We start from the raw sequence: 57,671 nt of genomic DNA, 5'->3' as shown, positions 1-57,671 counted from the left end.
CTTTACTAAGCATTGCCACCGATTGCTGAAGCCGGACCCCCGCGTAACACACCGTTAACACAAAGCCGGACGAATTCGCGGCGGGAAGGGGCATTGCGCCCTCGCGCAGGCCACCCGTGTGACGTGATTCACGCCGGGCGGGGGCAACCCGCGGTAGCTGCGGCACTTCGTCTCGCACTACGCTCGTGGCATGGCCTCAAGTAACAGCTCCGATTCCAGCACGCCCGCAGAACTTGCGGCCCCCTACGGCAGCGGCCCGGCAGCGGCTTCAGCGGCCGCCTCTTCGGGCACGTCGGCCAGTGGCACCGGCGGGACTGCCGACGGCGGCGCCGGCGGGGCTGCGGAGGCGGCCCGGAAACCGGTGGCCAGGATCCGCACGCATCATCTCCAGGCGGCCAAGGCCAACGGTGAGCGCTTCGCCATGCTCACCGCGTATGACCAGTACACCGCAGAAATCTTTGACCAGGCAGGCATCGAGGTGCTCCTGGTCGGCGATTCGGCCTCCAACAACGTCTTCGGCAATGAAACCAGCCTTCCCGTGACGGTGGACGAGCTCCTTCCGCTGTGCCGCGCCGTCGCCCGCTCCGCACGGCGGGCCCTGGTGGTCGCTGACCTGCCGTTCGGCAGCTACGAGGTCTCGGCCCAGCAGGCGGTTGCCACCGGCGTCCGGTTCCTGAAAGAGGGCCTGGCCCACGCCGTCAAGATTGAAGGCGGAAAGTTCTACGCCGAGACCGTCCGCGCCATGGTCCAGGCCGGCATCCCAGTCATGGCGCACATCGGTTTCACCCCGCAGAGCGAACACTCCCTCGGCGGCTACCGCGTCCAGGGCCGCGGCGATGACGCCCAGCGGTTGATCGACGACGCCGTCGCGCTGGCCGACGCCGGCGCGTTCAGCGTGCTCATGGAAATGGTCCCGGCCGCCACGGCAGCCGCCGTGGATGCCGCCGTCGACGTCCCCACGGTCGGCATCGGCGCTGGCAGCGCCACCACCGGACAGGTCCTGGTGTGGCAGGACATGGCCGGTTTGCGCGGCGGAAAGATGGCGAAATTCGTCAAACAGTACGCCGACCTCCGCACGTCGCTCAGTGACGCCGCAAAAGCCTACGGCGACGACGTGCGCTCAGGCCAGTTCCCCGGCCCGGAACACTCCTTCTAGTTCCGCTCCAGCGGGCCCCTGACCTCCCGGATCCGGGGCCTCTTTTGCAAGACCTCATCCTTCACGGGCGATGCGTTGCGCCTCAGGTGCGGGCAGGCTGACCAATAAGGTCCGCATTAGGACCTCAAGATGTTCCGCCGGCCCCGACGGTTTCATGCGCTAAGCGTAAGGTCAGGCTCCGGCGGACACGATTCGAGGAGTATCGATGGACACGAATAGCTTCTGGGACGTTCTGCTCTGGAGTTTCTGGTTCTTCATCTGGATCGCTGCGCTGATGGTGTGGTTCCGCTGCCTGATGGACTTGTTCAGCGACCACGAGCTCAGCGGCTGGGCCAAGGCCGGCTGGGTTATCCTGCTGATCTTCGTTCCCTGGCTCGGCGCCCTCATCTACCTGATCGCCCGGGGCCGGAGCATGACCGATCGTCAGATGAAGATGCTGGCCCAGCAGCAGGCTGCCCAGCAGGAGTACATCAAGCAGGCCGCAGGCTCGACGGCCAGCCCGGCCGGCCAGATCGCCGATGCCAGGGCGCTGCTTGATTCCGGAGCCATCAACCAGACCGAGTTTGATTCCCTCAAGGCAAAGGCCTTGGCCTGACACGAAAACGGGCTACGCCCGACATGAGAATCACCTGGCTTGGTCACTCCACGGTGGTTCTGGATCTCGACGGGGTTCGGATCCTCACCGATCCGCTGCTCCGTTCCCATGCCGGGTTGCTCCGACGCCTGGCACCGCGTCCGGACCCGGTCTCGTGGGACCGACCGGACGCGGTGCTCCTCTCTCACCTGCACCACGACCACGCCGAGTTGCGCTCCCTGCGCATGCTGCCCGGGGCACCGCTGATGAGCGCGCCGGCGAACGTGGCCTGGCTGCGTCGCCGAAAGCTGGCGCACACAGTTTCCTTGGGCGACGGCTGGACCCCGGTAGGCAGCGGCGTCCAGATTCGCCAGGTGCCGGCCGAGCATCGCAGCCGGCCAATGCCGCACCGGCCCAACGACGCCAATGGCCAGCTCGTCCGCGGCCAGTCGGGCATCGTGTGGATTGCGGGTGACACGGGCTTGTTCCCGGAGATGGCCGCGCTCCCCGCCATGGCCGGAGGGCCGATCGATGTCGCCCTGGTGCCGGTCTGGGGGTGGGGACCGAGGCTCTCGGCGGGACACCTGACTCCGGAGACCGCCGCCCGGGCTGTCGCGATGAGCGGCGCACGGTTCGCCCTGCCGGTGCACTGGGGGACGCTGCACCCTCCGTTCGTCACCTACTTTGCCCGGAGCTGGCTCGAGCGGCCCGGCCGCCGGTTCGCCGCTGCCGTGGCGGAACAGGCTCCCGGCTGCACGGCAGTCGTCCTCGCTCCCGGCCAGACCTGGGTCGCGCCCTCGTAAGCCCAGGGCCTCGGATTGGACCCGCCCCGGGAAATCCCCCCGTTGGTCGCTCAGCCGCGGGACGCCGTCGTGGCGCGCTGGCCACAGGACTCAAGCATCGCCACCAGCACCCGGTGGAGTTCCCCGGCACCCTCGATCCGCTCGGGCAGCCCCGCCATGAGATCGGCCGGGCCCATCAGCACGGCGCGGTCCTGCCAACCCCCCAGTCCCCCGTGGGATCCCACGAGGCCTTCGAACGCTGCAACGTCGCCGGTCACGGGATCCACCGCGCTGTTGACATAGAGATCCGGCGCCTCGGGGTGCATCAGCGCGAGATTCAGCACCCGCGCCGCATGCGGCCCGAAACCGGCCAGCGGGTCGGTGCCCTCCACTGCCCCGCTGGTGATATTGACGCGCCCGCCGCTTCCGATCGCCCACGCCCCGCCGTCCTCATCGATGCCGGCCACGAACCCGACGCCGGGATGGCCCGCCAGGCCAGGGACCAGGGCAGGCCACCGATGCTCGAGGGTCTGGAGACTCAGGCGCCGGTCACCGCGCAGGTACACCAGGCCCAGGTTGCCCGAGCCCAACACGACCACCGGATCCTCCGCGCCGCCCGGGCCGGAAGTCTGCTGTGCCGGCGTCTCTTGTGCCTTGGTCAGCACCTCGTCCGCACGGCCGGCGAGCTTCCCGGACAATCCGCCAGTGGCAACGTCGCCGGCGAGGGAGTCCGCGCGCCCGAGCCCCTCGACGGACGCGTCCACGTTCTGAACGTGTTCCTGCATCAGTTCCGCGCACAGATCACCAAGCGCCTGGCCATACCGGTCCGCGAACGGCGTGCCCTGGGACTGGCCGTGGTCCGAGAGCACCACCAGCCGGTAGCGGCGGGGAGCGGACCCGGCGAGTTCGGCCAAGGCACCGAGCGTGCGGTCCAAGCCATCCAGGGCTGCAAGCGACTCGGGGCGGAACATGCCTGCGTGGTGGGCGATCTCGTCGTAGTCAACGTAGTCGACATAGATGCACTTCGTGCCGCGACGCAGTTCCTCTGCCACCAGCGCCGTGTTCAGGTCCCGCAGCAGACCGTTGGTGACTGCCCGCAGCAGGGCGAAGGTCCAGTCCCGCCGCACCCGCGGATTGAGGTCACGTTTGACCTGTCTCCGGGCCTGCCAACGCTCCTTGAAGATCTCGGCGACGGTCCGCGTGAAGCTGCGCATGAAGCCGTTCGGGGTGGCAAAAAACCAGGCGAACGCCCGGCGGGTTTGGGTCGAGCCGCGCCGGACCTCTACCCGGCTCATCGTCAAAAACGAGCGGGGCGCGTCACCGGTGAACAGGTTCGAGATGGAGACGCCGTCGTCGCAGAGCAGTCCCTGGCCGGTGCTGTGCCTGTCCTCGATCACCCGGGCGTCTGCCGGACGGTTGGCCACCAGGACGCGTTGGAGCTCACGGTCATACCACCGGAAGGCCGGGATCCCGGCGACCGTGCCGTGCAGAATGCCCATCTGGCTCGCCGGCGTCGTGCAAGGCAGCTGGGGAGTCCATTCACGGAACTGATAATCCCCCGAGGCCAGCCAGCGGCGGAGATGGGGCACTCCCCCGGACTGGATAGCCCACTGCAGCACCGGGAAGGGGACCCCGTCGAGCTGGACGAACAGGACACCGTCCACCTCCGGATCGGTCACCGTTTCCTGCCGGCGTGCCCGTCCTGCCAGCGAGGTGATGAGGCCGTCATCGGTTCCGGCTGTGGTGGCCCACGAAATGAGCGTGCCCACCACGGCACTGACCCAGGTAGCGGCGAGGGCTGTCAACGGCGTCGACTCGATGCCGGGCACCAGACGGATGGCGACGTACATGATCAGGGCCTGCCCCACCAGGGCGGTAAGAAGTACTGCCACCCAGCCCACCCTGGCCGAGATCTCCACCAGCACGGGGCGCAGGACCAGGCCGACGAGGCCGGCTGCCGCCGCCACGGCGGCGTATGACCACCAGCTGGCCGCAGAGAACCCCGGCAGCAGGGCGCCGGTGATAATGAGGGCTACAGTCGAGGCAGCCCAGGCAAGGGCCAGCCTGGCGAGGTCTGATATTCGGGCGCCGCGGGTGCGGGCAACGCGCGTCGGCATTTTCCCAGTATGGCTGTCGGCAACCGGCTCGCACCCACCCTCACAGGGTGAGAATCACGGGCCGGGAGAAAATCAGTCAGCCTGCGCGGTGTCCGGTCCGCGATCGCCGGGGGACGTTCCCGCGGGCGCAGCAGGCCCTACGGGCTAGTCGTCCTCGTCCTTGTCCCAAGCCTCATTGCGCGCCTTGACCTTTTCCAGGGCGTGTTCGGCTTCCTCACGGGTCTTGTACGGTCCGATCAGCTGGCTCCAGTCGGACATCGCGTCTTCCTCGATCTCGTGGGTGTTGACGTTGTACCAGTATTCGGGCATCGGGGCTCCTTCATGGCCCGGAGCGTGTCCGGGTGTCTTTTCCGGGGTGTATTTTCCGGGCTGTATTTTCCGGGGCGAGCCCGGGGGCTTATATGATCAATCTATGCCTTCTCTAGCCTCAACTGCACCCATCGGCACGCTGGTCCAGGGGACAGTGAGCCCGCAGCTTCCCGTGCCGCCGTCCATCCCGCGTCCGGAATATGTGGGCAAGCCGGCTCCTGCGAAGTTCACAGGGTCCGAGGTCAAGTCGGCGGAGACCATCGAGAAGATCCGGATCGCCTCCAAGATCGCCGCCCAGGCCATAGTGGAGGTCGGCAGGCACATCGAACCCGGCGTCACCACCGACCAGCTGGACCGGGTGGGCCATGAGTTCCTGCTGGACCACAACGCGTACCCCTCCACCCTCGGATACCGGGGCTTTCCGAAGTCCCTGTGTTCGTCCCTCAACGAGGTCATCTGCCACGGGATCCCGGACAGCACGGTGGTCCGGGACGGCGACATCCTCAACATCGACATCACGGCCTTCATCGGCGGCGTCCATGGCGACACCAACTACACCTTCCTGGTCGGCGACGTCGACGAGGAATCCCGCCTCCTCGTCGAGCGCACCCGGGAATCGCTGACCCGCGCCATCCGGGCGGTGGCTCCCGGACGCGAAATCAACGTGATCGGCCGGACCATCGAGTCCTACGCAAAGCGCTTCGGCTACGGCGTGGTCCGCGACTTTACCGGGCACGGAGTTGGCGAAGCCTTCCACACCGGGCTGATCATTCCGCACTATGACGCGGCCCCGGCATACAACACCACCATGGAAACCGGTATGGTGTTCACGATCGAGCCGATGCTGACCCTGGGCACCGTTGACTGGGACATGTGGGCCGATGACTGGACCGTCGTGACCCGCGACCGCAAGCGCACCGCCCAGTTCGAGCACACCCTGCTCGTGACGGAGTCCGGTGCCGAGGTCCTCACGCTGCCCTGACCGTCTGCTCCACACGCTAGTTCACGGAGCCACCCCGCTCTTTCACCGCCGGCCCTGCCCGGTCACTACAGCCCGCCCCTGCCACGAACGGAACGACATTGGCCAAGAAGGACGAAAAGTCGAAGAAGAACGCCCCCCTGATCGGCATTGACATCGGTGGGACCGGAATCAAGGGCGGGATCGTGGACCTGAAGAAGGGGAAGCTGATCGGTGACCGCGTGCGCTTCCCGACGCCGCAGCCCTCCACTCCTGAGTCGGTGGCCGAAGTCGTCGCGCAGGTTGTCGCCGAGCTCTCGGCCCGTTCCGATGCCCCCGACGCCAGCAGCCCCGTGGGCGTGACCTTCCCCGGCATCATCCAGCACGGCGTGGTCCATTCGGCCGCGAATGTGGACAAGTCGTGGCTGGAAGCCGACATCGATGCCATGCTCACGGCGCGTCTCGGCCGCCCGGTGGAGGTCATCAACGACGCCGACGCCGCCGGACTCGCCGAGGCCCGCTTCGGTGCCGGCGAGGGAGTCGCCGGCACGGTGCTGGTGATCACCCTTGGCACCGGCATCGGCTCGGCGTTCATCTTCGACGGCAAGCTGGTTCCCAACGCCGAACTCGGCCACCTGGAGATTGACGGCTTCGACGCCGAGACCAAGGCCTCAGCCGTGGCCCGTGAGCGCGAGGGCCTCAGCTGGGAACAGTACAGCGTCCTGCTGCAGCGCTACTTCTCCCACGTGGAATTCCTGTTTTCCCCCGAGCTCTTCATTGTGGGCGGCGGCATCTCCAAGCGTGCGGACGAGTACCTGCCGCACATGAAGCTGCGCACGCCGATCGTCCCGGCCGAGCTGAAGAACGACGCCGGGATCGTGGGCGCGGCCATCGAGATTGCCCTCAAGCACAAGCTGGCAAAATAAAGGCCCATCGCGCCGTAAAACCACTTGAGCTGTCACTCCGGGTCGTTCTGAACGCTGGGAACGACCCGGAGTGATAGCTCAATTTCTTTGTGGAGCGGTGAGGTGGAGCCGGTGGTGGCTGCGGCTTCCCCTCCGCTGCCACCACCGGAGTCTGTGGTGGATCCTGGGACGCAGTCGCCAGGACAATCAGGACATTTACGACGGCGCCTGCAGCGGCCGCTTGTCCGGGCTCTTGCCGTCCCGGCCCTTGGTCTCTGCCTCATGGCGAAGCAGGGAAATCGCCGATTCGAAGTCCTCGAGCGATTCGAAGGCCTGGTAGACGCTGGCGAACCGCAGGTAGGCAACCTCGTCGAGACGCTGCAGCGGCTCCAGGATCGCCAGCCCGACTTCGTGGGCCTCGATTTCGGCGGCGCCGGAGCCCCGGATCGCCTCCTCGACTTCCTGCGCCAGCAAGGCGAGATCGTCTTCGGTGACCGGGCGGCCCTGGCAGGCCTTGCGCACGCCGTTGATGACCTTGCTGCGGCTGAACGGCTCGCCGACCCCGGAGCGCTTGATGACGGTCAGGCTCGTGGTTTCCACGGTCGTGAACCGGCGGCCGCATTCGGGGCACTGACGGCGGCGCCGGATGGCGGAGCCGTCGTCGGCGATCCGACTGTCCACGACGCGCGAATCAGGGTTTCGGCAGAACGGGCAATACATGTCGGTTCCTCCCCTGTCGCAATCCGCTGTGACCTCAGTTTACGACTAGATGTAGCCGAATAACAAGCCTGTAATTACTACATGTAGTGGTCTGGGTCCTGAACTACCGTGCGGCGAACCGCACCGTGACGGCCTCGCCATGCGCCGGCAGGTCCTCCGCGCCGGAGAGGCTGACGATATGGCCGCTGACCTGCTCCAACGCGGCCCGGCTGTAGTTGATGACCTGGATGGCGCGCAGGAACGTGGTCACATTCAGTCCGGAGGAGAAGGCCGCGGTGCCGCTGGTAGGCAGCACGTGGTTGGAGCCGGCGCAATAGTCCCCCAGGCTCACGGGGCTGTAGTCCCCCACGAAGATCGCACCGGCGCTGCGGATCCGGCCGGCCACCCGGGCGGCGTCGGCGGTCATGATCTCAAGGTGTTCCGCGGCATACGCATCGCAGGCGGCAATGCCCTGCTCCAGGTCCTCGACCAGCACCACCCCGGACTGCGGGCCCGAGAGCGCCTCGCGGACGCGGCTGGAGTGCTTGGTGGCAGCGGCCTGCCGCTCAAGCTCCACGCGGACCTCTGCGGCGAGGGCTTCGGAGTCGGTGAACAGCACCGATGCAGCCTTGGGGTCGTGCTCGGCCTGGCTGATGAGGTCCGCGGCCACAAGGGCAGGACTGGCGGTGGCGTCCGCGAGGATCGCGATCTCCGTGGTGCCGGCCTCGGAATCGATCCCGACAACCCCTTTAACCAGGCGCTTGGCGGTGGCCACGAAGATATTGCCCGGACCGGTGACGACATCCACGGGGTCGATCCCGGGGAGGTGGCCGCCGTCGGACGCGTCGGCCGGGATGCCGTAGGCGAAGGCCGCAATGGCCTGTGCTCCGCCGATCGCGTAGACCTCCTCGATGCCCAGCAGGCAGGCCGCAGCCAGAATCGTGGGGTGCGGGAGGCCGCCGAAGTTCTTTTGCGGCGGCGAGGCCAGGGCAATCGATTCGACGCCGGCGGCCAGGGCCGGGACCACGTTCATGATCACCGAGGACGGGTAGACCGCCAGGCCGCCGGGGACATAGAGCCCCACGCGCGCCACCGGCACCCAGTTCTGGCTGACGACGGCGCCCTCGCCGAGTTCGACGTCGATGTTCGCCGGGCGCTGGGCGTCGGCAAAGGCGCGGGCCCGCTTGATGGACTCCTCCAGGGCCGCGCGGACGGCGGGATCCAGGTTCTCGAGGGCTGCACGCAGCGCCTCGGCCGGGACGCGGGGATGCGTCTGCTCGACGCCGTCGAAAGCCAGTGCCAGCTCCCGCAGTGCCCCGAAGCCCCGCGCGCGGACGGCGGAGATGATATCCAGGACCTTGCCCTCGGCGTCGGCCATCGTCCCGGACTGTGCCCGGGGCACGGCTGCGCGGAGTCCGGCGAGAGACAGGTGCGCACCGCGCACGTCCACCGTGCGGAAGTTAAGGGCGGCGGTCATCGGGGTCACGGGGCTGTCAGGAGTTAGGCTCACCCGTTCATTTTACGTGCCCCGCCGCGGCGGGGTTTGCCGCCGTTGCCCGGGAAGAGGCTGTTCAGGAAGATGGCCAGGGCGATCGCTGCCGGCCAGATGGCGAGGACCGCATAGGAGCGCAGGGAGAAGGCGACGCTGGCGCTGGCCGAAGTATCTGCCGGCGCTCCCCACCATTGGGCGCTGAGCACACCGGTTCCCCACGCGATGAGCGCACCGGCAGCGCCGGCGAGGACCACGAGGACAACAGTGCCGGGGCCGGGCTGCTGGTGCTTGTTGCCGGCGACGAACGACCCGGCAATGCACCCTGCGAGCAGGCACAGCCCCGCCAGCACAAGGTCACGGGGCAGCCAGGTGGCGGTGTTGGTGCCGGCGGCGAGGTCAGGGTTTCCGGTCAGGAGATTCAGGCCCGACGGCGCCAGAAGCCACCAAAGCAGCCCCACCGGGATGCCGGCGGCCGCGATGACCGCGGCCTTCCGCCATGTCCCCCCGGAACCGGGCTGCCCCTCGGGACGCCGCTCGGGCTGTGCGGGCTCCCCGGCGTGGTGGACGGGGCCGTCGACTGCGGACTGTGTCATGCAACAAACCGTAACAAGGATTCCCGCGGCGCATGACGCCGGCCGGCAGCACATGACGGGAGACGTAAAGAAAATGCCGCACTCGATTCCCCTGCGCAATACGCTGGCAGAGTAGAAGTACGACACGCACGTGCAGCAGGGAGTTGGATCGCAGTGGCCACAGATGAAGGTATTTTCGAGGGAACATTCAGGGAAATGTTCCGCCGGCACGCGGCGGGCGTGGCCATCATCACGGCCAACCACAACGGCGTCCCGTTCGGATTCACGGCGACCTCCGTGGCCTCGCTGTCCGCCAAGCCGCCGCGCTTTACGTTCAACATGGCCAGGACCTCCAGCTCGTGGCCGGCCGTGGCGAACACGACCTACATTGGCGTGCACATGCTCGGGCTGGAAAACCAGGAGCTCGCCGACCGTTTCGCCCGGGCCGGCAACCGGTTCGACGGCGACCACTGGGAGCTCGGACCCCACGAGGTGCCCGTGCTCAAGGGAGTCAGCGGCTGGCTGATCGGCAAGGTCCAGATGCGGCTCTCCTTCGAGAACAACGCGGTCGTGGTGGTGGAGGTGGTGGAGGGCCAGGTCGGCGACGACGGTGTTCCCCTGCTCTACCACTCCGGGGCCTACAGCCAGCCCGTTCCGCTCGACTACGAGATCTGACAGACGCCTCTACGGGCCACGGCAAATTAACACGGCACATTAAAACTTCCCCGGTGGTGCATCCGGCGACGGCCTTCGGCCGGTATTAAGGGTGTAAGCACAACCACCGCCCCCATGTGGGCCCCGATGAGGAGTTGGAAATGCGCAAGACACTCTCTGCAGCCACCGGAGCAATGACGCTGCTGGCAGCACTGGCCCTGGCCGCCCCGGCCCAGGCCGGGACCTGGCATCACCGCGACGAGGGAACGGCAAAACTGTCCGTCCTCCACGGCGTTCCGGGCCTTACCGTCGATGTCTGGGTCGACGGCAAACTCGCCCTGGACAACTTCAAACCGGGCACATTGGCCGGGCCGTTGAACGTCCCCGACGGAGACCACAAGGTCGCCATCACCGGCGCCGACGCCACCAGCGCCGACCACCCCGTGATAGGCCCGGTCACAGTGGACCTCGAAGAAGGTCGGGACTACACAGCGGTCGCACATCTGGCCGCTGACGGGACGCCCACGGCCACCCTTTTCACCAATGACACCTCCGCCAGCCCGGATGGAAAGGGCAAGCTGACCGTCCGGCACGTCGCTGCGGCGCCCGCCGTCGATGTCCTGGCCGGTGGCAACGCGGTCATTGAGGGACTCACCAACCGGCATCAAAAGACCCTCACTCTCAAGGCCGGAACCGTCCCGGCCTCGGTCGCAGCCGAGGGAACCACTGCCCCGCTGATCGGCCCGGCCGACATCAAGGTCACTGCGGGGAAAAACACCATCGTCTACGCCTGGGGAAGCCTCGCCGACAACAACCTTGGGGCCGCCGTACAGGTAGTGGACTCCTCATCGCGCGGACACAAAGGCCACCACGAGTAAGCCAACCGGAGCTCCAGCAGGCATCCTGTTTTCTCGCCCGGTGGGGTCGCATCAACCGCGGCCCCACCGGCACGCACACAGCGACAGCCCGGAAGGCTGACCCAGTTCGACCATGGCGGAGTCCCCGCGCGAGCGGCATAATGTGGTGCAACAGGGGCCACTGCCGCTCAAAGGAGCACCTGATGGAGGCTGCCGCATCGCACGATTGGGACTCCGGTCTCGACCACGCATTTGCCGGCGGCGACGAACGCGTCCTCGCGGAGGCGTACCGACGGTTCAGTCCGCTCGTCTACACGCTGGCGCTAAGATCCTTGGGAGAGCGTGCCGCTGCCGACGACGTCACCCAGGAGGTCTTCATTCGGGCCTGGAAATCACGGACCACGTTTCGCCCGGAGGCGGCGCGGCTGCCGGCATGGCTGATCGGGATCGCCCGCAATGCAATCTCCGACGCCTTGTCCGCTCGCTCCCGCCAGCGCCATCTCGAACAAGCAGCCACTCTCTTGGTCGTTGACCCCGCTTCCCGCCCGGACGCCGGGGACGTAGAAGAGGTCGCCGACCGCCTGACGTTGGACGAAGAACTGGAGCATTTAGGGGATCCACAGCAAGCAATAATGCGGCTGGCGTTCTATGAAGACCTGACTCACGACCAGATCTCGTCGCGCCTCAACTTGCCGCTCGGTACTGTCAAAAGCCACATCCGGCGCAGCCTCACCCGCTTACGCACCCGCCTGGAGGTGGAACATGGAACACCTTGACGCCGAACTTCTTAGTCTGCTGGCCCTTGGCGAGCCCCTGGGCACGGACGCCGACGCCGACCACCTCGCCAGCTGCCCCACGTGCAGCGAAACCCTCCGAGGCCTGCAACATACCGTGCACGTTGCCACCCTCGACACCGCAGGCATCGAACTCGAGCAACCCGGCAGCCAGAACTGGGCCGCCATCCATCAGGCCCTCGGCCTCTCGCCGGCCCTCGCAACGGATCCCTTGAGCCAGCCCAGCTCCGGGCACCCTGCACCGGAGAAACCTGCCGCGGCGGAGGCGCGCCCGAACCACGGCGGCGGCACAAAGCCGGCACCGATACCACTGCGGCCCCGCGCCAAAGACAGGCATGGCCGTCCCGGTCTGTGGGTTATCGCGGCTGCGGCCGGAATCGTTCTTGGCACGGCCGCCGGATGGACCGCTGCCGGAGTTCTCGGACACACCGGCACTCCCACACCCACCTCCACCCAGTCGGGTCCCGCTTCGACAGTCGTCGCCCAAACGTCCCTGACTCCGCTGCCCGCACATACCGGGAGCGGAGACGCCCGGGTGGAGCAACTCCCCGATGGAACCCGGCACCTGATCATCCGGCTCTCCAACGACCACATCACCGGATTCCGGGGAGTGTGGGTCGGCTCTGCCGACCTGTCCAGAATGGTCAGCCTGGGTGTCCTCGACAATGAATCCGGCATCTTCACCATCCCGGACGGCATTGATCTGGCCCAGTACCCCATCGTGGACGTCTCCAACCAGCCATACAACGGGAACCCGGCCCACTCCGCCGACAGCATCGCCCGGGGAACGCTCAACCCGAAAACATGATCCTCGGATGCTGTGCGTGAACCCTCGCGGGGCGGCGATACTCAGGGTGCCCTGGATCGCTCAGCCTTGCCTGGCCGCCAGCAACCCCCTGCATGTCAGTTATCCAAACAGGTCGGGCCGAGCAGCACCTTCAGATCGCCGAACAGTGACGGGCTCGGGTTGACGCGCAGGTGCACCGGCAGGCCCATGACCTCCACCCGGGTGTCGCCCTGCAGGTGCAGGCGGACCTCCGAATTTCCGCGGTGGGTGCGCAGCACGTCGCCCAGCTCGGTGACCACGGCCTCGGTGGCCTTGTGCGTGGCCATGGTGATCACCACGGGCCCGTTCTGGCTGTCGCTGAGGTCCGGCACGGAGAGTTCCATGCAGTTCAAGGTGACGGCGCCGTCGTCGCGCCGCTGCAGCCGGCCCTTGACCACCACGATCAGGTCCTCCGCGAGCACCGAGGCGATGGGGCCGTAGACCTGGCCGAAGAACATGACCTCCATGGAACCGGCGAGGTCCTCGATTTCGGCCCGGGCGTAGGCGTTGCCGCTGGCCTTGGCGATCCGCCGGCTGAGCGAGGTGATCATACCGGCGATGGTCACGATCGAGCCGTCCGGCGGGCCGTCTTCGGCGATGATCGAGGTGATCGACCGGTCGGCGTGCTGGCTCAGGAGCCCTTCCAGTCCTTGCAGCGGGTGGTCGGAGACGTAGAGGCCGAGCATGTCGCGCTCGAACGCCAGTTTGTCCTTCTTCTCCCATTCCGGCAGGTCCGGGATCTCGGTGCTGAGCGACGCCTCGGGCTCCTGGTCCTCAAAGCCGGCGAAGAGGTCGAACTGGCCGATCGCCTCGTTGCGCTTGAGGGTGATGACGGAGTCGATCGCTTCTTCATGGATCATGGCCAGGGCCCGCCGGGGGTGGCCGAGCGAGTCGAAGGCGCCGGCCTTGATCAGGGATTCGATGGTGCGCTTGTTGCAGACCACTGCCGGGACCTTCAGGAGGTAGTCCTTGAAGGAGGTGTAGGCGCCTTCTTTTTCGCGCGCCGCCACCATGGCTTCGACGGCGTTCACGCCGACGTTGCGGATGGCGCCCATGCCGAAGCGGATGTCGGTGCCCACAGGGGTGAAGTTGAGGGCTGACTCGTTGACGTCGGGCGGCAGCACCGTGATGCCCATGCGCCGGCATTCGTTGAGGTAGATCGCCGACTTGTCCTTGTCGTCGCCCACTGAGGTCAGCAGGGCAGCCATGTACTCCGGCGCGTAGTGCGCCTTCAGGTACGCGGTCCAGTAGGAGATCACGCCGTAGGCGGCCGAGTGCGCCTTGTTGAAGGCGTAGTCGGAGAACGGCAGCAGGATGTCCCAGAGGGTCTTGACCGCGGCCATGGAATAGCCGTTGTCCTGCATACCCTGGGAGAAGCCGGCGAACTGCTTGTCCAGCTCGGACTTCTTCTTCTTGCCCATGGCGCGGCGCAGGATATCGGCCTGGCCCAGGGTATAGCCGGCGAGCTTCTGCGCCACGGCCATGACCTGCTCCTGGTACACGATCAGCCCGTAGGTCCCGCCGAGGATTTCGGACAGCGGTTCCTCGAGCTCCGGGTGGATCGGGATGACTTCCTGGATCTTGTTCTTGCGCAGCGCGTAGTCGGTGTGCGCGTTGGCGCCCATGGGTCCGGGCCGGTAGAGGGCCAGCACGGCGGAGATGTCCTCGAAGTTGTCAGGCTTCATCAGCTTGAGCAAGGACCGCATGGGACCGCCGTCGAGCTGGAAGACGCCCAGTGTGTCTCCGCGGGCAAGAAGTTCGTAGGACGCCGTGTCATCCAACTCGAGCGTCTCGAGGTCGAGCTCGATGCCGCGGTTCATTTTTATGTTTTCCAGGGCATCGGAAATGATCGTCAGGTTTCGCAGCCCGAGGAAGTCCATCTTGATCAGGCCGAGGCCTTCGGACGTCGGGTAGTCGAACTGGGTGATGACCTGGCCGTCCTGGAAACGGCGCATGATCGGGATCACGTCGATGATGGGGTCCGAGGACATGATGACGCCGGCGGCGTGCACGCCCCATTGCCGCTTCAGGCCCTCGATGCCCAGCGCCGTCTCGAAGACCTTGGCGGCCTCCGGGTCGGTGCTGATGAGCTGGCGGAAGTCGCCGGCCTCGCTGTAGCGCTTGGACTGGGGGTTCTGAATGTCGGCCAGCGGGATGTCCTTGGCCATGACCGCCGGCGGCAGCGCCTTGGTCAGCTGCTCGCCCATGCTGAACGGGTAGCCCAGCACACGCGAAGAATCCTTGAGGGCCTGCTTGGTCTTGATGGTGCCGTAGGTGACGATCATCGCCACGCGCTCGTCGCCGTATTTGCGGGTGACGTAGTCGATCACTTCGGAACGGCGCCGGTCATCGAAGTCGACGTCGAAGTCAGGCATGGAGACGCGGTCCGGGTTGAGGAAGCGTTCGAAGATCAGGCCGTGGTGCAGCGGGTCCAGGTCGGTGATGCGCATCGCGTAGGCCACCATGGAGCCGGCGCCGGAGCCACGTCCGGGACCGACCCGGATGCCGTTGTTCTTGGCCCAGTTGATGAAGTCGGCGACGACGAGGAAGTAGCCCGGGAAGCCCATCGAGGTGATGACTTCGAGCTCATAGTCGGCCTGCTTGCGGACCTTGTCCGGGATGCCCTGGGGATAGCGGTAGCGGAGTCCCTTGTCGACCTCCTTGACCAGCCACGACGTTTCGTCCTCCCCCTCCGGGCAGGGGAACCGGGGCATGTAGTTGGCGCCGGTGTTGAAGGAAACTTCGCAGCGTTCGGCGATCAGGAGCGTGTTGTCGCACGCCTCGGGGTGGTCGCGGAACAATTCGCGCATTTCCTGCGGTGACTTCAGGTAGTAGCCGCTGCCGGAGAAGGCGAAGCGCGAGCCGCCGTTGTCGTAGGTCGGCTCCAGGAGGGTGGAACCGGACTGGATGGCCAGCAGGGCCTCATGCGCCTTGGCGTCATGCTCGTGCGTGTAGTGCAGGTCGTTGGTGGCCACCAGCGGCAGGTTCAGGTCCTTGGCCAGGCGCAGGAGGTCACCGGTGACGCGCCGCTCGATGTCCAGGCCGTGGTCCATGAGCTCACAGAAGTAGTTCTCCGCCCCGAAGATGTCGCGGAACTCCGCCGCGGCCTCCAGGGCTTCGCGGTACTGGCCGAGCCGCAGCCGGGTCTGGACCTCGCCGGACGGGCAGCCGGTGGTGGCGATGAGCCCTTCCGAGTAGGTGTTCAGCAGCTCCCGGTCCAGCCGGGGCCATTTACCGAAGACCGAGTCCAGCGAGGCGATCGAGGAGGCCCGGAAAAGGTTCCGCATGCCCACGTTGTTGTAGCTGAGCAGGGTCATGTGCGTGTACGAGCCGCCGCCGGAAATGTCGTCCTTGCGCTGGTACTCCTCGCCCCAGCGCACACGGGTCTTGTCCGTGCGGGCGGTCCCGGGAGTCACATAGGCTTCGACGCCGATGATGGGCCTGATGCCCTGGTCTGTTGCGCGCTTCCAGAAGTCGAAGGCGCCGAACAGGTAGCCGTGGTCCGTCGTGGCGAGGGCCGGCATGCCGAGCCGTTCGGTTTCGTCGAACAGCTCACCGAGCCGGGCGGCACCGTCCAGCATCGAGTACTCGGTGTGGTTGTGGAGATGGACAAACGAGTCGTTGCTGGAAGTCACCGCACCATTCTAGTGCCGTGCCACGACGGCGGCGTGCAGCCACGGCGATGGGCACCGAACGGCGGCAACGGGCGGCCCGGCAGAACCCCGTGGATTCAGGCCGCCCGTGCCGTGCGGCTCAGGCGTTTCCGGACTCCAGGACCGTCAGCGCGTACTGCAGGTCCTGCGGGTACTCGCTGGCGACGGTAACCCGCTCCCCTGTCCGCGGGTGGTCGAAGGACAGTTCCCGGGCGTGCAGCCACTGCCGGGTGAGGCCGAGGGTGGCGGCCAGCCTCGGGTCCGCGCCGTAGGTGAGGTCACCGGCGCAGGGGTGGCGCAGGGCCGAGAAATGCACGCGGATCTGGTGGGTGCGGCCCGTTTCGAGGTGCACCTCCACGAGTGAGGCCTTCCCGAAAGCTTCCAGGACCTCATAGTGCGTCACCGAATCACGGCCGTCCTCGGTCACGGCAAACCGCCAGTCATGGCCCGGGTGCCGGCCGATGGGCGCGTCGATGGTGCCCGCCAGCGGATCGGGAAGGCCCTGGACGACGGCGTGGTAGACCTTGTCCACGGTGCGCTCCTTGAAGGCGCGCTTGAGCACGGTGTAGGCATTTTCGGTCTTGGCCACCACCATGACGCCGGAAGTGCCGACATCGAGCCGATGGACGATGCCCGCGCGCTCCGGGGCGCCCGACGTCGAAATCCGGTAGCCGAGCCCGGCGAGGCCACCCACCACCGTGGGTCCCACCCAGCCGGGCGAAGGGTGGGCGGCGACACCGACCGGTTTGTCGATGACTACAAATTCGTCATCGTCCAGCAGGATCAACAGGTCGTCCACTACTTCCTCCACGATTTCCAGGGGGTCCCTGCGGTCCGGCACCACGACCTCAAGCACGGTGCCCAGGGTGAGTTTGAGGGACTTTCCGACCTTCCCTGCGTTGCTGGTGACGTTGCCTTCGGCGATCAGGACTGCGGCCTGCGAGCGGGAGATGTCCATCAGCCGGGCCAGTCCGGCGTCCACACGGGAACCGGCGAGGTCCTCCGTGACGGTGAAGCGGTGGTGCCCGGCTGGTGCGGTGCCGGCTTCGGCGGCCATATCGGCCGCCATATCAGCGGCGTTTCCTGAGGCAGTGTCAGACATCGTTGGCCACCGTATCCTTCGTATGGCGCGAGCCGTCCAGGGAGATTCCGCGGAGCGTGAGCAGGCAAATGATCACGACGGCGGAGACGACGGCGGAGTCGGCGATGTTGAAGATCGCGAAGTTTGGCAGCTGGATGAAGTCCACCACATGGCCCATCGCGAAGGACGGCTCGCGGAACAGCCGGTCCGTCAGGTTGCCGAGTGCGCCGCCGAGCAGCAGCCCCAGCGCCAGGGCCCACCAGAGCGAACCGAGCTTGCGCAGCTGCAGCAGGATCGCGACAGACACGGCCGCCATGATGATCGTGAACACCCAGGTGACGTTCTCGCCGATCGAGAACGCCGCCCCCGAGTTGCGGATGTAGAACCAGTGCAGCAGCGGGGGAAGCACGGGGATCCGCTCACCCTCGGTCATGGTGGTCGTGACCCAGAGCTTGGTGAGCTGGTCGAACACGTAGGCGAAGACCGCGAAGGCAGCGAACAGGACAAACAGCTTTGCCCGCCGCGGCCGGGCGCGCCCGGGCTGTGCCGCCTCGACAGGCTGCATGGCGTCTGGTGATGGTGCGTCAGTCATAAGGCTTTCGATCGGGAGCCAGTGCGGGGACCGGGTTCAGGTACCGGCAAGCGCCGGGCACCTGGGCCGGTGCCGGCACGTTGCGGGAAAAGGGAAAAGCCGGCGGCCGAGGAATCCTCAGCCACCGGCTTTCAGAATACTTGCTTTTTGCCCTAGCTGGCTTCGCCAACCTCGGGGGCCGCGACGGAGCCGCGGGCGTCCAGGTCGCGGAGCTGGCCTTCGATGTAGGCCTTCAGGCGTGAGCGGTAGTCGCGCTCGAAGCCGCGAAGCTGCTCGACCTTGCGTTCCAGGACGGAGCGCTGCTGCTCGAGGGCACCGAGGATCTTGCGGGACTTTTCCTGCGCATCGTTGACGAGGCTGCTGGCCTCGATCTGAGCTTCAGCGATGATTTTGTCCCGCTGCTGCTCGCCGTCGGCGACGTGCTTGTCGTGCATCTGCTGCGCCATGGCGAGCAGGCCGGCGGCGGACTCCGACGCCGGGGTGGCGGCGCTGCGCGCCGGCTCGACAACCTGGGCGGCCTTGGCGGCCTGCTCGGCTTCCTTCTTCTTAGCGGCTTCTGCGGCCGCCTTTGCCTTGGCCTCGGCCTCGGCCTTGGCGGTGTCTTCCTTCTCGGCCTTGACGGGTGCCGGGACCTTTTCCACCACGGGTGCGGCGGCTGCGGAGCTGGCAGGCGTGCCGGCGCCGGATTCGGCGAGCTTCTTGCGCAGCTCGTCGTTCTCCTGGTTCAGGCGCCGAAGTTCGACGACGATCTCGTCCAGGAAGTCGTCAACCTCGTCCTGGTCGTAGCCTTCGCGGAACTTGGTCGGCTGAAAGCGCTTGTTGACAACGTCTTCTGGCGTCAAAGCCATCTGGTCACCTCGTTGGTCTAGTTAGTCAGTAGGCCTTCCGGCCGTCAAACTACGGTACCTAAATATGGTCTGGTTCCTCTAATTCAACACCGCAGTGTCAAACCGGAGTTTACTTTCGGTTTGGGCCTGGGCCGGGCAGGTCGCTGCCCGGCTGCGGCTGCGGCCTATGCCGCGATCGGCTGGGCGTACACCAGGCCCTTGACGATCCACATCGCCACGCTCACGGCCACGAACAGCAGCAGGAAGCCTATGTCCAGCGACATTCCGCCCAACCGCAGCGGCGGGATGAGCCGGCGGAGCAGTTTGAGGGGCTTGTCCGTGACCGAATACACAGCATGAGCGGTCACGAGTGCCAAACCGCGCGGCCGCCAACTTCGGGCAAACATCTGCACCCAGTCGTAGACCAGACGGATGATCAATGCCACGAAAAAAAGCAACAGAACGATATAGACGAGCCCCAAAACAATTCCCATGAGCTAACTCATATCTCCATGTTCATTCCGGATACCGAAGTGTCCTAAGGAAAGTGTCACTTCTATTTCAACACGGATAATTCCGCACGGATGCCAGGCAGGTGTCCCCGCCTGGCATCAGTACCGAATATTCGGGCCTAGCTCTGGTTGAAGAAACTTGCCTGCGTCTCGCTGACCTTCTTGTCGTCGCCAATGACTTCGACGTACGACGGCGAGAGCAGGAAGACCTTGTTCGTCACCCGTTCGATGCTGCCGCGCAGGCCGAAAACAAGACCGGCGGAGAAGTCCACGAGGCGCTTGGCGTCAGCCTCGCCCATGTCGGTGACGTTCATGATGACGGGGATCCCGTCGCGGAAGCTTTCGCCGATGAGCTTGGCGTCGTTGTACGACCGCGGATGGATGGTCGTGATTTGCCGGAGTCCGGTGGTCTCTTCGCGGCTCGATGCCGCACGCTTGATGGGTGTCACAGGTGCGCGATATTCCTCTTCAGCGGCGTGGGGCTCTTCCCGGGGGACCTCGCGGACGGGCGCCGGAGCACGTCGTTCCTCGCGGTCCTGCTCCATGGATTCGTCCTCATCCTTGTGCGGTGTGGGGTGCTCAGACTCGTAGTGTTCGTCGCCGTCGGCGAGCCCAAGATAGATCATTGTCTTGCGCAGAGCGCCAGCCATGGTCGACTCCTAATCTTGTCCGTAAGCGGGCCGCTTAGTGACTAGACAGCCTTGGAATCCCCGCCATTACCTTCCAATATGTCGAACTTACCGCAGGGCCGGACGCGGACCGAGAATATCGGAGCCAATGCGCAGGTGTGTCGCCCCGAAGCGGACGGCCTCTTCGAGGTCCTGGCTCATGCCGGCGGATATTCCCGTGGCGTAGGGAAATTGTTCGGCCAGCCGCCCGGAAATGCCCGCCAGCTTTTCGAAGGCAGCCGCCGGGTCCGCCCCGAGCGGGGCCACGGCCATGACGCCGGCGAGCCTCAGTCCGCCGGCACCGGCGACCTGTTCGGCCAGCGCGGGGACTTCGCCGGGCGCCGCGCCGCCGCGGTGGGCCGCTGCTGCGTCGCCGGCCTGCTCGGCCAGGCTGACCTGGATGAAACAGTCCAGGGGCGGGCGGCCGGTGCGGTCGGCTTCGACGGCCATCGCCTTGGCCAGGGCCGAGGCGACGGCTTCCCGGTCCACGGAGTGCACGGACGCGGCGTACTTCACCACGGATTTGGCCTTCTTGCTTTGGAGTTGACCGATGAAGTGCCAGCTCAGGCCAAGGTCCTGAAGCTGCGCCGCCTTTTCCGCGGCCTCCTGGTCCCGGTTCTCCCCGACGTCGGTGACCCCCAGCGACGCCAGCCGCCGGACGTCCAGCGCAGGATGGAACTTGGTGACGACGATCAGGCGCGGCGGCACCGCCTGCCGGCCCGCGGCGGCCACGGCGGCGTCGATCCGGCGGCGGACGGCCGCGAGGTTCGCCTCCAGCTGGGCCAGACGGGGGCCTTCCAGCGCGTCCGTTCGGTTCTCATGGTTCTCCCCCGGCGCCGTGACGGGCTGGACGGCGTGTGCGTCCGGGCGCTGCGCCGGTTCAGTCATGGCCATACTCCCTTTTCCCGTCAGTCCCGTCAGTGCCGTCAGTCCCGTGGGTGCCGTCCGTCCACGCCAGCCCGGCGAAGCGGCCGGTGTGGCTGTTGCGGCGGTAGGAGAAGAGGGTGTCGTCCTCGAGGGTGCATCCCCCGGAGTATTCGATCGCGACGCCCGCAGCTTCCAGCTGGCTCCGCACTCCGGCCGGCAGGTCCAGACCAGGGGTGCCGGTCGAGGTGGTGCACCAGGTGGCAGGCACGGCCGCGGAAACGTCCGCGCGCAGGCTGCCGGGGACTTCATAGCAGCGCCCGCAGACCGAGGGGCCCACCCAGGCGCTGATGCGGTCCGCACCGAGCTCCCGGAGGCGGGCCACAGCGGCTGGCACCACCTCGGCGGCGACGCCTGGCCGTCCGGCGTGGACGACGCCCAGCACCGGCGCCCCGGCCGGATCCTCGCCGACCAGCACCACCGGCACGCAGTCGGCCACCAGGACGGCCAGCGGCTCAGTCAGGGAGACCATGGCATCGGCCGTGGGCGCGGCCGGACCTTCACCCGCGGAGTCCGCGGCCGGGGACCCAACGATGGTGGCGACGTCACTGCCGTGGACCTGGTTCATGTACCGGAAGGAGCGCCCGCCGAGCCCGGCGGCCGCTTCGAGCTCCGCGCGCCGGCGGCGCACCGCCACGGGGTCATCACCGACATGCAGTGCCAGGTTCCCGGCTCCGGCGTCGGTGAAAGCCACCCATACGCCCGGCCGGACTTCAGCCCGCCAGCAAAACAATCACAACACCGCCATCAACATGTCCGGAATACCTGCGTTCATACAATCCACCGTAACCCGCCGCAAAGCAGCATGGCACCGCCGGACGGCGGTGCCATGCAGGTGCGGAACTATTTACTTCAGGAAGTCCGGGACATCCAGGTCATCGGAGTGCCGGCCGGACAGGTCCGGCTCCACGACGGCCGGAAGGTCGACGTCGAAGCCCGAATCGGCCGGTACGGCAGAGGGACGCTGCTGGCCCCAGCCGCCGTAGCCGGAGGCGCCGACGGTGGCGTGCAGCGGCTGAACCGGGGCGGAGGCGGGTGCCTGCGCCGGGGCGGGGGCGGGGGACGCGGGACGCTGCGGCGCGGCCGGCAGGGACTGGTCCATGGACGGCGAGGTGGCCTTGACGTCGTCGAAGCCGGCGGCGATGACGGTGACGCGTGCCTCGTCGCCGAGGGCGTCGTCGATCACGGCGCCGAAGATGATGTTGGCCTCCGGGTGGGCGACTTCCTGGACCAGGCGGGCTGCCTCGTTGATTTCGAAGAGGCCAAGGTCCGAGCCGCCCTGGATGGACAGCAGCACGCCGTGCGCGCCGTCGATCGATGCTTCCAGCAGCGGGGAGGCGATGGCCAGCTCCGCGGCCTTCACGGCGCGGTCTTCGCCGCGGGCAGAACCGATGCCCATCAGCGCGGAACCGGCACCCTGCATGACGGACTTGACGTCGGCGAAGTCGAGGTTGATCAGGCCGGGGGTGGTGATGAGGTCCGTGATGCCCTGGACACCGGAGAGCAGGACCTGGTCGGCGGAACGGAACGCGTCCAGGACCGAGACGTTGCGGTCGCTGATGGAGAGCAGGCGGTCGTTCGGGATCACGATCAGGGTGTCGACTTCATCGCGCAGGGCGTCGATGCCGGCCTCGGCGGAGCCGGCACGGCGGCGGCCTTCAAACGTGAAGGGGCGCGTCACGACGCCGATGGTCAGGGCGCCAAGGGACCGTGCGATCCGGGCGACGACGGGGGCGCCGCCGGTGCCGGTTCCGCCGCCTTCGCCGGCGGTGACGAAGACCATGTCTGCGCCCCGGATGACCTCTTCGATTTCATCGGCGTGGTCCTCCGCGGCCTGCCGGCCAACTTCAGGGTTCGCGCCAGCACCGAGTCCACGGGTCAGCTCACGCCCGACGTCGAGCTTGACGTCGGCATCGCTCATCAACAATGCCTGGGCATCGGTGTTGATGGCGATGAATTCGACGCCGCGAAGACCGACCTCGATCATGCGGTTGACTGCGTTCACGCCACCGCCGCCGATGCCGACGACCTTGATGACGGCCAAGTAATTCTGCGGAGCTGCCACGTTACGTGTCCCTTGTTCGTGTACTAATGCGAAAACTGATCGAGTCCTGCTTGAAGCTTTGAACCTTAACCTTCGACTTGAAGGTTATAGTTATGTCAAGTAACTCATGTCTGTGACGGTATTTCCTATGCAGGGGACATTCAATAACCGGCGCCGCGTGTCGCGCGATTACCGGGCAAATAGCCCCTGTAAGTAGTCCCGCGGGCAGCTGGACGTCCGCTGGACATCCGTGACGCGGCGGATCCGATTGCCGGCTACCGCGTGACTGGGTGCCGGGGCACGCTGACATCGTAGACCTTCACCGGGTTTTTGGCGTCGGCCGGGACCTTCAGGAGGGCAGAAAGGACCCGTGCCTTCAGCTCCTTCTCCCCCGCGTTGCCCCAGACGATTGTCTGCCCGTCGACGAGTTTGAGTTCGACGGCGTCGGCCGACGCGGCAGAGGCGTTGGAGAGCCGCGCCAGCACATCCGCCGGCAGGGCCCCCAGCACTGCCGTGATGGCCTGGAACAGGTCCTTCGGCAGCGTTCCGCTGCCGCCGTCGATCACCGGCAGCGATACCGAGGCCGCATCGGCGGTGGTGCTGAGCTGGACACCGTCGACGTCCACCAGCTGGAATGTCTTGCCCTGCTTGACCAGGGCCACGGGAATGCGCTCGGTGACGTGCACCTGCAAGGTGGCGGGCGGCAGCGCCTTCGCGGTGACGTCCTTGACCTGGACCAGCGGCTTGAGCAGGGCTGTGACCTCCTCCTCGCTGATCTGCGGCAGCGGCTTGCCCTGAAGGGGCGCGAGGGCGGCCTGGACCTGATCCGGGTGCAGCATCTTTGTACCCTCCACCGTGACCGTGCGCAGGGCCAGCACGGGCGAGTAGACGGCGGCCGCGACGATGCCCGCCATCAGCACGGCCACGATCCCGATGGTGCTGAGCAGGATCCGCCGGCGGCGCTTGCCCTTGGGCTCGGGGAAGGACAGCACCTTTCCGGGCCCGTTGTCCGGGGTGGCCTGCGGGTTCTGCAGGTTCTGCGGATTGCGGGACCGACCGACGGCGGTGTCCGCGGCGGTGTCCGTGGCGGTCTTGGACGCAGAAATGACATCCGTGCCCGTACCGGCGGACGGCGGCCGGGAGCCGGATCCGCCGGTGCCGGACCCACTCGTGCCGGACCCGCCACGGTAGGTGGGGCGCCTGGTGCTAGGCACCGGCGGCCTCGGCTGTCAGGGCCTCGACAATCAGCGGCCCGTAGGCCGTGACGTCACCGGCGCCGGCGGTCAGCACGATGTCCCCGGGCCCGGCGGCCGCCAGCAGTGCCTGCACAGCCTCCCCGTCGGGTCCGACAAGGCGGCCGCCTGAGCCCAGGTGCTCGGCGATCAGCCCGCTGGTGACCCCTGGAATGGGATCCTCGCGGGCAGGATAGATGTCCAGGACCAGGGCCGTGTCCGCGGTGTTGAGCGCTTCGGCGAACTCGCGGGCAAATTCCCGTGTCCGGGAAAACAGGTGCGGCTGGAAGAGCACGTGCACCTTGTGCTCCCCGGCGACGGCCCTTGCCGCGGACAGGGCGGCGCGGACCTCCGTGGGATGGTGGGCATAGTCGTCGTAGACGCGGACGCCGCGGCCCTCCCCCTTGAACTCGAAACGGCGCGAGGCGCCGGAGAAGTGGGCCAATGCCGCCGCGGCGGTGCCGGGCGCGACGCCGAGTTCGATCGCCACGGCGAAGGCGGCGGCAGCGTTGAGTGCGTTGTGCCGGCCCGGAACCTGCAGTTCGACGCCGAACGTGCCCGCCGTCGTCGAGATCCCCATCCGGCCAGGTCCCGCGTCGTGCAGCCGGATGGCGGCGTCGGCGGCGGTTCCGTAAAGCACCACGCGGGTGTTGCCGCGGGCCCGGGTGCGCTCGGCCAGTGCCCTGGCCCCGGGGTCGTCAGCGCACGCCACCAGGACGCCGTCCGCCGGGAGCAGGGCCGTGAAGCTGTCGAAGGAGGCATAGACGGCCTCGGCGGTGCCGTAGAAATCCAGGTGGTCCGGCTCGACGTTGGTCACCACGGCGATCGTGGGGCGGTAGTTCAGGAAGGAGCCGTCCGACTCGTCGGCCTCGGCGACGAAGATGCCCGCCGTGCCGTGTGCCGCATTGACTCCGAGCGCCGGGACGTTGGCGCCGATCGCGAAAGACGGGTCCAGCCCGGCGCCCTGCAGCAGCACCGTGATCATGGAGGTCGTGGTGGACTTGCCGTGCGTTCCGGCGACGGCCACCACCGTGTCATCCGCCATCGTGGCGGCCAGCGCCTCGGAGCGGTGCAGCACCGGGAGTCCGGCGGCACGGGCCGCTGCGAGCTCGGGGTTGTCGGGCCGGATCGCCGAGCCGGCGACCACCGTCTGGGCGTCTCCCAGGTTGCCGGGAGCATAGCCGACGGCGATCCGCGCCCCGGCGGCCGCGAGGTCCGCCATGACGGGCAGCGACTTGGCGTCAGAGCCGCTCACCGGGATGCCGCGGGCCACCATGATGCGGGCAACGGCGGACATGCCGACGCCGCCGATGCCGATGAAGTGGACGCGGCCGAGGGATTCCAGGGCATGCGTGCCGTGTTGGGGCTGGGTCATTGCTCTACTGCTTCCTGCCGTGCTGGTTCGTGCCCTGCTGTTTCGGACGCTGCTGTTTCGGACGCTGCCGGTTCCCGCTGCGCTCGTTCGAAGACGCCACGCCGAGGATGAGATCGGCCATGCGCCGGTCGGCGTCGCGGATGCCGAGCTGTTCGGAGCTGGCTGCCATCCGGGCCAGCCTGTCCGTGTCCAGCAGCAGGGGAATGATGTTCCCGCTGATCCAGTCGGCGGAGAAGGCCTTGTCATCGATTATCAATGCGCCGCCCGCGGCGACCAGGCCCGCGGCGTTCAACGCCTGCTCGCCGTTGCCGATGGGCAGGGGCACGAAAACGGCAGGCACGCCCACGGCGGCCACCTCGCAGACCGTGGCGGCTCCGGCACGGGCCAACAGCAGGTCCGCCGCGGCGTAGACGGTTTCCATCCCGTCGACGTACTCCACCTGCCGGTAGCCTGGCGCGGCGAGCGGTTTGCCGTCGGCGTCGTGGACGGACTTGCCGCGACCGGTGATGTGCAGGGTCTGCACGCCGGCGTCGGCGAGGGCCCCGACGGCCGCGGCGAGGGACCGGTTGATGCTCTGGGCGCCCGAGGACCCGCCCGTGACGATGAGCGTCGGCCGGTCCGCGTCCAGGCCGAGCGCCTGCCGTGCACCGGCCCGGGCGGCCGTGCGGTCGAGGCCGGAAATTTCGGGGCGCATGGGCATGCCTACGTGCCGGGCGGCGCGGCCCAGTTTGGTCGCGGCGAAGGCCACTGCCACGTGGGCGCCGAGGCCTGCGCCAACGCGGTTAGCCAGGCCGGGACGGGTGTTGGCCTCGTGGACCACGATTGGGATCTTCCGGCGCCGGGCAGCGAGGTACATCGGTGTGCACACGTACCCGCCGACCCCCACCAGGACGTCGGCGCCTGCCTCGTCCAAGATGGAACCCGCCTGCTTCACCGCACCGGCCATCCGGCCCGGCAGCCGGAGCAGATCCGCGGAAGGCCTGCGCGGGAGCGGGACACGGCTGATGGTGGCAAGGTCCAGGCCGGCCGCCGGGACGAGCCGCGCTTCCATTCCCCCGGGGGTCCCGACAGCCAGGAGCTGCACTCCGGGGCGGGACTGCCGGAGGGCGCCGGCAATTGCCAGCAGCGGGCTGATATGGCCGGCGGTTCCGCCGCCGGCAAGGACCACGGACAAGGGCGACTCGGTGTTCATGAAGGGCTGTTTACGCTTTCGTACGATTCTTGGTGGCGGGGCTCTTGGCGGGGTTCTTGGTGGGGTTCTTGGTGGCTGGGCTCTTGCCCGCGGGGGCCTTGGGCCGGGCGGCCGTGCGGGCGGCGGACCGGCTGGAGGCCGTGCTGGCGGCGGACCGGCTGGCGGCAGTCCTTGCAGCCCGGGCAGCGCGGGCCCTCCGGACGGAATTGGCGAAGGCGGCCGGGCCGAACCTGAGCATCTTCTTCGGCTGCATGCCGGGGTCCATCTGGGCCCGGGCCAGGGACAGGACGACGCCGATTGCGCACAGCGACATCAGCAGGGCCGAGCCGCCATAGGAAATGAAGGGCAGTGGGACACCGATCACCGGTGCCAGCCCGGTGACCACGGCCATGTTGACGCTGGCCTGGCCCAGCAGCCAGACCATGATCGTGCCGGCCAGGACGCGGTGGAAGACATCGTGCTGGGCGACGACCACCCGGTAGATGGCGGTGCCGAGGATGGCGAACAGGACCAGGACGACGATCGTGCCGACCAGTCCGAGTTCCTCGCCGATGATCGCGAAAATGAAGTCGTTGTGCGCTTCCGGGATCCAGCTGTACTTCTGCCGGCTCTGGCCCAGTCCGACGCCGAACCAGCCGCCGGACGCGAGCCCGTACAGGCCGTTGGTGGACTGGTAGTTCAGGTCGGAGCCGTCGGCGCAGGTCTGGCCCGTCCATGACAGGATGCGGCACATCCGGTTCGGGCTCGTGACGGCGAGGATCATCGCGCCAAGGGCCAGGACCGCCCCGGCGAACCCGAAAAGGTACAGCCGCACGCCGGCGAAGAACAGCGCGGCGGCCACGATGATCATCACGATCATGGCCGTCCCGAGGTCGTTTCCGGCCAGGATGAGGCCCAGGACCGCAATGGCGCCCGGGAGCACGACCGGAATGAGCGCGTGGCGCCATTCGTGGAGGAGCTTGGCCTTGCGGTCAAGCACGGTGGCCATCCAGAGCGCGAGGGCGAGCTTGGCGGCTTCGGAGGGCTGGAACGTGAACGGACCGACGTCGATCCAGTTCTGGTTGCCCAGCGCGCTGCGTCCCACGAGGAGCACCAGGCCCAGCAGCGCAATGGCCAGGAACATGAGCGGCCAGGCGAAGCGCCTGAGCCAGACGACGTTCACGCGGGAGAGGACCAGCATCGCGAAGACGCCAATCGCGGCGAATCCGCCCTGTTTGAGGGCGGCGGAGTACGGCGACTCCCCCGCGGCGATGGCTTCCACGCTGGAGGCCGAGAGGACCATCATGATCCCGATCGCCGTCAGCGCCAGGGTGGAGCCAAGGATCAGGTAGTACGTGGATCCGTTGCGCGACTTGCCGGTGCCTTCCAGCGCGGACCAGAATCCGCGGCTCCAGGCACGCACCCGGGCCGCGGGGGTGACGGCGGGGCCGCCGGCCGTTGGCCGCGCCGCCGAAGGGGCCGGACGGCCGGCGGGCGTGCCACTGGTGGCCCCGCCTGCGGCGGGTCGTGCCGCCGTCGTACGTGTGGGCGTGCTGACCATTGTTACTCCTCGCTGGTCTGAGCCTGCCCTTCCACGAGCTCGCGGACAGCTTCGATGAAGGCATCGCCACGGTGAGCATAGGAAGAGAACTGGTCCATGGAAGCAGCCGCCGGGGCCAGCAGCACAGTGTCCCCGGAGGCGGCCAGCTGCGCCGCCGAGGCAACGGCCTGGGCCATCACAGTCTCGCCGAAAATCGGCGAAGGGCCTGCGTCGGCTTTGGCCGTACCGGCAGTCTGCACGTCTTCAGTCTCGCCCTTGCCCTGCCCGATCACGGGGACATCCGGCGCGTGTCGCTTCAGGGCGGCCTGCAGATCGCTGGAGTCCGCGCCGATCAGGACCACGGCCTTGAGCCGGCTGCCCTGTTCCTGGATCAGGGAGTCGTAATTCACGCCCTTGGACAAACCTCCCGCGATCCACACCACATTCTGGAACGCGGACAACGAGGCGGCGGCGGCGTGCGGATTGGTGGCTTTGGAATCGTTGATCCACAGCACACCCTCATGCCGGGCCACCAGCTGGATCCGGTGGTCTCCCGGAAGGTAGTTCAGCAGGCCCTGGCGCACAGCCGATGGCTCCACCCCGTAGGCCCGTACCAGGGCAGCGGCTGCCAGCGCGTTGGCCACCATGTGGCGCGGCGCCACCGGTCCGAGGTCGGCGATCGAGGCGAGTTCGGCCGCGCTGTCCTTGCGTTCGGCGATGAACGCCCGGTCAACCAGCAGCCCTTCCACGACGCCGAGCATGCTGATGGCCGGGGTCAGTGTGGTGAATCCCACGGCCCGGCAGCCTTCAACCACGTCCGCGTCCTCGACCATGCGTTCGGTCTCGATCTGCTCGGCGTTGTAGATGCAGGCCTTCTTCGTGTTGGCGTAGACCTTGGCCTTGTCGGCGAGGTAGGAGGCGTAGGAGCCGTGCCAGTCCACGTGGTCTTCAGCGACGTTGAGGCACACGCTGGCCACCGGCGACACCGAGTGGCTCCAGTGCAGCTGGAAACTGGACAGTTCCACCGCGAAGGCGTCGTAGTCCACGGGATCCCGCAGGGCGTCCAGGATCGGGGTTCCGACGTTGCCTACGGCGATCGCTTTCAGGCCGGCGGCCTGGAGCATGGATTCGGTCAGGCCGACCGTGGTGGTCTTGCCGTTGGTGCCGGTGATGGCCAGCCAGTCGGCGGTCTTGCGGCCCTCGCGTTCGCGGAGCCGCCAGGCGAGCTCGACGTCGCCCCACACCGGAATGTGCGCCCGCGCCGCTGCGGCGAGCAGGGCCTGGTCCGGGCGCCAGCCCGGGGACGTGATCACCAGGTCCGGCTTCTGCCCGTCGATCTTCGGAACGGACTCCACCGCTGCCTCGCCCAGCAGGACGTCCACGGCGCCGACGATCCGGAGTGTGTCGGCCTGGGCCAGCGCCTTGGCGCTGGTGGCGGCGTCCACCACCACCACCCGGGCGCCGAGTTCAATGAGGGTGTCGGCGGCGGCGAAGCCGGAGACTCCGATGCCGGTGACCACGACGCGCAGTCCGGCCCAGTCGGAGTCCCAGGTGGTGAGGCCCTGCAGCCGGGGCGAGGTGGTGAGCGGGGCGGGGATGGGACCGGTCACAGCAGCACCACCCATTCGGCGTAGAAGATGCCCAGGCCGGCGGCGACAAACAACCCGGACAGGATCCAGAACCGGACCACCACCGTGACTTCGGCCCAGCCCTTGAGTTCGAAGTGGTGCTGGAGCGGTGCCATCTTGAAGAACCGTTTGCCCTTGGTGATTTTGAAGTAGCCCACCTGGATGATGACCGAGAGCGTGATGAGGACGAAGAGCCCGCCGATGAAGGCCAGCAGCAGTTCGGTGCGGGACAGGATCGCGAAGGCTGCGACGGCGCCGCCGATGGCAAGGGAGCCGGTGTCGCCCATGAAGATCTTCGCGGGCGAGGTGTTCCACCACAGGAACCCGACCATCGCCGCGCTCAGGATGGCGGCCAGCAGGGCCAGGTCCAGGGGGTCGCGGACCGAGTAGCAGCCGCTGCCGGCCTGCCGGGGGGATCCGCAGGCCTGGTTGCTTTGCCAGATGCCCATGAGCGTGTAGGCCCCGAACACCATGACGGAAGCGCCGGCGGCCAGGCCATCGAGGCCGTCGGTGAGGTTCACGCCGTTGGTCGCGGCCGTGACGATCAGGTTGGACCACAGCACGAACAAGATGGCGCCGAGTACGGTTCCGGCGAACGCGAGGTTAAGCCACGGAATATCGCGCACCAGCGAGATCTGGGTGGACGCCGGGGTCAGGCCCGCCGCATTCGGGAAGTTCAGTGCCAGCACGGCAAAGATGATGCCAACAGCGCCCTGGAGGATCAGCTTGGCCTTGGCGTCCAGGCCCAGGCTGCGCTGCTTGGAGATCTTGATGAAGTCATCCAGGAATCCGACCAGCCCCATGCCCACCATGAGGAAGAGCAGGAGAAGCCCGGAGGCGCTTGGCCCCGGTGAGTGCGGGTTCATCATCCACATGATCAGGTGCGTGAGCCCGTAGCTGACCAGGACCGCCACGACCACCACGGTGCCGCCCATTGTGGGCGTGCCCCGCTTGGTGTGGTGGGAAGTGGGTCCGTCGTCCCGGATGAATTGTCCGTAGCCCTTGCGGACCAGGAACCGGATGAACAGCGGGGTGCCCACAAACGCGAGGAGCAGCGCCATTCCGGCGCCCATCAGCAGTGCAATCACAGCTGTGCACTCCCTTCTGTGGCGGTTGCGGCAGTTCCCTCAGCAGATCGCTCGGGAGAGTCTTGGGTGGCATGTGGGGGTAATGCTATCCGATCCCCCAAGTGGCGCAGCCCGATGCCGTTCGAAGACTTGAACAGGACCAGGTCGCCGGGCTGGAGCTCGGCTTGGAGAAGCTCATAGGCCTCGTCCGCCGTCTCGGCGAAAACGCATTCGTCGCCCCAGGAGCCTTCGTTGACGGCGGAGACATACAGCGACCGCGCCTCCCGGCCCACCACGACGAGCCGGGAGATGTTCAGCCGCACCACCTGGGTGCCGACTGCCATGTGCTCGCGGATGGAATCCGGGCCCAGTTCCAGCATGGCGCCCAGGACCGCCCAGGTGCGGCGGCCGCGGCCCAGCTCGGCCAGCGTCCGCAGTGCTGCCCGCATGGACTCCGGGTTGGCGTTGTACGCATCGTTGATGACGGTCACGCCGTCGGGACGCTCCGTGCGTTCCATCCGCCAGCGGCTGGCGGCGGTCTGCGCGCTGAGCGAGGCGGCGATCTGCGCCCCGGGGATGCCGGCCGCGTGCGCCGCAGCCGCGGCCGCGAGGAGGTTGGCCATGTGATGGGCGCCGATCAGCTTGGCGGCGACGTGGTGCCGGGTTGGCCCTTGCTGTGCTTTCCCGTCCGTCACGTCGGCGGGCAGGTAGAGCTCAAATTCCGGGTGGCCGTCGGCGTTCAGTTCCACATCCGCGGCCCTGACCACATTGGCCTGGGCCACGTCGGCCTGGATGGTGTTGTCCTGGCCTGTGCCGGCCGCGCGTGAGGTGTAGCCGAGCACGCGGGCCCGGGTCCGGGTGGCCATCGCGGCGACGCGGGAGTCGTCCAGGTTCAGCACGGCGGTGCCCCCGGCCGGGAGCGCCTCCACGAGTTCGCCCTTGGCCACCGCGATGTTCTCGACGCCGCCGAACTCCCCGGCGTGGGCGGAGCCGACGCCGAGGACGACGCCGATCTCCGGCCGGACCATGTCCGCGAGGTATTGGATGTGGCCGATGCCCGTGGCACCCATCTCGATGACGAGGTAGCGGGTGTCGAAGTCGGCTTTGAAGACTGTGAGCGGCACGCCGATCTCGCCGTTGTAGGACCCTTGCGGCGCAACTGTGGCACCTTCGGCGCCGGCGGCCGCGAAGATTCCGGCGAGCAGGTCCTTCGTGGTGGTTTTGCCGGCGGAGCCGGTGATGCCGACCACGGTGAAAGCGGCGCCGGCCGCGGCGCGGCTGGTGCGGATCCGGCGGACGGCTTCGGCGGCCAGCGCGCCCATGGCGAGGACAGTGTCCTCAACGACGACGGCGGGATAGTCCGTTCCGGCGGCGTCGGCCACTTCGCGCTCAACGAGCGCCAATACGGCGCCCCGGTCAAAGGCTGCGCCGACGAAGTCGTGTCCGTCGGCGTTCTCCCCCGGTTTGGCCACATAGAGGGAACCCGCCGTGGCCTCGCGGGAGTCGGTCACCACGGAGGCGGGGGTAATTCCCGGTTCCGCGGCGAGCCGGCCGTCGGTTATGTCGGCGATTTCCGCCGCTGTAAATGCAATCATCTCGGTTTAGGACTCTATCCGGTGGTCTTCGAGAACGGTGAATCCCCGTGCTGTCAAGGCGTTCCGAAGCTCCACCCGGTCATCCAGTGCCAGGTTGATTCCCTTGACTTCCTGCCAGACCTCGTGACCGCGCCCGGCCACGAGGATGGTGTCCCCGGCTCCGGCGAGCTCTACGGCCTTCAGGATGGCGGCGTCGCGCGGGAAGACCTCCAGGACTGTGCAGTCCAGGCCTTCGTCGTCCTTGGCCGCGAGGGCCCCGGCAAGGACGTCCGCGCGGATGGCCGCCGCGTCCTCGTCGTGGGGATCGTCGTCGCTGACAATCACGGTGTCCGCCAGCCGCGCCGCGATGGCACCCATCGCGGGGCGTTTGCCCTGGTCCCGCTGTCCGGTGGCGCCGAAAACGATGATCACTCTGGATCCGGGTTCCGGGGACCGGACGGCTTCGAGGGCACGGGACAGTGCGTCGGGGTTGTGCGCAAAGTCCACCACGGCGGCCGGGGCCGTGGACACGAGCTGCATCCGGCCCGGCACGGCAACGGTGAAGGGATCCGCGGCGTCGAGGGCGGCCTGCACCGCGGCCGGCTCGTGGCCGCCGGCGAGGACCATCACCGTGGCCAGCGCGGCATTGGCGACGTTGAAGCCGCCCGGCAGGCCCGTGTGGACGCGCAGCTCGGCGCCGTCGCGGTGCCGGAGGACGAAGTCTGAACCGAGGCCCCGCGGAGCAGTCCGGACCACAGTCCAATCCGCGGTCCCGTCGGCGTCAGCCGGCCCGGCGCCGTCGGTCCCGGCCGTGGCCAGGGTCGTGACCGGGATTTCGGCGGTGGCCGCGAGCTTGCGGCCCCAGTCATCATCGATGGTCACGACGGCGGCGCGGGCGCGTTCCGGCGAGAACAGCCGGGCTTTGGTCTGGAAGTATTCCTCCATGGTCCCGTGCAGGTCCAGGTGGTCCTGGGTGAGGTTCGTGAAGCCGGCGACGTCGAACACCACGGCGTCGACACGGTGGAAGGACACGGCGTGCGAGGAAACCTCCATGGAGGCGGCATCGAGCCCGCGTTCGCGCATGAGCGCCAACAGTGCGTGCACATCCGTGGATTCGGGAGTGGTCAGCAGGCTCGGGATCGGCTCCCCGCCGGCCAGGATCTCAATCGTCCCGATCAGCCCGGTCCGCTTACCCAGCGCCCGCAGCAGGGCATTGATGAAATAGGTGGTGGTGGTCTTGCCGTTAGTGCCTGTCACCCCGAAGAGGGCCGGTGCCCCGGCGCCGTCGGGCCTGCTCTGGTAGATGAGCGCGGACAGCCGGCCGACCACGCTGCGCGGCTCGTGGGCCAGCAGGACCGGGACGGCGATGTCATGGCCCAGGGCCAGCAGGCGCGCCCCGGCGTCGTCTGTCAGGACCGCCACGGCGCCGGCGTCGACGGCCTGGGACACGAAGTCGGCCCCGTGCCGTGTGGCGCCCGGCAGGGCCACGTACAGGTCTCCCGGGCGGACCGACCGGGAGTTCAGGGAGATCCCGGTGACCTGGACGGAGCCGGATGCACCGGGAACGGCGACGCCGATCGCCGCGCCAATGTCCGCCAGCGGCACTGCGGCAACCGCAGTGGGCCGGAAGCCCTGGGTGGAGTCATGGCCGGACGGCGCGGAAGCATCGGGGTCGGTGAGCTCTGACAAGTGGATCTCCGTTGTGGTGCTAGTGGATCGGGCACTGAACTAATCGGGCACTGAATGAATCGGGCACTGAAAAAAATCGGGCACTGGTAGATCGGGACCTGCGCACGCGGAAATGCTCCGGCGCGCAGGCAATGGGTGTGGCGTCGGCTGGTGACTTCCGGGTGCCAGGTGGAACAGGCGCTACTTGGCGTACTGCGGCAGCCGCGCGGGTTCGCCGGTGGAGGGCTGGACGTTGAATGTGCGCAGCGTCTGGCTCATCACCGAACGGAACACCGGTCCGTTGGTGATTCCGAAGATGCTTCCCTTGGGCCGTTGCAGGACCACCTCAACAATAAACCGCGGATCGTCCATGGGCGCCATTCCGATGATGGAGGCTGTATAGCCGCAGAACCCTGATTTGCCGTCGTCGCAGGGCGATTCGGATGTGCCGGTCTTGGCGCCCACCCGGTACCCGTCGATCGCAGCCTCTTTGATCTCGCCCTCGGTTACGGCGCTCTCAAGGATGTCGCGGACCTGTTTGGCGGTTTCCTTGGAGACGACCTGCTGCGGGGCCTTGGCCGGGACTTTTTCCTCGGCACCGTCCGGGTTGATGTAGCTGTCGATCAGCCGGGGCTGGAGCATCACGCCGTCGTTGGCGATGCTCTGGTATGCCCGGACAGTCTGGAGGGTGGTTTGGGCGACGCCCTGGCCGAAGAGCACTGTGTATTGCTGGCGCCCGTCCCACTGGTCGGCCGGGGTCAGGATGCCCTTGGATTCGGCCGGCAGACCGATGTCGGGGGCATCGCCGATGCCGAACTTCCGCAGCCAGTCATAGCGCTGTTCCTTGCTCAGCCGCTGGCCCACCATGACTGTGCCGGTGTTCATGGAATAGCCGACAATGCCCGCCAGCGTCCGCTGCTCGGTGCCGTGTTCGAACGCGTCGCTGAAGGTCTGGCCGTCCACTGTGTAGGTCGGTGGAATGGTGAACCTGTCCAGCGGGCTGGACTTCCCTTCCTGAATCGCAGCTGCGGCCGTGATCATCTTCTCCACCGAGCCGGGCTCGTAGGCGGCGGTGACGGCCCGGACCCCGCGGTCCTCGGCGGCAACCTTGCCGGGGTCGTTCGGATCCGGGGAATCGGTATCGGCCATGGCCACGATGTTGCCGGTCTTGACGTCCTGGACAACAATCACGCCCCACTCGGCACTGAGCTTGTCCTTCTGGCTTTGGATCGCCTGTTGGGAGAAGTACTGCAGGTCCGAATTCAGCGTGAGTTTGATGTCCTTGCCGTTCACCGCCGGCGTCAATTGGTCCACGCCCACCGGGATGCGCAGTCCGTCGGCGCCGATTTCAAAGAGCCGCTTGCCCGGTGTGCCTTTGAGTACCTCGTCCTGGGTCTGCTCGAGGCCCGCCTGTCCGGTGCTGCCGTCCTTGAGGAAACCCACAATTCCGCCGGCCACGGAGCCGTTGGGGTAGACCCGCTTGCTGGTGCCTTCGGTGACGATGCCGGGAATCTGCAGCTTGGAGACCTTGTCCTCGACGTCCGGTTTCAGGTCCTTGGCCACGATGTAGTAGCGCTGGGTTCCGGTCAGGGCATCGCGGAGGGTGCCGCGGTCCATGCCGAGCACGGCGGCGAGTTCGGAGATGCCCTGGTCCCGGGTGACCTTGACGAGCTCGTCCTTGCCGTTGATGGTCTCGAACCGGCGGAAGGTTTCGGTCTTGGTGTTGACTGTCTGGTCCACGACGACGTTGTAGCGGATGACGCTGCTGGCCAGGACCGCGCCGGAGGAATCGAGGATGCTGCCGCGCTCCGCGGGCAGCACGGTGGGCGTGAGCCTGTTGTTGAGGGCGGCCTCAGCCAGTCCCCCGATGTCCAGGCCCTGGACCATGAACAGCTTGCCGCCGACCACCAGCAGGAGCGCCAGCATGATGCCAAGCCCCACGCGGAGCCGCCGGGTGGGGTTTGGGGCTTTCGCCTTGCTTGCCCTGCCGGAGTTCTTCGCCACGGTGAGTCCTTGCTGCTTGCCTTGCTGGTGGTCAGTGAACGCTACTGCCCCGGCGTCTTCTGTGCGGGGGCGGGAACCGAGCCGCCGTGGAGTTCCACGGCGGGGGCGGCGGGTTTCGGTGCGGGTGCGGGCTTCACAGCTGCCGGCGCCTTGTCTGTGTCCGCCGGTTTGGTGTCGGCCGGCCTGGTGTCCGCCGCCTTGCGCTGGGCGAGAGGCTCGTTCTCCGTGGCCGGCGGGACAACCGTGAGCTGCCCGGCGACGGCCGGTGCGGCAATGACGGCGCCCGGGGCATCACCCTTGACGGCCGGCTTGGCCTTGCCGGTGACATTGAGGGTGGAGAGGTCGATCTGGCCCTTGGCGACCGAAGCCACCATGCCCAGCTCCGTGGCCTTGGCCGCCAGGTTCTGCGGGGCGTCGAAGTTCTGCACCTGCTGGGTGAGGTCCTGGTTCTGCTTGGTCAGTGTGGTCTGTTCACTGCGGAGCTGGACCAGCTGGTACTGGGCTGAGGAGACGGAGATGTTCAGGACCAGCACGGCCATGAGGGCAATCGCCAGGAGCCCGAAGCAGAGCACCACGAACGGTGCGCGGCGCTTGCGCGGCACGGAGCGGACCACCGACAGCGGGGTGCGTGCCTTGCGGGGCTGGTCAAGGCCGGGGCGGAGGCCGGGCAGGGCACGGGCAGTGGCGCCCTGGGCAACGGGGTAGCTGTTGACGGCGGCGGTGCTCATGCGGCTCTCCTGGCTTTGATGCGTTCGACGGCGCGCAGCCGGGCGGAAGCTGCGCGGGGGTTTTCGGCGATTTCAGCGGCGGTGGGTACCTCGGTGCCCTTTGTCAGGGTTTTGAGTTCGGCTTTGTGCTCTTCGAGCTCGACCGGGAAGCCGAGCGGCGCCGAGGACTTCGATCCGGCCTGGAAGAAGCCCTTGACGATCTTGTCTTCCAGGGAGTGGTAGGACATGACCACCACACGGCCGCCGAGGGCGATGGCCTCGATCGCTGCCGGGATGGCGCGCTCGAGGACGTCCAGTTCCTCGTTGACCTCGATCCGGAGCGCCTGGAAAGTGCGCTTCGCGGGGTGGCCGCCGGATTTGGCGGCACCGGCGGGCACCACGGCCCGGATCTGGTCGACCAGTTCGCCGGTGGTGGTGAAGGGCTTTTCGGCGCGCGCGGCCACGATCCTGTTCGCGATGCGGCCGGCGAACTTCTCTTCGCCCCACTTCCGGATGATCCGGACGAGTTCTTCTTCGCTGTAGTTATTGACGACGTCGGCGGCCGTCTGGCCCCGGCTGGTGTCCATCCGCATGTCCAGGGGCGCATCGAAGGAGTAGGCGAAGCCGCGTTCCCGCTCGTCCAGCTGGAGGGACGATACGCCGAGGTCCATGAGCACTCCGTGGACTTCGGTGAAGCCCAGGTCTTCGAGGACGTCCGGGATTTCGTCGTAGACGGCGTGAACGAGGTCGGTCCGGTTCTCGAAGGGCGCCAGCCTGGACCCCGCCAGTGCCAGGGCTTCCTCGTCGCGGTCGATGCCGATCAGGTGAAGGTCCGGGAAGCGCTGCAGGAGGGCCTCCGAGTGTCCGCCCATGCCGAGCGTCGCGTCGATCACCACGGGGGTCTCGCCGCGGCTCCGTGCGGCCTCGATGCCGGGGGCCAACAAATTGATGCACCGGTCCTTGAGGACCGGTACATGGCGTTCGGACGTCGGCTTCGCCTGGTCGGGATCCGTCATGCCTTCGTCCTTTCGTTGGCCTTGTTTGTTTTGAGCTTTGCTAGTTGCGCTTTGCTAGTTGCTTGGTACTGCTCTTACGCAACGTTCCTTGGTCCAGATCCCCATCCGCGCCTATCCTGCGCCGGCCTGGCTCCGGGGAAGTGAGCCAGGACAACAACCGGATGGGCGGCTGGAGATCTCGATCAAGGAACGTTGTTTGCTGGTGGATCAGTGGGGGTTCAGAGAATCCCCGGGATGGCGTCGTCTGTTTCCGAGAAGGCGGTTTCCTTTTCGGCCAGGTACTCATTCCAGGCCTGGGCGTCCCAGATCTCTGCCCGGGATCCTGCGCCAATGACGGCGAGTTCCCGGCCAAGACCTGCATACTCCCGGAGCGCCGGCGGAATCGTCACGCGCCCCTGCTTGTCAGGTACCTCGTCCGAGGCTCCAGAGAGGAAAACACGGATGTAGTCACGTGCCTGCTTGGAGGAAATTGGAGCCTCCCGCATCTGCTCGTGAACCCGGCCGAATTCCGCCTCACTGAAGACGTAGATGCAACGCTCCTGGCCCCTTGTGAGAACCAGCCCGCTGGCAAGTTCCTCTCGGAACTTCGCGGGGAGGATAATTCGACCTTTTTCATCCAGACGCGGCGAATGTGTGCCGAGAAACACGGCCCACCGCCTGTCTGTTTTAGGAAGTCCAACGTCCCCTGTGCTGCCACTACCCTCTTACGTCCTCCACATTACTCCACATCGCTCCACAGTCAACGACACGCCCGGGATGTTTAGACAATTCTGCGGATGTTTATCCCCCTCCTTCCCAGCATTTGCAGGCAATCGGGACTGGTGGGGGAAAGTGGAGCGATTTTTGCCTGCTTGCCTCCCACCCCGCACCGATTGACGGGGCGTACCGGCGCGGGAGCGAATAATTCGGTGCGGTTGTCCCTTTTGCGGCGCCATCGAAGCCAAATTCCAGCAAGGCTGCAGCAAAGGCGCCGGAAATAACCGCGTTAAATGGCGAAAGACCCGCCGAAGCGGGTCTCGCGCCGCTCCCCGGCGGACCGGTGGCGGGAAGTGGAGGACTTTACGGGGCCGTCACTGAGCGGTTTAGGACTCGCCCCCGTGCCGTTCGTCCCAGCGCTGCTCGAGGTTGCTCATGAACGAACTCCTGGGCTTGCCCTGCTTGCGTCCGCCGGCTGCCCTGGCCTTGCCGACCGCAGAACTGCGCATCGTGGCGAAATAGACGCCGGCGCCCATCACAACAAAGCCGAGGACCCCGACAAAGATGTTCTGCATCGACACCCCGACCAATAACAGCAGCACGCCCGCGAGAGTCGCGAGCACGCCGATGACAAGGTGGCGGGTGGACCATGAGCGTCCGGGGACCGATCCCATTGAGCTTGCAAACTTTGGGTCGTCCTCATGCAGCTGCTTCTCAAGTTGCTCCAGCAACTTCTGTTCGTGTTCCGAGAGCGGCATCACGACCTCCTCAAGTCTGCCAACGTCCGGGCATGACGTGGCCATTGCCCTAATTCCCTAACGCCCGGGATTCCGAAGTGGTTCCCCCGTCACCGCCATTGGTGAAAAGGGGGTCAAATCAGCTCTCCCGCGCCGGTCTTAGCTGGCCAGGTCGCCCTAACGGTCGATCCAGTAGTCCTAAACCTAGGTATTAATAAGGATAGATTGTTGCGGCCTGTTCTGAAAGACAGTCTTAAGGCCCTTTCGCCGCCGGAACCCTTGGGAACGGGCGGCCCGACGGGGTTCCGGCCGGGTTCACTCAAGGGCGCCCCCGGAATCCAGGAGCCGGGCCGGAAGGACGGACTTGTTGCCGAACTTCCGGGTGACAGCATCGAGGGCTTGTTCGGCGGCCCGCCAGTTGTCGTCCCGGCGGTCAAGACTGAGCTGAAGCGGGGCATCGGCGGCCTCTTCCAGCTGCTCGGCGCGGATGCCGACCAGCCGGACCGTCATGGGCCGCTGACCCACAGATTCCAGGAGCTGCACTGCCACCGCGTACAGGAGTTGGGCGCTGTCGATCGGTGTGCTCACGGTGCGGCTGCGGGTAATAGTGGAAAAGTCGGCGTAGCGCAGCTTGAGCGCCACGGTGCGGGCGTGCATACCGGCACTGCGGAGGCGCTCCGCCGTCCGGTGCGAAAGGCGCAGCAGCTCCCTGTGAAGCAGCGCGTCATCCGCGGTGTCAGTGGCGAACGTCTCCTCGGCACCAATGCTCTTTTCCAGGCGGACCGGCGTCACGGGCCGCGGATCGATGCCCCAGGAGAGCCGGTAGACATGCTCCCCCGATGCGCCCAGCAGCTTGCGCAGCGAGGGCAGCGGCGACGCTGCGACGTCCGCCACCGTCCTGATGCCCCGTCGGGCCAGCACCTCCACGGTCTTGCCGCCGACTCCCCAGAGCGCACTGACGGGAAGGCTGTGCAGGTAGGGGACGGTTTCCTCCGGCCGGATCAGCAGCAGCCCGTCCGGTTTGCAGCGGGTGGACGCGATCTTGGCCACAAACTTGCTGGCGGCGATGCCCACTGATGCCGTAATGCCCAGCTCCCGGAACACGCGGGCCCGGATGAGTTCGCCAATCTCCCGTGGCGGCCCGAGCCTCCGGATGGCTCCCCCGACGTCCAGGAACGCCTCATCCACGCTGAGCGGCTCGACGAGGTCGGTGATGGAACCAAAGATTGCCATGATCTGGCCGGACACTTCGTAGTACAGCTTGTGGCGGGGCTCGATGATGACAGCCGAGGGGCACATGCGCGCCGCCACCACCATGGGCATCGCCGATCTGACGCCGAAGGCGCGGGCCTCATAGGACGCGGAGAGCACCACGGAGCGGTCCGCCGGGTAGCCCACAATCACGGGCTTTCCCTTCAGCTCGGGCCGGCTGCGCAACTCCACGGAGACAAAGAAGGCGTCCATGTCCACGTGCATGATGCTGCTGCGCCGCAGTTCCAGCAGTGAGTCCCCGCCCAGGCTGCCGGCAGGCTGGATCTGGGGCTGCGCATTCGAGGGCCCGTTGGGGTGCATATTCCTCTGCGCTCCCTGCTGATTCTCTGCGTCCGGCCCCACGTCTTCAATCCTATGCCCGGGGACTGACTAAACTGGAGGCTGATTCCGCTTCAACCCCAGGAGGAAAGTCCCTGTGAAGGTATTTGGACAGCGCAAACGTGCCGCAGCCGCCATCGCGGCGGCTGGCGCGCTATTGGCCTTGGCCGCATGCACGCCTGCCGGCACCGGGAGCCCGGCGGCGTCGCCGGCGTCGACCCCGGACGCCTCTGCGCAGTCCTCCACCACGGCTCCCCCCAGCCCTTCCGCGGAGCCCGGCACGTCAGCCACGGTCGGCGCCCTCGTACCCGGCTTCCCGCAGAAACTCCTGCCGCTGATGCCAGGAGCCCAGGTCGTCTCCAGCAGCTTCGACAAAACCACGGTGCCGGCAACCGCGGCACTGGTCGGCAGCATCACCGCCCCGGCCGCCGATGTCCTGGCTTTCTACGCCAAGGGGCTGCAGGCGCAGGGATTCAAGCCCGTACCCGGGGAAACCGTCGGTGCCCTGCCTTCCAAGGACTTCCTGCGCGGGGACAACGAAACCGTGAACATCTCCGTCATGCAGACAACAGGGGTGTCCACGTTCACGATCGGTGCGAACGTCGCTGCCGAGTCCGTCAAGTGAGTCTCGCCGAACAGCTGCGGCTCGAGCAGGCGGATTACGTGGCCGCCGTCGCCGGCAAGCTCACCGAGTTCCTGACCAGCCGACAGGCCATCATGGCCTCGATCTCCCAGGACATCGATCCGCTCATGGGCTCGATCTCAAACCTGGTCACGGGCGGAAAGCGCCTGCGGGCGCTCATGTGCTACTGGGGGTGGCGCGGCGCCGGCGGAGAAGCCGGCGCGGCCGAGGTGGTCACCGCCGGCTCGGCCCTGGAGCTGTTCCAGGCCGCGGCCCTGATCCACGATGACATCATTGACCGCTCGGACACCCGCCGGGGCGGACCCAGCGTCCACCGCAGGTTCATTGAACTGCACGAGGCCCAGGGCTGGGCGCTGGACAGCGAGCGGTTCGGCCACGCGGCAGCGATCCTGACCGGGGATCTCTGCCTGTCCTTCAGCGAGGAATCGTTCACGGAGATCGGACACCGTGCCGCCTCCGGCAGCCCGGCACGGCTGATCTTCAACCTCATGCGTGCAGAAGTCATGGCCGGGCAGTACCTCGACATCCTGGAAGAGGTCGCCGGGCCCCGGCGGGACCGCGCCGGGGCCGTCAGCCGGGCCCAGTCCATCATCCGGTTCAAGTCGGCCAAATACTCCACCGAACACCCGCTCGCCCTCGGCGGCGCCCTGGCCGGCGCCGGCGACGAGCTGCTGCGCGGCTATTCCGCGTTCGCGCTGCCGCTCGGTGAGGCGTTCCAACTGCGGGACGATGTCCTTGGCGTCTTCGGTGACCCCGTCACCACCGGCAAACCTGCCGGGGACGATCTCCGTGAGGGCAAGCGCACGGTCCTGGTGGCCTTCGCCCTGGACCAGGCCTCCGCGGCCGAATCAGAGTTCATCGACGCCAAGCTGGGCAGCCCCGATCTCGGCGACGCGGACATCGAGGAGATCCGGCGGATCATCGTGGACTGCGGCGCACTCCAGGCCACGGAAGTGCTCATCGAGGAGTTCGGCAAGGCCGCCTTCGCCGCCCTGGACCTGCTGCCGCTTCAGGAGCTGCCCAAAACCGCGCTCCGCAGGCTGGCAGAAGCCACGGTCAGCCGCGCCGCTTAACCCGGCCCTCACGGCAGCAATGCCTTTTTAAACGGTGCCTGGAAACGCGGCGGGCCGTGCACGGCGCTTGCGCTGTGCACGGCCCGTCATGGCACGTCCGGGGGATGCTGCCGGCGCAGTTGCTGCCGGTCTGCTTTTACCAGGCCAGTGATTGCGCCCTGCGGCGAATTTCGGTCTTGCGCCCTTCCCGCAGGGCGTCAATGGGCCGGCCGCGGAGGGAATCGTCCGGCGTAAAGAGCCAGTTGATCAGTTCCTCATCCGAGTATCCGGCGTCTGAGAGAACAACAATGGTGCCTTTCAGGCTCTCCACCGCATGCCCGTCCTGGATGAAAGCCGCAGGCACGGACCGGATGCGCCGGTCGCCGATTCTCACGGCCGCCAGCGCACGCTCGTCCAGCAATGCATGGACCTTGGTGATAGATACGTTCAGAAGCTGTGCGACATCGGGCAGGGGCAGCCATTCGCCCACGAGGCTTTCTACATTACTCACGCATAAAGATTGCCACGGCCGGTGCCCCGCCGCCTAGTCGGCATCCGCAGAATTCACGCTGCGGTCATGGCCGGTCCCGCCGCGCCGGAATGCCGCCCGGCTTCACCGGGGGACTCCCCTGGAACGACTTTCGGGCGACACTCCACCGGAAACGGGTTTGCGGAATGTCAAACGGTTCTTGTGCTAATTGCCAATTCATGAGAGATTCACATAGATCACATTTGTAACAGAAATAACTTTTGTCACACTGGTAACACCAGTTCTACCGGCCTGACCGCAGCGTTGCCGCTGAGAAGAGGATCTTTCCAATGACAACCTCACGTTCGCCACAGCTCCGTCCGGGGCGCAGCCTGCCGCTCATCGCGGCGACGACGGCGGCGCTTCCCGCCGTCGTGCTTTCCTCCCTGGCGATCGCCCAGCCTGCCGCAGCCGAATCGCGGGTGCGCTCGGTCCCGGCAACGCTCGCGGCCGCCATGCGTGCCCAGGCGAAGGCTGACGCGGCGACATCCCTGAAGGCGGCAGTGATCCCGGCCGCCTCCGTCCCGGTGACGCTGCCGAGCGCCTTGCGGCCCGCGCAGACGGCCGCTCCGGCCGTCTACACGATCGCCCGCGGCGACACCATCAGTGCCATTGCCGGCCGCTACGGCCTGGACACGTTTGCCGTGCTCAAGCTGAACAACCTGCAGGCGAACACCATCATCTACCCGGGGCAGAAGATCAAGCTCACGGGCTCGACGCCGGCGCCGGCAGCGCCCAAACCGTCCGCACCGGCGAAATCGACGCCGACAACGCCCGCCTCGGGCGGCGGCAGCGTGTACGTCGTCAAGTCCGGCGACACCCTGAGCGCCATCGCCACCCGCCACGGCGTTGGCCTTTCCGAGATCTTCAAGTGGAACGGGCTCGGCATGAGCTCCGTGATCTATCCCGGCCAGAAGGTCAAGGTCGGCGGCGGTTCCAGCACGCCGGCCCCCTCCGCACCCGTGACGGCCGCCGCACCCAAGCCGTCGGCGCCCGCGCCGGCCAGTTCCGGCTCCTACACCATCAAGGCCGGCGACACCCTCTCCGGCATCGCGGCCCGCAACGGTGTCAGGCTCTCGGACGTCCTGTCGGCCAACCGGCTGACAATGTCGAGCATCATCTACCCGGGCCAGAAGCTCGTCATCCCCGGCGCGTCGACCATCGCACCGGCATCGAGCACGCCTGCCACCACCACGCCCCTCGTGCCCAGCACGTTCCTCGGGTTCAGCTACCCGGCCGCGGTGGTCAGCTCGGCCAACCAGAACAAGGCGCTGCTCAATGCCTCTCCGGTGCCCACCCGCCAGCAGATGAAGTCGATCGTGGCGGACACGGCCCGGCGCATGGGCGTGGACGCCAGCCTTGCACTGGCTTTTGCCTTCCAGGAATCCGGCTTCGACCAGCGTGCGGTGTCACCGGCCAATGCGATCGGCACCATGCAGGTCATCCCGTCCTCCGGCGAATGGGCCTCCGATCTGGTGGGCCGCCAGCTGAACCTGCTCGATCCCTACGACAACGCCACGGCAGGCATCGCGATCATCCGCCAGTTGGTCCGCACGAGCCCGGATGTGGACAACGCAATCGCCGGCTATTACCAGGGCCAGTACTCGGTGAGCCAGAACGGCATGTTCGAGGACACCAAGGGCTACGTCGCCGCCATCAAGGCCAACCGGCAACTGTTCAGCTAAACCCGGCCGCTCGGCCAACTACAGACTCCAGCACAGGCTCCCTTTCGGCGGGGCGTGACGCTACGGGCCCGGATCGCATGTTGATTCGGGCCCGTTTCTGTCCAGCGACTACGATTGTAAGGTGCAGGAATACGTGTCGGATGCTCTCGTAGGGAACCTGGTGGACAACCGCTACCAGGTTCAATCCAGGCTTGCCCGCGGCGGGATGTCCACCGTGTACCTCGCCACGGACCAGCGCCTCGAGCGTGATGTCGCGCTGAAGGTGCTCCATCCCCATCTGGCTGACGACCCGCAGTTCCTCGATCGGCTGGGCCGCGAAGCCAAGGCTGCCGCCCGGCTCTCCCACCCACACGTCGTGGGCGTCCTGGACCAGGGCGAGGACGGCCGGCTCGCCTATCTGGTGATGGAATTCATCAAGGGCCACACGCTGCGGGATGTCCTCAATGACAAGGGCGCCCTGTCGCCGCGGCTGGCCCTGGCGCTGATCGATCCGGTCGTCGAAGGCCTCGGCGCCGCGCACGCCGCCGGAATGATCCACCGGGACATCAAGCCCGAAAACGTCCTGATCGCCGACGACGGGCGGATCAAGCTCGGCGACTTCGGCCTGGCACGCGCTATCTCGACGTCCACCAGCACGGGCGCCCTGATCGGGACTGTCGCCTACATCTCCCCCGAACTTGTCCTGGGTAAACAGGCAGATGCCCGCAGCGACATCTATTCGGTCGGGATCATGCTCTACGAAATGATCACGGGCCGGCAGCCGTTCGAAGGCGACGTGCCCATCCAGGTCGCCTACCAGCACGTCAATTCCACCGTCGCAGCGCCTTCGCTGGAGGTTCCCGGGCTGGCCGCGGAGATCGACGAACTCGTCCAGTGGTGCACGGACCGGGACCCGGACAAGCGCCCCGTCGACGGCAGCGCCCTGTTGTCCGAGCTCCGGCACATCAGGACCAACCTCAGCGACGCCGAACTCGACCTCCAGCCGCCGGCGGCTCGCAGCACCCTGCCGGCCGTGGCAGCACCGCCAACCCGGCCGCCAGGCGGTACCGGTCCGGCGTCGGACGCGCAGGAAACGGCCCACGTGCTGCCGCCCACCGGAATGCCCACGGAAATGCAGACTGAGGTATACGGCAGCCTCGCCCGGCCCACCGAGATGATTTCCCGCACCAGCGGCAACCCGACCACCGTGATGTCCGGTGCCCCGCGGCGTCCGGCCTACGGACCGTTGTCCACCCCGGACGAGGCGGCCTACGACGGCGCCGGGTATGACGGCCCGGCGGAGAGCGCGGTTGCCCCCAGCAAACGCGCCCAGCGCAAACTGGACCGGGACGAGGAGAAGGCGCGCCAGCGAGCCGCCGCCACGCCCACCAGGACCCTGCACGAGGGCAACCCCCGGCGCCGCGGCTTGCTGTGGATCGTCCTGCTCGTCGTCGCGGCGCTGCTCGCCGCCGTCGCCGGCTGGTTCTTCGGCATGGGTCCGGGGTCGCCGGGAACGATTCCCCCGGTGGCGAACAAGACCGTTGCCGAGGCCCAGGACCTGCTCCGCACCGCCGGCTTCCAATCCACGGTGAAGGATGTCTTCGACGACGACGTCTCGCCCGGACTCGTGGTCGGCTCGGAGCCGACCGCCGGGGAGGTCATCCGCAAGTTCCAGCCCGTGTCGCTGGCCGTGTCCAAGGGCCCGGAGCTGTTCCCGCTGCCGGAACTGGCCGGCAAGAGCCTGGACGAGGCCAAGACCACGCTCAACGGCGCCCAGATGGCTTTGGGCCCGATTACCGAGACCTTCGACGAGAAGGCGCCTGCCGGAACCGTCCTTGCCCAGGCTCCGCGCAGCGGCAACCCGGTCAGGCACGGGACGCCCGTGGGCCTGACCGTCTCGAAGGGCCCGCAGCCCATCCCGGTCCCGGATGTCCGCGGGCAGGCGCAGGACGCCGCTGTTAAGGCCCTGGAAGCCGCCGGCCTGAAGGCCGTGGTGGCCCCGGAAGCAGTCAACGACAGGAACGTCCCCGAGGGCGCGGTGCTGGCGCAGGACCCGGACTCCGGCAACCTGACCAAGGGCGGCACCGTCACCTTGACCATCTCGAAGGGCCCGAAGCTCGTCGAGGTCCCCAGCTTCATCGGCAAGCAGGCCTCGGAGGCCCAGGAAGCCCTTGAGAAACTAGGCTTCAAAGTCCAGGTCGATAACATCCTCGGCGGTTTCTTCGGCACGGTCCGGGACCAGAATCCGGTGGACACGAAGGCCCCGGAAGGCTCGACCGTTACGCTTACCGTCGTCTGACAGGCACCCCGCTCCGACTCCTGCCATCGCACAAGAAAGCTCCGCCCGGCTGCAGTAGCCGGGCGGAGCTTTTTCTCAGAATGCGTTCTGTGGGAAACGTTCTGTCTGAATGCGTTCTGCCAGACGCATTCTGTCCATCAGTGCGTCAGCGCTTGGAGAGCGCTCCGGCCACCAGGAACGCCATCTCGAGCGACTGCATGTGGTTCAGGCGCGGATCGCAGACCGACTCGTAGCGGTCCAGGAAGGCTTCCTGGTCGATCGGGTCGGCTCCGCCGAGGCACTCGGCGACGTCGTCCCCCGTCATCTCAACGTGCAGGCCGCCGGGAACGGTGCCGAGCGCGTGGTGGACTTCGAAGAATCCGCGCACTTCGTCAATGACGTCGTCGAAATTGCGGGTCTTGTAGCCGTTGGGCGAGGTGACCGTGTTCCCGTGCATGGGGTCGGTGACCCAAAGGACCTGGGCCCCGGAGGCGGTGACGCGCTCGACGATCGCCGGCAGCTTCTCGCGGATGTTGCCCGCACCCATGCGGGTGATGAAGGTGAGCCGGCCGGGCTCCCGGTTCGGATCCAGCTTGTCGATCAGGCGCAGGGCGTCGTCGCCGCTGGTCGACGGGCCGAGCTTGACGCCGATCGGGTTGCGGACGCGGGAGAGGAAGTCAACGTGTGCGTGGTCCAGCTCGCGGGTCCGCTCCCCGATCCAGAGGAAGTGCGCGGAGGTGTCGTAGGGCAGCCCCGTGCGCGAGTCGATGCGGGTCAGGGCGCGCTCGTAGTCCAGCAGCAGGGCCTCGTGGCTCGCGTAGAATTCCACCCGCTTCAGGGCCTCGAAGTCGGCACCGCAGGAGGCCATGAACTTGATGGCGCGGTCGATGTCCCGGGCCAGGGACTCGTAGCGGGCGTGGGCCGGGTTCTCGGTGAAGCCCTTGTTCCACTGGTGCACCAGGCGCAGATCCGCGAAACCGCCCTGGGTGAAGGCGCGGATCAGGTTCAGCGTCGAAGCGGAGGTGTGGTAGGCCTTGAGCATCCGGCCGGCGTCGTGGGCGCGGGACTCGGGCGTGAAATCGTAGCCGTTGACGATGTCGCCCCGGTAGGCCGGCAGGGTGACGCCCTCGCGCGTTTCATCGTTGGAGGAGCGGGGCTTGGCGAACTGGCCAGCCATGCGGCCCATCTTGATGACGGGCATGGCAGCGCCGTAGGTCAGGACAACGGCCATCTGCAGGATGGTCCGGACGCGGGCGCTGATCTTGTCCGCCGTCGCGGCTTCGAAGGTCTCGGCGCAGTCGCCGCCCTGGAGCAGGAACGCCTTGCCCTGCGCGGCGGCGGCGAGCCGTTCGCGAAGAATGTCCACTTCGCCGGCGAACACGAGGGGCGGGAGGACGGAAAGTTCCTTGACGGACGCCTCGAACACAGCCGGGTCCGACCAGGTGGGCTGCTGCGAGGCCGGGAGCTCCCGCCAGTTGTCCAGTCCGGGATAGTTGGCGGCTCCGCTCTGGGCGGTGCTGGTCAGCGGGGAAACTGGTTTCTCAGATAGCTCGGTCACTATCTAAGGATAGTTGCCCCATCAAGGTTCGGGGGCCCTGCCTGTCATTGACAGCCCGGCTGCCGTCATATGGCACCCGTGGCCCGCTCATGCGGGGCCGGGAACCTCCGGCCCCGCGTCCCCGGCAGCGGCTTCATTCGGGGTTTCCGTTGGGGCCGTGTTTGGGGCTTCGTTTGGGGTATTGCCGGCGGCCGCATCCTGCACCGCGTCGGGGCCCGCAGGGGTTTTGTCCGGGGCCGCGTCCTGCGCTTTGCCCGCCAGGCGGAGCTTCACGACGGCGGCGTACTCATCCACGTATTCCTGGCCGGAGAGGCGCATGAGTTCGTACATGATCTCGTCGGTCACTGAACGCTGGATCAGCCGGTCATCCTCCATGCCGTAATAGCGGCTGAAGTCGAGCGGTTCGCCAAAGATCATGCCGATGCGGCGGATGTTGGGCACGCGCTTGCCGATCGGCTGGACTTTGTCCGTTCCGATCATTGCCACCGGGATGACCGGGACGCGGGCCTGCAGGGCAAGGCGCGCAACCCCCACCTTGCCGCGGTAGAGGCGCCCGTCGGGGCTGCGGGTCCCCTCGGGGTAGATGCCCAGGAGGGAACCCTTCTTGAGCACGTCCATACCGGCGTTCAGCGACTGCGCGGACGCGGCGCCCCCGGACCGGTCCATGGGGAGCTGGTTGGTGAGCCGGAAGAAGGCTGCGGTCAGCCTGCCCTTGATCCCGGTGCCGGTGAAGTATTCGGATTTCGCCAGGAACGCGACCGGCCGCGGCACCATGACCGGCATGAAGATGGAATCCGAGAAGGAGAGGTGGTTCGAGGCAAGGATCGCGGCGCCCTCGGCAGGGACGTTGTCGAGGCCCTTGACCCAGGGCCGGAACAGCAGCCTGAGCACCGGCCCCAGGACAAACGTCTTCATGAACCAATAAAACACTCGGTGACCTCTCCGGAAGGCGTCTGGCCTGCGGCCCGAACCGGGTCCGGCCAGGCTTCAATGGACACCTTACTCTAGTGAGTTTTGGCGCTAAGGGTGACACGATGGGCTCATGACTGAAAGCAGCACTCCCCCTGCGCCCGCCGCTTTCAGCTACCCGGGCCACGGCCCCAACGCCCGGACCGGTGTGGCCATCTGCCACGGCTTCACAGGCAGCCCGCTCAGCGTCCTGCCGTGGGCCCGCCACCTCGCCGCCCAGGGCTTCGCCGTCTCGGTACCGCTACTGCCCGGGCACGGCACCCACTGGCGGGATCTCGCCCGGCAGGGCTGGCAGGACTGGTACAGGAGCTTTGAAACGGCGTACCTGGACCTGGCCGCCCGGACTGATGACTGCTATGTCGCGGGACTGTCCATGGGCGGCACGATCGCCCTGCGTACCGCGGCCCGCCACAGCGTGGCCGGCGTGGCCGCCGTCAACCCCGGCCTGAGCTTCTATGACCGCAGGGTCCGGATCGTGGGACTGCTCAAGTACTTCCAGCGCACCACCACGCCCATCCAGGAGGACAATTCCACGGCGGCCACCACCGACGACGGTGACTACTCCCTGACGCCGCTGGCCGCCGTCCACCAGTTGCGCCGGCTGTTCGCCGCGACCCTCCGGGACCTGCCGTCCGTCTCCGCCCCGGCCCTGGTGTTCAAGTCGGACACCGACGCGGTGGTCCCGCCGTCGTCCCTGGCGCTGCTGCGCAGGCGGCTCGGGTCCCGGGAACTCACGGTGGTTCCCCTCCCGAAGAGCGGGCACGTTGCCACCCTGGACGCCGATGCGCCGCTACTCTTTGAAGAATCAGTCCGTTTCTTCCTGCAGCACGCCCACGCCATTTCGCCGCCCCGCGCCCCCTCGGAGTCCCCATGAGCATCCTCCCGGACCATTCGCCGTTCAGCAGCCCGTTCACCGGAACCATCCCCCGGACCGGGGTCGTGGTCTCGCACGGCTTCACCGGCAGCCCACACGGTGTGCGGGACTGGGCGTTGTCCCTGGCCGGTGCCGGGTTCGCCGTCCGGCTGCCCCTGCTGCCGGGGCACGGAACGAGCTGGCAGGAGCTGGCCAAGACCCGGTGGCAGGACTGGCATGCTGCCTTGGACGCGGCCTACCTGGAGCTTGCGGAAGAATGCGACGTCGTGGTCGTGGCGGGGCTGTCCATGGGCGGCGCCCTCGCGTTGCGGATCGCGGCCACCCGCCCCGTGGCGGGGGTGGTGGTGGTCAACCCCGGCCTGGTCATCGATGATCCCCGCGCCCCGCTGGCGGGCGTCTTGAAGTTTGTCCTCAAGAGCACCCCGGCGATCGCCAATGACATCCTCAAACCGGGCATGGACGAGTGCGCCTACCCGCGCACCCCGGTGGCCGCCGCACACGAGCTCAACAAGATGTTCAAGGACACCGTGCGGCTGCTGCCCCGCGTCACGGCTCCGGTCCGGGCCTACCGTTCCACAGTGGACCACGTGGTGTCCGAATCTAGCATGGAGGCCCTGCGCCGCGGGTTGACCAACGCCCCGCTTGAGGTGGTCCGGCTGGAAAACAGCTACCACGTCGCTACCATGGACAACGACGCGCCCGAGATCTTCCGTGGCACGGCCGAATTTGTCCGGTCCGTTGCAGCCGCGGCCGGTCCGGGCGCCGCCCGCGCCAGCCGGAAGGACACGGCCAATGACTAAACCGGACCCCGACGTCCCTGACCCCGAGACCCCTGATCCCGACGACGCCCGGTCGCCTGGCGCTGACGCATCCGGCCTCCAGCGTCCGGGCACCACCCCGCCCCCTGAGGCGCAGGACCCGGCCGCCGCGGACGAACCGCTTGCCGATGACGACGCCGTGTGGCTGGATCTCGTCGCCAGGCTGGAAGGGGTCGGGACAGGCGGGGACGAGGCAGTTGGGGGAACTGACGGCCCGGCCGGCGGAGCGGACAGCGCCGCCGGCACCGGCGCTGGCTCCGGTGCTGGCACCGGCGCGAACAGGTCGTTCAGCGATTTCGACCCGCTGGGCCTCGCCGGCGTCGCGCCGATCGAACTTTCCGCCAGGGAGCGGCTCGCCTCCGCCCCGGGGAACCCGGCCGCGGGCAGCAGTGAGGCACCGGACACCGCATCCGGCCCCCGGGACTACGAGGCCGACGACGACGATGGCGTGTTCGTCCCGGAGGAGCCGCCCAGCCTGGCCGGTGCAGATCCGATGACCGTCCTTGCCTGGATTGGAGCGGTGGGCGGCCCGATTGCGCTCGTGTTCTCGGCGATGTTCTGGCGGTCGGCCCCGACGCTGGCGATCGTGGGCATGGTGGCCGCGTTCGCGGCCTCCGTGGTGTTCCTGATCATGAAGCTGCCGGGCGAGAAGGACGAGCACGACGACGGGGCGCGCATCTAGTCCACCCGGTCAGGGCGCCAGGCACCGCGCTGGCTGGTTCAGGGCCCAGGAAGGCACGCTACTGGGTGTGCATGCGGCTGCTGACCCGGGAGAGGTCGGCGGCGCCGATCAGCCCGGCGTTGGGTCCCAGGGCCGCAAGTTCGATCTCCGCCGCGGGGCGGAAGCCGCGGCCGGTGAGGTTCCGCGCGAAGGCCTTTCGGGCCGGCGCGACGAGCAGCTCGCCGGCGTCGCACAGTCCGCCGCCGATCACGAACTTGCCTGGGTCCAGTGCCGCTGCGAGGTTCGCCAGGCCAAGGCCCAGCCACTCCCCGACGTCCTCGAGGAGTTCGCGGGAGGTCTGGTCCCCGGCCTTGGCCAGCTCCGTCACGATCACGCCCGTAATGCGTGCCACGTCGCCGTCCACGGCCTTGAGCAGTTCCTGGGCAACCGGGGAATTCGCGGCGGCCAGTTCCCTGGCCTCGCGGCCGAGCGCATTGCCCGAGGCGTATTGTTCCCAGCAGCCGCGGTTGCCGCACTCGCAGCGGTGCCCGCCCGGCATGATGATCTGGTGGCCGAACTCCCCCGCCACACCGAAGCGGCCGCGTTCGAGCCGTCCGTCCATGACCATGGCCCCGCCGATTCCGGTGCCCAGGGTGATGCAGACCAGACGGTCCTGTCCCTGTCCGGCGCCGAAGCGCCATTCCGCCCAGGCGGCGGCGTCGGCGTCGTTGGTCAGCAGGACGGGGCGGCGCAGCAGCCGCTGCAGGTTCTCGCGCAGCGGTTCATTGCGCCAGGCCAGGTGTGGGCTGAAGAGGACAGTGCCGCCGTCGAGGTCCATCCAGCCGGCAGCGCCGATTCCGACCGACCAGATCCGGTGTCCGGCGCCCAGCTCTCCGACGAGTTCGACAATGACCTGTTCCACGGCGCGCGGGTCGTTGCCCGGGGTGGAGCGTTTGGCCTGGCTGAGGATCCTGCCCTCGGCGTCCACCACGCCGGCAGCAACCTTGGTTCCCCCGATGTCGACGCCGATCGCCAGGCCCTTGCGGCCCAGCCGCAGGTGTGAGCGGAGGTCGTGCCCGGCCGTGGCGGCCGCGGCTCCGGCCAGGGTCCTGCTTCGCCAGGCGGCGGTCCGGCGGCGCAGGCCGGGCTGCCGGCCGGGTGTTGGTGTCTGCATGGTGCCCCATTCTATTCGCCGGGGCCGCAACGGCAGCGAAAGCCCGGCTGAATGACGCGGCAGCAGAGCGCCGCGCACGTGCCCGCAGCATCCCCGACTGGCGGAACGGCGGCCCCGACCGTAAAGTTACTCGCCAGTAGGTGTCGCAGAACACACCTTCGGGGGGCCGCATACTAGGCTTAGCGGTACCCCTTGCGGGCCTATGGATACCAAAGGAGCTGTCGTGCGAGAAATCATTGTCCCGCCCCTGGTGAATGTCGATCCGGACACCAATGTCACCGATCTCGTGGTGCGCCAGGCGGCCAAGGCCTCCAACCCTGCGCTGTTCTCGCGGCTCGACGCAGCCGGCCAGTGGCAGGACGTCCGCGCCACGGAATTCCTGGCCGACGTCTCGGCCCTCGCCAAGGGCCTCATGGCCAGCGGTGTGGCCGCCGGCGACCGGGTGGGCATCATGTCCCGCACCCGGTATGAATGGGCCCTGATCGACTTCGCCATCTGGTTCGCCGGCGCCGTCTCGGTCCCGATCTATGAAACCTCCTCCCCCTCCCAGGTGGCCTGGAACCTTGGCGACTCCGGCGCCGTGGCCGCGTTCGGCGAATCGGCGCACCACGAGGACATCATCCGGCAGGCGGCCACCTCCGAGGGCCTCACCGCCCTGGGGCATGTCTGGCAGCTCGAGGGCGACAGCCTGGACGAGGTCCGTGCGGCCGGAGCCGGCGTCAGCGATGCCGAGCTCGAAGCACGCCGCAGCCAGGCGTCCCTGAACGATGTCGCCACGATCATCTACACCTCGGGCACCACCGGCCGGCCCAAGGGCTGCGAGCTGACGCACGGCAACTTCGTGGAACTGTCCGAGAACGCGCTGGTCACGTCGCTGGGCACGATCGTCCACGAGCAGGCGCGGACCATCATGTTCCTGCCCATGGCCCACGTCTTCGCACGCTTCATCTCTGTGCTGGCAGTCGCGGCCGGCGTCACGGTGGCGCACACCCCGGATATCAAGAACCTGCTGCCGGATCTGCAGAGCTACAAACCGACCTTTATCCTCGCCGTCCCGCGCGTTTTCGAGAAGGTCTACAACTCGGCCCTGACCAAGGCCGAGGACGGCGGCAAGGGCGCCATCTTCCACCGCGCCGCGGACACCGCCATCGAATTCTCCCGGGCCCGGCAGGCCGGCAAGGTCGGGCTCGTGCTGAAGCTCAAGCACGCCGTGTTCGACAAGCTCGTGTACAGCAAGCTACGGGCCGCCATGGGCGGGAACGTCTCCCATGCCGTTTCCGGCGGCGGGCCGCTCGGTGAACGGCTGGGCCACTTCTTCCAGGGCATCGGCATGCAGATCCTGGAAGGATACGGGCTGACTGAAACCACGGCGCCGATCACCGTCAACACCCCCGACCTGATCAAGATCGGCACGGTCGGCGCCCCGATTCCGGGCAACTCCGTCAGGATCGCGGACGACGGCGAGATCCTCGCCAAGGGCGTGTGCGTCATGCGCGGCTACTACAAGCGCGATGACCTGTCCGCTGCAACCTTCGAGGACGGCTGGTTCCGCACCGGCGACATCGGCCAGCTGGACGAGGCGGGGTTCCTGACCATCACCGGGCGCAAGAAGGAAATCATCGTCACGGCCGGCGGCAAGAACGTCGTCCCGGCCCTGCTGGAGGACCAGATCCGCGCGGACGCGCTCGTCTCGCAGGTGCTCGTGGTCGGTGACAACCGCCCGTTCATTGGTGCCCTGGTGACCCTGGACGAAGAAGCGCTGCCCGGCTGGCTGGGCCGCCACGGGCTCCCGGCCTCGACCTCGCTCGCCGAGGCTGCCGTCAACCCCGCCGTCATGGCCGCGGTCCAGGAGCTCATCAACCACGCCAACCAGTCCGTGTCCCAGGCCGAGGCGATCAAGTCCTTCCGGATCGTGCCGGCCGACTTCACCGAGGCCTCCGGACATCTGACCCCCTCCATGAAGGTCAAGCGGGCCCAGGTGCTCAAGGACTTCGAGAACGTGATCGAGGAAATGTACAGCGCCAAGCGTCCCACCCTCGCCTAGGCTGCAACCGCAACCGCCCCGCACCGAAACCCCGCACCAGAGCAACGCGGGGTCAGATACGGCCCATCCGGCGCCCCCTGATGGGCCGTATCTGACCCCGCGTCGCTTTTGTTCGGGAGGCAATGTTCGGCAGAAACACAAGGGTCCTTCCGGCGGAAGCCGGAAGGACCCTTTTGTGTTGATGGGGTGCGGTGTTGCCGCGCTGCCGCTATTCGACTACGAGCAGCAGATCCCCGCCCTGGACCTGTTCGATTCCGGCGACGGCGAGCCGCGCGACGGTGCCGGCCACCGGCGTCGTGATGGACGCCTCCATCTTCATGGCCTCGATCGTGGCCACCGTGTCGCCGGCCTTGACGGTGTCCCCGGCCTTGACGGTCAGCGTGACGGCACCGGCGAACGGCGAGGCGACCTGGCCCGGCTGGGAGGTGTCGGCGCGTTCGGCGGCCTTGACGTTGCTCACCACTGAACGGTCGCGGACCACCACGGGCCGGGACTGGCCGTTGAGCGTGCACATGACCGTGCGCATGCCCTTCTCGTCCGGCTCGGAGACGGCCTCGAGCGAGGCGATCAGCCGGACGCCCTTCTCGAGCTCGATCTCGTGCTCCGCGCCGCGCTGCAGCCCGAAGAGGTAGTCCCGCGTATCCAGCACCGAAAGGTTGCCGTAGGCCTCCACGCTCTTCTGGTAATCCTTCGTGGGACCGGCGAAGAGCAGGCGGTTGAGCGTGCCCCGCCGGGTCTTGGAATCGCCGTTGAGCGCGGCGCTGTCCTCGGCGCTGATCTCGACGTCGCGGACCTTGACGGTGCGGCCCTGCAGCGCCTTGGTCCGGAAGGGCTCAGGCCAGCCGCCGGGCGGGTCACCGAGCTCGCCGGAAAGGAAGCCGATCACGGAATCCGGGACGTCGTACTTTTGCGGGTTCTCGTTGAAGTCTTCCGGGTCGGCGTTGAGGCCCACCAGATGCAGGGCGAGGTCGCCCACCACCTTGGACGACGGGGTCACCTTCACCAGCCGGCCGAGGATCCGGTCCGCCGCGGTGTACATGTCCTCGATCGCCTCGAAACGCTCGCCCAGGCCCAGCGCCATCGCCTGCTGGCGCAGGTTGGAGAGCTGGCCGCCAGGAATTTCGTGCTGGTAGACCCGGCCCGTGGGCCCCGGCAGTCCGGACTCGAACGGCGCGTAGACCCGGCGGACGGCCTCCCAGTAAGGCTCGAGGGCGCAGACGTTCGCCAGGCTGAGGCCGGTGTCGCGCGGCGTGTGGGCCAGCGCGGCGACGAGGGCCGATGCCGAGGGCTGGCTGGTGGTTCCGGCCAGGGAGGCCGAGGCCACGTCCACAGCGTCCACGCCGGCATCCACGGCCGCGAGGAGCGTGGCCAGCTGGCCGCCGGCGGTGTCGTGGGTGTGCAGGTGGACGGGGAGGTCGAACCGCTCCCGGAGCGCCGAGACCAGGCGTGCCGCGGCAGCCGGACGCAGCAGTCCGGCCATGTCCTTGATCGCCAGGATGTGCGCCCCGGCGTCGACGATTTTCTGCGCCAGCTCCAGGTAGTAATCCAGGGTGTAGAGCGTTTCCTCCGGGTCCAGCATGTCCGCGGTGTAGCAGAGGGCAACCTCGGCGACGGCGGTACCGGTCTCACGGACCGCCCGGATGGCCGGGGCCATCTGGTTGACGTCGTTGAGGGCGTCGAAGATCCGGAAAATGTCGATGCCCGTGGCGGCGGCCTCGTTGACGAACGCCACCGTGACCTCTTCCGGGTAGGGCGTGTAGCCGACGGTGTTGCGGCCGCGGAGCAGCATCTGCAGGCACAGGTTCGGCATGGCCTTGCGCAGGGCGGCAAGCCGGTCCCAGGGGTCTTCGCCGAGGAAGCGCAGGGCGACGTCGTAGGTGGCCCCGCCCCAGGCCTCGACCGAGAGCAGCTCGGGGAGCAGCTTGGATTCTGCGGGACCAGCCGCCACGAGGTCCCGGGTGCGCACCCGGGTGGCGAGCAGGGACTGGTGCGCGTCGCGGAACGTGGTGTCCGTGACGGCCACGGCGTCCTGCGCGCGCAGGGCACGGGCAAACCCTTCCGGGCCGAGTTCCTGGAGACGCTGGCGGGACCCTGGCCGGGCCGCTGCGTCATCCAGGGCAGGCAGCTTGTCCGCCGGGTCCGTGTGGACCTTGAGTTCGCCGTTGGGCTTGTTGACCGTGACGTCGGCAAGCCAGGTCAGCAGCTTGGTGCCGCGGTCGGCCGAGACCCGTGCCTTCAGCAGCTGGGGCCGTTCGTCAATGAACGAGGTAGCCACATCCCCGGCGACGAAGTCGGGATCGTCCAGGACGGCCTGCAGGAAGGAGATGTTGGTGGACACGCCGCGGATGCGGAACTCGGCGAGGGCGCGGCGGGCCCGGGCGACGGCGGCCGGGTAGTTGCGGCCGC

At 67.5% G+C, this 57,671-nt stretch carries 50 protein-coding genes (1 of these 50 only partly in view); 17 read left to right on the top strand and 33 right to left on the bottom strand.

All coding sequences use genetic code 11. The features are described 5' to 3' along the window. The first annotated feature begins 190 nt into the window (after positions 1-190). From panB to AC1DKN_RS04920, 3 genes are all read left to right on the top strand, one after another. Positions 191-1,156: a 3-methyl-2-oxobutanoate hydroxymethyltransferase gene (gene panB, locus AC1DKN_RS04930; RefSeq protein ID WP_476870584.1), complete on the top strand. Its 966-nt coding sequence runs from the start codon at positions 191-193 to the stop codon at positions 1,154-1,156. 205 nt (positions 1,157-1,361) lie between these two features. Then, complete coding sequence (locus AC1DKN_RS04925) at positions 1,362-1,751, top strand: SHOCT domain-containing protein (RefSeq protein WP_028275861.1); 390 nt, start codon at positions 1,362-1,364, stop codon at positions 1,749-1,751. Positions 1,752-1,774: 23 nt separating this feature from the next. Further along, positions 1,775-2,533 (top strand): MBL fold metallo-hydrolase, encoded by a 759-nt coding sequence (locus AC1DKN_RS04920; RefSeq protein WP_476870583.1) that lies wholly within the window; start codon positions 1,775-1,777, stop codon positions 2,531-2,533. A gap of 50 nt (positions 2,534-2,583) precedes the next feature. Here AC1DKN_RS04920 and AC1DKN_RS04915 read toward each other — a convergent pair whose 3' ends face one another. Together AC1DKN_RS04915 and AC1DKN_RS04910 are read right to left on the bottom strand one after the other, a co-directional pair. Beyond that, on the bottom strand, positions 2,584-4,629 hold the full coding sequence (locus AC1DKN_RS04915) for a phage holin family protein (protein WP_476870582.1): 2,046 nt from the start codon (positions 4,627-4,629) through the stop codon (positions 2,584-2,586). A gap of 144 nt (positions 4,630-4,773) precedes the next feature. Continuing rightward, a complete protein-coding gene (locus tag AC1DKN_RS04910; RefSeq protein WP_018772367.1) occupies positions 4,774-4,938 on the bottom strand; it encodes an SPOR domain-containing protein in 165 nt (54 codons plus the stop codon). A 103-nt stretch (positions 4,939-5,041) separates the two neighbouring features. Here AC1DKN_RS04910 and map point away from each other — a divergent pair, with 103 nt between their 5' ends. Both map and ppgK read left to right on the top strand, forming a co-directional pair. Next, positions 5,042-5,920, top strand: coding sequence for a type I methionyl aminopeptidase (gene map, locus AC1DKN_RS04905; RefSeq protein WP_476850429.1), 879 nt, complete (start codon positions 5,042-5,044; stop codon positions 5,918-5,920). Between the two features lie 98 nt (positions 5,921-6,018). Further along, the gene (ppgK, locus tag AC1DKN_RS04900; protein WP_223916650.1) at positions 6,019-6,822 is read left to right on the top strand and encodes a polyphosphate--glucose phosphotransferase; all 804 of its coding nucleotides are present in this window, start codon (positions 6,019-6,021) and stop codon (positions 6,820-6,822) included. A 195-nt stretch (positions 6,823-7,017) separates the two neighbouring features. Here the strand turns inward: ppgK and nrdR are convergent, their stop codons facing one another. From nrdR to AC1DKN_RS04885, 3 genes are all read right to left on the bottom strand, one after another. Next, positions 7,018-7,521 (bottom strand): transcriptional regulator NrdR, encoded by a 504-nt coding sequence (nrdR, locus tag AC1DKN_RS04895; protein WP_028275865.1) that lies wholly within the window; start codon positions 7,519-7,521, stop codon positions 7,018-7,020. A 103-nt stretch (positions 7,522-7,624) separates the two neighbouring features. After that, complete coding sequence (hisD, locus tag AC1DKN_RS04890; RefSeq protein ID WP_374208246.1) at positions 7,625-8,977, bottom strand: histidinol dehydrogenase; 1,353 nt, start codon at positions 8,975-8,977, stop codon at positions 7,625-7,627. Positions 8,978-9,006: 29 nt separating this feature from the next. After that, positions 9,007-9,585, bottom strand: a complete 579-nt coding sequence (locus AC1DKN_RS04885; RefSeq protein WP_476870581.1) for a hypothetical protein — start codon at positions 9,583-9,585, stop codon at positions 9,007-9,009. 195 nt (positions 9,586-9,780) lie between these two features. Between AC1DKN_RS04885 and AC1DKN_RS04880 the strand changes: the two genes are divergently transcribed. From AC1DKN_RS04880 to AC1DKN_RS04865, 4 genes are all read left to right on the top strand, one after another. Beyond that, positions 9,781-10,239 (top strand): flavin reductase family protein, encoded by a 459-nt coding sequence (locus AC1DKN_RS04880; protein WP_018772361.1) that lies wholly within the window; start codon positions 9,781-9,783, stop codon positions 10,237-10,239. Positions 10,240-10,379: 140 nt separating this feature from the next. Then, the gene (locus tag AC1DKN_RS04875; RefSeq protein WP_230008335.1) at positions 10,380-11,096 is read left to right on the top strand and encodes a DUF4397 domain-containing protein; all 717 of its coding nucleotides are present in this window, start codon (positions 10,380-10,382) and stop codon (positions 11,094-11,096) included. A gap of 182 nt (positions 11,097-11,278) precedes the next feature. After that, positions 11,279-11,851 carry an RNA polymerase sigma factor gene (locus AC1DKN_RS04870; protein WP_476870580.1) on the top strand — a complete coding sequence of 191 codons (573 nt, stop codon included), beginning with the start codon at positions 11,279-11,281 and terminating at the stop codon, positions 11,849-11,851. Beyond that, complete coding sequence (locus tag AC1DKN_RS04865; protein ID WP_476870579.1) at positions 11,838-12,677, top strand: anti-sigma factor; 840 nt, start codon at positions 11,838-11,840, stop codon at positions 12,675-12,677. The genes AC1DKN_RS04870 and AC1DKN_RS04865 overlap by 14 nt, the downstream gene beginning before the upstream one ends. A 95-nt stretch (positions 12,678-12,772) precedes the next feature. Here the strand turns inward: AC1DKN_RS04865 and dnaE are convergent, their stop codons facing one another. The 23 genes from dnaE to dinB all read right to left on the bottom strand — a co-directional run bounded on the left by dnaE (position 12,773) and on the right by dinB (position 40,983). Further along, positions 12,773-16,330: a DNA polymerase III subunit alpha gene (gene dnaE, locus AC1DKN_RS04860; RefSeq protein ID WP_476870578.1), complete on the bottom strand. Its 3,558-nt coding sequence runs from the start codon at positions 16,328-16,330 to the stop codon at positions 12,773-12,775. 118 nt (positions 16,331-16,448) lie between these two features. Continuing rightward, positions 16,449-17,417, bottom strand: a complete 969-nt coding sequence (locus AC1DKN_RS04855) for an RluA family pseudouridine synthase (RefSeq protein ID WP_028275872.1) — start codon at positions 17,415-17,417, stop codon at positions 16,449-16,451. Between the two features lie 25 nt (positions 17,418-17,442). Further along, positions 17,443-18,021, bottom strand: a complete 579-nt coding sequence (gene lspA, locus AC1DKN_RS04850) for a signal peptidase II (RefSeq protein ID WP_476870577.1) — start codon at positions 18,019-18,021, stop codon at positions 17,443-17,445. A gap of 152 nt (positions 18,022-18,173) precedes the next feature. Beyond that, positions 18,174-18,869, bottom strand: coding sequence for a DivIVA domain-containing protein (locus AC1DKN_RS04845; RefSeq protein WP_028275874.1), 696 nt, complete (start codon positions 18,867-18,869; stop codon positions 18,174-18,176). 164 nt (positions 18,870-19,033) lie between these two features. Beyond that, a complete protein-coding gene (locus AC1DKN_RS04840; RefSeq protein WP_230008815.1) occupies positions 19,034-19,342 on the bottom strand; it encodes a YggT family protein in 309 nt (102 codons plus the stop codon). Positions 19,343-19,479: 137 nt separating this feature from the next. Then, on the bottom strand, positions 19,480-20,010 hold the full coding sequence (locus AC1DKN_RS04835; protein WP_230008814.1) for a cell division protein SepF: 531 nt from the start codon (positions 20,008-20,010) through the stop codon (positions 19,480-19,482). 87 nt (positions 20,011-20,097) lie between these two features. Then, positions 20,098-20,916 (bottom strand): YggS family pyridoxal phosphate-dependent enzyme, encoded by an 819-nt coding sequence (locus tag AC1DKN_RS04830; RefSeq protein ID WP_476870576.1) that lies wholly within the window; start codon positions 20,914-20,916, stop codon positions 20,098-20,100. Continuing rightward, the gene (locus AC1DKN_RS04825) at positions 20,909-21,685 is read right to left on the bottom strand and encodes a purine nucleoside phosphorylase YfiH/LACC1 family protein (RefSeq protein ID WP_230008812.1); all 777 of its coding nucleotides are present in this window, start codon (positions 21,683-21,685) and stop codon (positions 20,909-20,911) included. Before AC1DKN_RS04825 ends, AC1DKN_RS04830 begins: the two co-directional genes overlap by 8 nt. 114 nt (positions 21,686-21,799) lie before the next feature. Then, on the bottom strand, positions 21,800-23,017 hold the full coding sequence (gene ftsZ, locus AC1DKN_RS04820; RefSeq protein ID WP_476857734.1) for a cell division protein FtsZ: 1,218 nt from the start codon (positions 23,015-23,017) through the stop codon (positions 21,800-21,802). Positions 23,018-23,271: 254 nt separating this feature from the next. Then, the gene (locus AC1DKN_RS04815; RefSeq protein ID WP_476870575.1) at positions 23,272-24,210 is read right to left on the bottom strand and encodes a cell division protein FtsQ/DivIB; all 939 of its coding nucleotides are present in this window, start codon (positions 24,208-24,210) and stop codon (positions 23,272-23,274) included. Further along, a complete protein-coding gene (murC, locus tag AC1DKN_RS04810; RefSeq protein ID WP_476870574.1) occupies positions 24,203-25,603 on the bottom strand; it encodes a UDP-N-acetylmuramate--L-alanine ligase in 1,401 nt (466 codons plus the stop codon). Before murC ends, AC1DKN_RS04815 begins: the two co-directional genes overlap by 8 nt. 4 nt (positions 25,604-25,607) lie before the next feature. Continuing rightward, positions 25,608-26,795 (bottom strand): UDP-N-acetylglucosamine--N-acetylmuramyl-(pentapeptide) pyrophosphoryl-undecaprenol N-acetylglucosamine transferase, encoded by a 1,188-nt coding sequence (locus AC1DKN_RS04805; RefSeq protein ID WP_476850420.1) that lies wholly within the window; start codon positions 26,793-26,795, stop codon positions 25,608-25,610. A 10-nt stretch (positions 26,796-26,805) separates the two neighbouring features. After that, positions 26,806-28,335: a putative lipid II flippase FtsW gene (gene ftsW, locus AC1DKN_RS04800; RefSeq protein ID WP_476870573.1), complete on the bottom strand. Its 1,530-nt coding sequence runs from the start codon at positions 28,333-28,335 to the stop codon at positions 26,806-26,808. Between the two features lie 2 nt (positions 28,336-28,337). Then, the gene (murD, locus tag AC1DKN_RS04795) at positions 28,338-29,939 is read right to left on the bottom strand and encodes a UDP-N-acetylmuramoyl-L-alanine--D-glutamate ligase (protein ID WP_476870572.1); all 1,602 of its coding nucleotides are present in this window, start codon (positions 29,937-29,939) and stop codon (positions 28,338-28,340) included. Then, the gene (gene mraY, locus AC1DKN_RS04790) at positions 29,921-31,030 is read right to left on the bottom strand and encodes a phospho-N-acetylmuramoyl-pentapeptide-transferase (protein ID WP_028275881.1); all 1,110 of its coding nucleotides are present in this window, start codon (positions 31,028-31,030) and stop codon (positions 29,921-29,923) included. The genes murD and mraY overlap by 19 nt, the downstream gene beginning before the upstream one ends. Continuing rightward, complete coding sequence (locus AC1DKN_RS04785; protein WP_476870571.1) at positions 31,027-32,604, bottom strand: UDP-N-acetylmuramoyl-tripeptide--D-alanyl-D-alanine ligase; 1,578 nt, start codon at positions 32,602-32,604, stop codon at positions 31,027-31,029. Before AC1DKN_RS04785 ends, mraY begins: the two co-directional genes overlap by 4 nt. Positions 32,605-32,610: 6 nt before the next feature. Beyond that, complete coding sequence (locus AC1DKN_RS04780; protein WP_476870570.1) at positions 32,611-34,272, bottom strand: UDP-N-acetylmuramoyl-L-alanyl-D-glutamate--2,6-diaminopimelate ligase; 1,662 nt, start codon at positions 34,270-34,272, stop codon at positions 32,611-32,613. 180 nt (positions 34,273-34,452) lie between these two features. Beyond that, positions 34,453-36,255 (bottom strand): peptidoglycan D,D-transpeptidase FtsI family protein, encoded by a 1,803-nt coding sequence (locus AC1DKN_RS04775; protein ID WP_476850415.1) that lies wholly within the window; start codon positions 36,253-36,255, stop codon positions 34,453-34,455. 41 nt (positions 36,256-36,296) lie between these two features. Continuing rightward, the gene (gene ftsL, locus AC1DKN_RS04770) at positions 36,297-36,983 is read right to left on the bottom strand and encodes a cell division protein FtsL (RefSeq protein ID WP_476850414.1); all 687 of its coding nucleotides are present in this window, start codon (positions 36,981-36,983) and stop codon (positions 36,297-36,299) included. After that, on the bottom strand, positions 36,980-37,978 hold the full coding sequence (gene rsmH / locus AC1DKN_RS04765) for a 16S rRNA (cytosine(1402)-N(4))-methyltransferase RsmH (protein WP_476857725.1): 999 nt from the start codon (positions 37,976-37,978) through the stop codon (positions 36,980-36,982). Before rsmH ends, ftsL begins: the two co-directional genes overlap by 4 nt. A 218-nt stretch (positions 37,979-38,196) precedes the next feature. Then, positions 38,197-38,625, bottom strand: a complete 429-nt coding sequence (gene mraZ, locus AC1DKN_RS04760; protein WP_028275887.1) for a division/cell wall cluster transcriptional repressor MraZ — start codon at positions 38,623-38,625, stop codon at positions 38,197-38,199. A gap of 435 nt (positions 38,626-39,060) precedes the next feature. After that, the gene (locus AC1DKN_RS04755) at positions 39,061-39,432 is read right to left on the bottom strand and encodes a DUF3040 domain-containing protein (RefSeq protein ID WP_028275888.1); all 372 of its coding nucleotides are present in this window, start codon (positions 39,430-39,432) and stop codon (positions 39,061-39,063) included. Between the two features lie 294 nt (positions 39,433-39,726). Continuing rightward, positions 39,727-40,983 carry a DNA polymerase IV gene (gene dinB, locus AC1DKN_RS04750; RefSeq protein WP_476870569.1) on the bottom strand — a complete coding sequence of 419 codons (1,257 nt, stop codon included), beginning with the start codon at positions 40,981-40,983 and terminating at the stop codon, positions 39,727-39,729. A 115-nt stretch (positions 40,984-41,098) separates the two neighbouring features. On the opposite strand from dinB, the gene AC1DKN_RS04745 reads away from it, so the two are divergent. Together AC1DKN_RS04745 and AC1DKN_RS04740 are read left to right on the top strand one after the other, a co-directional pair. Then, on the top strand, positions 41,099-41,626 hold the full coding sequence (locus tag AC1DKN_RS04745; RefSeq protein WP_028275890.1) for a RodZ family helix-turn-helix domain-containing protein: 528 nt from the start codon (positions 41,099-41,101) through the stop codon (positions 41,624-41,626). After that, positions 41,623-42,717, top strand: a complete 1,095-nt coding sequence (locus tag AC1DKN_RS04740; protein ID WP_028275891.1) for a polyprenyl synthetase family protein — start codon at positions 41,623-41,625, stop codon at positions 42,715-42,717. Before AC1DKN_RS04745 ends, AC1DKN_RS04740 begins: the two co-directional genes overlap by 4 nt. Before the next feature lie 136 nt (positions 42,718-42,853). Here the strand turns inward: AC1DKN_RS04740 and AC1DKN_RS04735 are convergent, their stop codons facing one another. After that, positions 42,854-43,207: an Rv2175c family DNA-binding protein gene (locus tag AC1DKN_RS04735; RefSeq protein ID WP_026266238.1), complete on the bottom strand. Its 354-nt coding sequence runs from the start codon at positions 43,205-43,207 to the stop codon at positions 42,854-42,856. Positions 43,208-43,515: 308 nt separating this feature from the next. Between AC1DKN_RS04735 and AC1DKN_RS04730 the strand changes: the two genes are divergently transcribed. Together AC1DKN_RS04730 and AC1DKN_RS04725 are read left to right on the top strand one after the other, a co-directional pair. Continuing rightward, the gene (locus tag AC1DKN_RS04730; protein ID WP_476870568.1) at positions 43,516-44,910 is read left to right on the top strand and encodes a LysM peptidoglycan-binding domain-containing protein; all 1,395 of its coding nucleotides are present in this window, start codon (positions 43,516-43,518) and stop codon (positions 44,908-44,910) included. Between the two features lie 121 nt (positions 44,911-45,031). Further along, positions 45,032-47,188: a Stk1 family PASTA domain-containing Ser/Thr kinase gene (locus AC1DKN_RS04725; protein WP_476870567.1), complete on the top strand. Its 2,157-nt coding sequence runs from the start codon at positions 45,032-45,034 to the stop codon at positions 47,186-47,188. Positions 47,189-47,333: 145 nt separating this feature from the next. Here AC1DKN_RS04725 and AC1DKN_RS04720 read toward each other — a convergent pair whose 3' ends face one another. Continuing rightward, positions 47,334-48,728, bottom strand: a complete 1,395-nt coding sequence (locus AC1DKN_RS04720; RefSeq protein ID WP_243179595.1) for a class II 3-deoxy-7-phosphoheptulonate synthase — start codon at positions 48,726-48,728, stop codon at positions 47,334-47,336. Between the two features lie 84 nt (positions 48,729-48,812). Then, the gene (locus tag AC1DKN_RS04715; RefSeq protein WP_476850409.1) at positions 48,813-49,655 is read right to left on the bottom strand and encodes a lysophospholipid acyltransferase family protein; all 843 of its coding nucleotides are present in this window, start codon (positions 49,653-49,655) and stop codon (positions 48,813-48,815) included. Positions 49,656-49,767: 112 nt separating this feature from the next. Between AC1DKN_RS04715 and AC1DKN_RS04710 the strand changes: the two genes are divergently transcribed. Genes AC1DKN_RS04710 through AC1DKN_RS04700 form a run of 3 tightly spaced genes read left to right on the top strand, consistent with a single transcriptional unit; the run spans position 49,768 to position 52,068 of the window. Then, positions 49,768-50,568 (top strand): alpha/beta hydrolase, encoded by an 801-nt coding sequence (locus AC1DKN_RS04710; RefSeq protein ID WP_476870566.1) that lies wholly within the window; start codon positions 49,768-49,770, stop codon positions 50,566-50,568. After that, on the top strand, positions 50,565-51,368 hold the full coding sequence (locus tag AC1DKN_RS04705) for an alpha/beta hydrolase (RefSeq protein ID WP_476870565.1): 804 nt from the start codon (positions 50,565-50,567) through the stop codon (positions 51,366-51,368). Before AC1DKN_RS04710 ends, AC1DKN_RS04705 begins: the two co-directional genes overlap by 4 nt. After that, a complete protein-coding gene (locus AC1DKN_RS04700) occupies positions 51,361-52,068 on the top strand; it encodes a hypothetical protein (RefSeq protein WP_476870564.1) in 708 nt (235 codons plus the stop codon). The genes AC1DKN_RS04705 and AC1DKN_RS04700 overlap by 8 nt, the downstream gene beginning before the upstream one ends. 58 nt (positions 52,069-52,126) lie before the next feature. On the opposite strand, the gene AC1DKN_RS04695 is transcribed toward AC1DKN_RS04700, so the two are convergent. Continuing rightward, positions 52,127-53,221 carry an ROK family glucokinase gene (locus AC1DKN_RS04695; protein ID WP_223916600.1) on the bottom strand — a complete coding sequence of 365 codons (1,095 nt, stop codon included), beginning with the start codon at positions 53,219-53,221 and terminating at the stop codon, positions 52,127-52,129. Positions 53,222-53,444: 223 nt separating this feature from the next. Between AC1DKN_RS04695 and AC1DKN_RS04690 the strand changes: the two genes are divergently transcribed. After that, entirely contained in the window at positions 53,445-55,265 is a 1,821-nt protein-coding gene (locus AC1DKN_RS04690) for an AMP-dependent synthetase/ligase (protein ID WP_223916598.1), read from the top strand. 208 nt (positions 55,266-55,473) lie between these two features. Here the strand turns inward: AC1DKN_RS04690 and AC1DKN_RS04685 are convergent, their stop codons facing one another. Next, positions 55,474-57,671: the 3' portion of a pyruvate carboxylase gene (locus AC1DKN_RS04685; protein ID WP_476870563.1), read on the bottom strand. 1,198 nt of this gene lie beyond the right edge of the window; only the last 2,198 of its 3,396 coding nucleotides appear in the window; its start codon lies off the right edge, out of view; it ends in the stop codon at positions 55,474-55,476.

Source organism: Arthrobacter sp. 01N444, assembly GCF_056399305.1.
Note: the sequence above shows the minus strand (reverse complement) of the source record. Positions and strands in the feature narration are given on the sequence as shown.

Bases quoted from the DNA above. Each gene is read 5' to 3' on its own strand.
- murC (WP_476870574.1), bottom strand. From the start codon at position 25,603: ATGACCCAGCCCCAACACGGCACGCATGCCCTGGAATCCCTCGGCCGC.
- AC1DKN_RS04785 (WP_476870571.1), bottom strand. From the start codon at position 32,604: ATGATTGCATTTACAGCGGCGGAAATCGCCGACATAACCGACGGCCGG.
- AC1DKN_RS04805 (WP_476850420.1), bottom strand. From the start codon at position 26,795: ATGAACACCGAGTCGCCCTTGTCCGTGGTCCTTGCCGGCGGCGGAACC.
- AC1DKN_RS04855 (WP_028275872.1), bottom strand. From the start codon at position 17,417: ATGGCGGCCGATATGGCCGCCGAAGCCGGCACCGCACCAGCCGGGCAC.
- AC1DKN_RS04830 (WP_476870576.1), bottom strand. From the start codon at position 20,916: ATGACTGAACCGGCGCAGCGCCCGGACGCACACGCCGTCCAGCCCGTC.
- AC1DKN_RS04845 (WP_028275874.1), bottom strand. From the start codon at position 18,869: ATGGCTTTGACGCCAGAAGACGTTGTCAACAAGCGCTTTCAGCCGACC.
- ftsW (WP_476870573.1), bottom strand. From the start codon at position 28,335: ATGGTCAGCACGCCCACACGTACGACGGCGGCACGACCCGCCGCAGGC.
- hisD (WP_374208246.1), bottom strand. From the start codon at position 8,977: ATGACCGCCGCCCTTAACTTCCGCACGGTGGACGTGCGCGGTGCGCAC.
- AC1DKN_RS04695 (WP_223916600.1), bottom strand. From the start codon at position 53,221: ATGCAGACACCAACACCCGGCCGGCAGCCCGGCCTGCGCCGCCGGACC.
- AC1DKN_RS04700 (WP_476870564.1), top strand. From the start codon at position 51,361: ATGACTAAACCGGACCCCGACGTCCCTGACCCCGAGACCCCTGATCCC.
- AC1DKN_RS04705 (WP_476870565.1), top strand. From the start codon at position 50,565: ATGAGCATCCTCCCGGACCATTCGCCGTTCAGCAGCCCGTTCACCGGA.
- AC1DKN_RS04730 (WP_476870568.1), top strand. From the start codon at position 43,516: ATGACAACCTCACGTTCGCCACAGCTCCGTCCGGGGCGCAGCCTGCCG.
- AC1DKN_RS04710 (WP_476870566.1), top strand. From the start codon at position 49,768: ATGACTGAAAGCAGCACTCCCCCTGCGCCCGCCGCTTTCAGCTACCCG.
- AC1DKN_RS04870 (WP_476870580.1), top strand. From the start codon at position 11,279: ATGGAGGCTGCCGCATCGCACGATTGGGACTCCGGTCTCGACCACGCA.
- murD (WP_476870572.1), bottom strand. From the start codon at position 29,939: ATGGGTGGTGCTGCTGTGACCGGTCCCATCCCCGCCCCGCTCACCACC.
- lspA (WP_476870577.1), bottom strand. From the start codon at position 18,021: ATGACTGACGCACCATCACCAGACGCCATGCAGCCTGTCGAGGCGGCA.
- panB (WP_476870584.1), top strand. From the start codon at position 191: ATGGCCTCAAGTAACAGCTCCGATTCCAGCACGCCCGCAGAACTTGCG.
- AC1DKN_RS04910 (WP_018772367.1), bottom strand. From the start codon at position 4,938: ATGCCCGAATACTGGTACAACGTCAACACCCACGAGATCGAGGAAGAC.
- dinB (WP_476870569.1), bottom strand. From the start codon at position 40,983: ATGCACCCCAACGGGCCCTCGAATGCGCAGCCCCAGATCCAGCCTGCC.
- map (WP_476850429.1), top strand. From the start codon at position 5,042: ATGCCTTCTCTAGCCTCAACTGCACCCATCGGCACGCTGGTCCAGGGG.
- AC1DKN_RS04915 (WP_476870582.1), bottom strand. From the start codon at position 4,629: ATGCCGACGCGCGTTGCCCGCACCCGCGGCGCCCGAATATCAGACCTC.
- AC1DKN_RS04925 (WP_028275861.1), top strand. From the start codon at position 1,362: ATGGACACGAATAGCTTCTGGGACGTTCTGCTCTGGAGTTTCTGGTTC.
- AC1DKN_RS04835 (WP_230008814.1), bottom strand. From the start codon at position 20,010: ATGGCTGGCGCTCTGCGCAAGACAATGATCTATCTTGGGCTCGCCGAC.
- AC1DKN_RS04880 (WP_018772361.1), top strand. From the start codon at position 9,781: ATGTTCCGCCGGCACGCGGCGGGCGTGGCCATCATCACGGCCAACCAC.
- ftsL (WP_476850414.1), bottom strand. From the start codon at position 36,983: ATGAGCACCGCCGCCGTCAACAGCTACCCCGTTGCCCAGGGCGCCACT.
- rsmH (WP_476857725.1), bottom strand. From the start codon at position 37,978: ATGACGGATCCCGACCAGGCGAAGCCGACGTCCGAACGCCATGTACCG.
- AC1DKN_RS04865 (WP_476870579.1), top strand. From the start codon at position 11,838: ATGGAACACCTTGACGCCGAACTTCTTAGTCTGCTGGCCCTTGGCGAG.
- AC1DKN_RS04755 (WP_028275888.1), bottom strand. From the start codon at position 39,432: ATGCCGCTCTCGGAACACGAACAGAAGTTGCTGGAGCAACTTGAGAAG.
- AC1DKN_RS04875 (WP_230008335.1), top strand. From the start codon at position 10,380: ATGCGCAAGACACTCTCTGCAGCCACCGGAGCAATGACGCTGCTGGCA.
- AC1DKN_RS04840 (WP_230008815.1), bottom strand. From the start codon at position 19,342: ATGGGAATTGTTTTGGGGCTCGTCTATATCGTTCTGTTGCTTTTTTTC.
- AC1DKN_RS04920 (WP_476870583.1), top strand. From the start codon at position 1,775: ATGAGAATCACCTGGCTTGGTCACTCCACGGTGGTTCTGGATCTCGAC.
- AC1DKN_RS04885 (WP_476870581.1), bottom strand. From the start codon at position 9,585: ATGACACAGTCCGCAGTCGACGGCCCCGTCCACCACGCCGGGGAGCCC.
- nrdR (WP_028275865.1), bottom strand. From the start codon at position 7,521: ATGTATTGCCCGTTCTGCCGAAACCCTGATTCGCGCGTCGTGGACAGT.